This is a genomic window from Pseudomonas fluorescens group sp. (assembly GCF_020093335.1).
Classification (GTDB): domain Bacteria; phylum Pseudomonadota; class Gammaproteobacteria; order Pseudomonadales; family Pseudomonadaceae; genus Aquipseudomonas; species Aquipseudomonas petroselini.
Genome location: NZ_JAIOKW010000035.1, coordinates 1 through 57,671 on the forward strand (window position 1 = coordinate 1; position 57,671 = coordinate 57,671).

A 57,671-nucleotide genomic window follows, 5' to 3' on the forward strand; every position below is an offset into this window, starting at 1 on the left:
TCTTTTCCAAAGTGACCCGCCGTAAGGGCGGAACCCATACCAGCCGTTACCCAAATAACGGATATGTACCCAGTCTGATCCAACATCCAGGCCAGCTGTCAGGCCGCCAACGGGAGCAAGCTCCCTCCCACAGTTTCAACCGCATTCCATTACACTGTCCCCCATTCATCCCCGGGGGCTTCATGGACATCGAACTGGCACGCACCTTCCTCGAAATCTCCCGCTGCGGCAGCCTGGCCGCCGCAGCCGAGAAACTGCACGTTACCCAGACCGCCATCACCGCGCGGGTGAAAAACCTGGAAAGCCAGCTCGGCAGCACGCTGTTCATCCGCAACCGCGCCGGCGCACGCCTGACCGCCGACGGCGAAGCCTTCGTGGTATACGCCAACCAATTGCTGCAAACCTGGGAAGCTGCGCGCCGCGACCTGCCGCTGCCGGATGGCTATCGCAATGTGCTGCACATCGGCGGTGAGGTCAGCCTGTGCAACCCATTGATGCTCGGCTGGGCCCAGGCCCTGCGCCAGCACATCCCCGGCCACGCCCTGCGCACCGAAATCCGCGAAGGCGAATACCTGCTGCGCCAACTGGAACTCGGCGTACTCGACGCCGCGCTGGTGTTCCAGCCGCAATACTGGCCAGGCTTGCAGGTGGAGCAAGTGCTGGAAGAAAAACTGATCCTGGTGCAACTGGTGAGCAACCCGGCCCCCTACGTGTATATCGACTGGGGCCCAGGCTTTCGCCAGCAGCATGACGCCGCCCTGCCCGACAAGGCGCGTGCCGCGCTGAGTTTCAACCTCGGCCCGCTGGCGTTGCAGTACATCCTCGAAAACGGCGGCGCCGGGTATTTCCGCACGCGCGTGGTGCAAAGCTACCTGGACAGCGGCGTGATGCAACGTGTGCCCAAGGCGCCGGAGTTCAGCTTCCCCACGTTCCTGGTGTATTCACGGGCGCGGGATTCGGCGGTGTTGCAACAGGCACTGGGGTTGCTGCGCGAAGTGGTCAAGGCTGAAAGTGACTGGTCGCAGCGCTGGGACCCGCTGATTTGAATCACCCTCCGCCTGCGCGCATGCTAGCCTGCGGGTGTTTCCTTTCGCAGCCTTACCGATGAACAAGAAAAAGTCCGTCACCATCAGCGACATCGCCAAACAAGTCGGCATGACCACCATCACGGTGTCCCGCGCGCTAAGCAAACCCGACCTGGTCAAGCCGGCCACCCTGGCGCGCATCCTCGAAGTGGCGCGGGAGCTGGACTACGTGCCCAACGCCTTCGCCCGTGGCCTCAAGCGCAGTGAAAGCCTGATCATCGGCGTGATCACCGCCTCGGTGGACAACCCGTTCTACAGCGAAATGATCAAGGCGATTTCCCGCGAGGCCAAACAGCACGGCTACACCATCATGCTGGTGGACACCGATGAGCTCGAAGAGCTGGAAAGCAAAGCCGTGGATACGCTGCTGGGCTACCGCGTGGCCGGGATCATCCTGTCGCCGGTCTCGGATGAGCCGAGCTACCAGCCCGACTACCTCGAGCGCCTGGGCAACGGCAAGACGCCGGTGGTGCTGCTCGACCGCACGATCCATGACAGCCCGTTCAGCCGCGTGGTGCTCGACAACTACCACAGCGGCATCCAGGCCGCGCATTATCTGTTGCGCCAGACGCCCGACCTCAAGCGCCTGCTGGTGCTGACCGGCCCCGAGCATTCACGCATCACCGTTGAGCGCCTCAAGGGCCTGCGCGAAGTGCTGGCCGAACACCCGCAGGTGCACGTCGAAGTCCAGGCCGGCGACTACACGCTGATGCCCTCCTACCTGCACACCCTCGACTACCTGGCCGAACACTCGGCGCCGGACGCGATCATGGGCTTCAACCAGTTGATCACCCTCGGCGCCCTGCGCGCGCTGCGCATGCACAACATTCCCCACGACAGCCTGACCATCTGCGGCATCGACCGCCTGCCCTTCGCCGATATCTTCGGCGTGCCCATCGCGTGTGTAGCCCACGATGCGTCCCTGGCCGGCAGCAGCGCGGTCCGCCTGCTGCTCGACCGCCTGGAGGACCCGTACAAACCACGGGACAAGGTGGTGATCGCCGGGCAGTTGGAAAACGGCTAGCGGCTGGTGTAGCCGCCGTCGATGGGCAGGCTGACGCCGCTGATCATGCTTGCGGCGCTGCTCAGCAGGAACAGCACCGGCAAGGCCACTTCTACGGTTTCAGCAAAACGCCCAAGGGGAATGGCCGCCAGCGCCGGGTCGCGCTTGGACGGGTCGGACCACGCCATGGCCGCCATCGGCGTGAGCGTGACGGTGGGGTTGACGCTATTAACGCGAATGCCGAAGCGGCCCCACTCGGCGCATTGCACGCGGGTGATCGCATCCAGCGCCGCCTTGGAAGCGCAGTAGCCGAGGTGATCGTCCAGGGCTACCAGTGAGGCCTGGCTGGAGACATTGACAATGCTGCCGGCAATGTTCGCCTCGATCATTTTCGCCGCCACACGGCTGCCGACCTGGGCGGCGGCGCGAGCGTTGACCTGCATCACCTGGTCGAAGGCCTCGGCGCTGATCGCGGCGGCGGGCTCCAGGCGCGAGATACCGGCGCAGTTGACCAGGCCGTGCAGCGGCGGAAGGGCTTGCAGCGCATTGTCGAGGGCGGTGCTGTCGGCGATATCCAGGCACAAGGCGTGGCAGCCGAGTTGAGCCAGGGCCTGCGCGTCGCGACCGAGGGCGAAAACTTCAGCACCGCTGGCGATCAGTTGCAGGGCGATTTCCCGGCCGATGCCGCTGCTGGCGCCGGTGACGAGGATGCGGTGGTGGGTGAAGTTGAAGGCTGCGTTCATGAATAGAGATCTCAAAAACAATGAAGATCCAATGTGGGAGCTGGCTTGCCTGCGATGGCGGTGGTTCAGCCAGTACATTTGCGACTGATACACCGCTATCGCAGGCAAGCCAGCTCCCACATTTGGACTGTGTTGAATCAGTTGGTTTGTAGGCTGTGCATGATCGGTTTCAAAGCGGGGTACAGTTTCAAATACTCGGCAAACGCCCGGTCATAAACCCCGACGTTTTCAACCTTTGGCTCCGCCCGCAACGCCAGCTGCACCCACCCCTTGTCCATCTCCTCATCACTCACCAACCCCACCGTGTGCGCCGCCAGCAACGCCGCGCCCAATGCCGCTTCCACCTCTTGCACGATGGTGTAGACCGGGTAGCGCGTAACGTCCGCGATGATCTGCATCCACAGGTCCGAATGGCTCGCTCCGCCCACCACAATCAAGTGTGAATCCAGCGAATGCGCGCCGCGCGTGCCCGCTTCGATGTTGTGACGCAGGGCGAAACTCACCCCCTCCAGCACCGCGCGGTACAGGTGAATGCGGCTGTGGTAGAGGTTCAAGCCGACAAAGCTGCCACTGGCACGGTCATCCCACACCGGGCTGCGTTCGCCCATCAGGTACGGCTGGAACAACAGGCCTTCGCTGCCCGCCGGGATGTTCATCGCACGCTGTTCCAGCAGCACCAGGCTGTCCTGGCCGGTGGCCTTGGCTTGCTGTTCCTCGGCCTGGCAGAACTGCTCGCGAAACCAGCTCACCGACGCACCCGCCGTGATCGCACCGCCGAAGATGTACAGGTCGCGGTGGCCGTTGTAGACGTGGGGCATGCTCACCAACCCATGGTGCGCGTCCACCTGCTGGTTCAGGTAACCCCAGCACATGCTGGTGCCGATCATCGCCACATGGTTGCCCGGTTGCGTAACGCCTGCGGCCAACGTGGCCATGGCTGCGTCGACACCCCCGGCCAGGATCGGCGTGCCGGTCTGCAGGCCCAGGCGCGCCGCCCACTCCTCCAGCAGGCCGCCCACCACCTCACCGGAATACACCAGGCGCTCCGGCATCATCGCTTGCGGTATACCCAGCGCGTCGAGCATCTCGCCCGACCAGCCGCGCGCCGCCACGTCATACACCCCGCCGATATTGCCGGCGCTGCTATGGTCCACCGCCAGCTCACCGGTGAGGCACGCGTTGATATAGCTGTTGGGCGGCAGCAGGTAACGGGTCTTGGCCCACACTTGCGGCTGGTGCTGCTTGAGCCAGAGCATCTTGGTGAAGCCGTAGTAGCTGTCCACCGAGTTACCGGTCACCGCGAACAGCCGCTCCAGGTCCACGTGCTCACGCACCCAGGCGACCTGCTCACCGGCGCGGCGGTCCATCCAGATCAGGCACGGGTGCAGCGGTGTGAGCGCTGCATCCACCGCAATCCCCGAGCCGCCGTACAGGCTGCTGATGCACAGGGCTTTCACGTGTTCCTTGGCCACGCCGGCCTTGGCCATGCACTGCGCCACGCACGTCTCGACCGCATCGAGCCAGACATGCGGCCATTGTTCGGCCCAGCGCACTTTTGGGGTATCCACGCGATACCCCTGACTGTGCTGCGCGATAATCGTACCTTGAGCATCCACCAGCAGCGCCTTGGTGCTCTGGGTCCCTATGTCGACACCCATCACGTAGTTCATCTTCAGACCACCGGCTTCAGCAGCACCTTGATTGACTGGGTCGAGTTGGCCAGCTCAAACGCTTCGGCGTAGTCATCCAGCGGGAAATCGTGGGTGACGATGCCCTTGGAGGTGACCAGGCCGCGTTCGAACAGGTCGATGGCGATCGGGTAGCAATACGGGCCGAGGTGGGCGCCGCGCACGTCCAACTCCTTGCGGTCGCCGATGATCGACCAGTCGACGCTGGTCTCGGCACCGAACACGCTGAACTCGACAAAACGCCCGAGCTTGCGGATCAGGTCCAGGCCTTGGGTCACGCCGGCCGGTACGCCGGTGGTTTCGATGTAGACGTCGCAGCCATAGTTATCGGTGAGGCTGTTGATGATCTCGCGGGCGTTGTCGCGTGACGGGTTGATCACCACGTCGGCGCCGAAGTGCTTCGCCAGTTCCAGGCGCTCGTCGACCATGTCGATCACCACCAGTTTCTTCGGGGTTTTCAACGCGGCGACCTGGACCATGCACAGGCCGAGGGTCCCGGCACCGGCAATCACCACCACGTCGTCGAGCTGGACATCGCCACGGTTGACGGTGTGGATCGAACACGCCATCGGCTCCACCAGCGCCGAGTCTTCCAGCGACACCGACTCGGGAATCTTGTGCACGATGGCGGTCTTGGGGATGCGCATGTACTGGGCCATGCCGCCTTCGGCCACTTCACGCTGGAAGCCGAAAATGTTGTGCACCTCGCACATCCAGTATTTGCCGGATTTGCAGAAGCGGCACTTGCCGCAGGGCACGATCTGCTCGGCGATCACCTTGTCGCCCACCGCGACTTCAAAGTGCTCTTCGGCGCCCTCGCCCGCTTCCACCACATAGCCGAAAAACTCATGCCCCGGCACCACCGGTGCCTTGACCCACGGGTTGTCGCCGCCCCAGAACATCGCCGCGCCGGAGTGGCACTTGCAGTCACTGGCGCAGATGCCGCAGGCGGCAATGCGGATCACCAGCTCATTGGCGCGCGCCTGGGGTTTGCCGATGCGTTCCAGGCGGTAGTCTTTAGGGCCGTGGCAGACGACGGCTTGCATTTCGGTGTGCTTGTCCATGGTGTTCGGTCCTGTCTTGAGTTTATTTATGGCGCTGACGGCTGATGAAAATCGCCAGCAAAATGATCCCGCCCTTGATCACGCTCTGGACGTAGGGCGAAACGCCGAGCATGTTCAGTCCGTTGTTCAATACGCCGAGCAGCATGGCGCCGAGCAAGGTGCCGACGATCACGCCGCGCCCGCCGGCAATCGACGCGCCGCCGAGTACCACGGCGGCAATCGCATCCAGCTCGAACGACACGCCGGCATTCGGCTGGCCGCTCATCAGGCGTGAGGTCAGTACCAGCCCGGCAATCGCCGCCGTCAGGCCACTGATGCCGTACACCAGCAGCTTGAAGCGCGCGGCGCGCACGCCGGACAAGCGCACCGCTTCTTCATTGCCGCCGATGGCGTAGATGTAGCGGCCGATGCGCGTGTGTTGCAGCAGCACATAGGCGGCCAGGTAGGTGAGCAGCATGATCAGGATCGGCACCTGGATGCCGAACAGGCTTTCGCGGCCGAAAAACGCAAACCAGTCCGGTAACCCGGAAATCGGGTAGCCGTCGGTGTACATCAGGCCCAGGCCACGGGCGATGCCCATGGTCGCCAGGGTGACGATGATCGGCGGCATGTGCAGGTAAGCGACGAAGAGGCCATTGCCGATGCCGAAGGCCACGCCGATCAGCATGCCGGCGCCAATCGCCAGGCCGGGCGGCAGGCCCGCGACCATCAAGCCGGCCGTGAGCGTGCCGGACAACGCCATCACCGGCCCCACCGACAAGTCGATGCCGCCCGTGAGGATCACGCAGGTCATGCCCACCGCGATAATCGCGTTGATCGACACTTGACGGGCGATGTTCGACAGGTTGCTGGCGGTGAGGAAGGTGTCGCTGGCGAGGATCATCACCACGGTGACCACCACCAACCCGACAAAGGGGTAAAACGCCGGCGAGCGCACCAGCCGCGCCAGGTTGAGGCGCAGCCGGCTGCTGTCGACGGTATTAATGGACGTATTCACTTGAGCCCCCTGTTGCATGGCGCATGACCTCTTGAGGATTGACGGCGGACGCTTCCAGCAGCTTGACGATGGCGCCCTTGTGGAACACGGCGACCCGGTCGCACATGCCGATGACTTCGGGCAGTTCGGAGGAAATCATGATGATTGCGTAGCCCTGTTCGGTGAGGCTGCGCATCAGCGCGTAGATCTGCGCCTTGGCGCCCACGTCGATGCCACGGGTGGGTTCGTCGAACACCAGCACGTCGCAGTGGTGGTTGATCCAGCGGGCGATCACGACCTTTTGCTGGTTGCCGCCGCTGAGGTTGAACACCCGGCTTTCGCTGCTCGGGGCTTTGATCGACAGTTGCTTCATCAGGCTTTCAACGCTGGCGCATTCACGACTTTTGTCGATCAGGCCCGAGGCGTTCTGGTACTTGGGCAGGTTATTCAGGGAGATGTTTTCGCGAATGCTGAAATCGGTGATCAGCCCTTCGCTCTTGCGGCTTTCCGGCAGTAGGCCGATGCCGTGGGCCAGCGCCTGGGCCGGGTCGTCGAGGGTGATTTTTTCACCGCGCAACCACACGTCTTTGCTCACCGACGGCAGCGCGCCCATCATGCCCAACGCCAGTTCGGTGCGACCGGACCCGACCAAGCCGGCAAAGCCGAGGATCTCGCCCTTGTACAGCTGGAAGCTGTTGTGGGGGCCGTTGCGCACCAATTGGATGTCCTTGACCTCCAACAACAGCGGGCCGCGTGCGCTGCTCGGCTTGGGCGGGAAACTGCATTCCAGGCGGCGCCCGACCATCATCTCGACCAGCCGGTCGATGTCGCTGTCAGCCACATCGGTGACGCCCACATTGCCGCCGTCGCGCAACACGCTGATGCGGTCGCACACCTGGAAAATCTCCTCCAGGTGATGAGAGATGAAAATCACCGCGACGCCCTGGCGCTTGAGTTCGCGCATGATCTCGAACAGCAGCTCGGCCTCGCTGGGCGTGAGGGTGGCGGTGGGTTCATCCAGCACCAGCAGACGCGCATCCAGGGCCAGGGCCTTGGCGATTTCGACGAACTGCTGCTCGGCCACGCTCAGGTGCTTGACCGCGCATTGCAGGTCGAGGGTCACGCCCAGGCGCTTGAACAACGCCTCGCTGGCCTCGACCATGTCGCGCTTGCGCAGCAGGCCGAAGCGGTTGCTCAGCTCGTGGCCGAGGAAGATGTTTTCCACCGCCGTGAGGTAGGGAATCAGGCTGAATTCCTGGAACACGATGCCGATACCGGCAGCAATCGCATCACGGTAGGTCGCGAAATGCTGCGCGTGGCCATCGATCAGGATCTGGCCTTCGTCTTGATGCTCGACGCCGCCGAGGATCTTCATCAGCGTCGATTTGCCCGCGCCATTCTCCCCGAGCAAGGCATGGATCTCGCCGCGCTCGACCTGCAGGTTGATGGACTTGAGGGCCTGTACGCCCGGGTAACGCTTACAGATGTTTTCCAGCTTCAGAAGACTGCTCATACCGCCGACCTCGTATTCAGAAGGAGACCTCAAGCCCCACGGGTTACGTGGGGCCTGGGTGATTTACCAGCTGAAATCCTTGGCCTTGGCCTGGTCGATCAGGGTGATGTCCACCGGGATCGTGGCGGGCACTTGCGAGCCCCACTTCTTGGCCAGGGCGATACCCAGCGCAAGGCGAATCTGGTCACGCGGGTATTGGGCCGAGGTGGCGATGAATTTGCTGCCGGGCTTCTGGATCGCCTTGATCGCTTCCGGCGCGCCATCGACGCTGACCAGCTTCACGTCCAGGCCGCTGGCTTCAATGGCCGAGAGCGCACCGAGCGAGCCGTTGTCATTCACGCTGAAAATGCCCTTGAGGGTGGGCTGGGCCTGCAACATGTTCTCGGTGACAGTCAGCGCCTGGTCACGTTCCTGCTTGCCATTCTGGATGCTGACAATCTTGATATCCGGGTGCTTCGCCACGGCCTCTTTGCAGCCGCGTACGCGTTCCAGGATCGGCACCACGGCAATGCCGTCGAGGATGGCGATATTGCCTTTGTCGCCGATGTGCTTGGCCAGGTACTCGCAGGCCTGGAAACCGGCGTCGAAGTTCTTCGAGCCGACGAAGGAATCCAGCGGACCGTCCGCCTGGGCGTCCACCGCGACGACCACGACACCGGCGGCGTGGGCGGATTTGACCGCCGATTGCACGCCCACCGAGTCGGTGGGGTTGATCAGCAGGATATCGATGCCCTTTTGCAGCATGTCTTCGACGTCACTGACCTGCTTGGACACGTCGTGACGGGCGTCGGTGATGATCAATTTCGCGCCGATGGTCGCCCCGGCTTCTTCCAGGGCGTTTTTCATGGTGACGAAATAAGGGTTGTTGATTTCTTGGAAGGACGCGCCGATGCGGATGGGTTTTGCAGCGTCGGCAAAAACAGGGGCAGCGGTACCGAGGGTGATGCTTACAGCCAATAAACACAGGGTTTTCGGGAGCATTTTCATGGCGTGGTTCTCTGTTTTGTTTTTATTTTTAGAGCAAATGTTATCGTTAACATTTTGCGAGAAGCTAGCAAGGAAATTCGGCAGGCGCAAGGGGCCGCTGGTCGACTGCCGTCGAAATGTGGGAGGGCGCTTGCTGTGGCGAGGGCGCTTGCTCCCGTTCGACAGCGCAGCTGGAGTCGGCTTTTTGGCGGCGCTCCGCACCCCAGCGGGAGCAAGCGCCCTCGCCACAGCACGCCCACATTGGCGCGTTAAAACTCGCACATTCCCCACCACCAACTAAGCTCAGCCTCCAACAAAAAATCCGAGCACGCTGTCATGTCCCACCCCACCGAGACCTTTCGCGCCCGCTACCGCGCCAGCGTCGCGCCACACTACAACCCCTGGCTTCACGCCAGTTTTGTGTTCGGCTACGGCATCGTCTGCATCACCCTGGCCTGGTCATCGACGCATCAAATCACCGCACTGCAATGGCTGAGCGTGCCCGCGACCCTGGTGTTCTTCAACCTTTGCATCTACCTGGTCCACCGCCACCTCGGCCACCATAAACATGGGTTGGCCCGGCTGTTTTATGCGCGCCACACCGGCGACCATCACAGCTTCTTCACCCCCGGCCATATGACCTACGACAGCCCTCGGGATTGGCGGGTGATCCTGTTTCCAGCCTGGCTGATCGTGCTGCACAGCCTGGCTATCACCCTGCCCGCCTGGTGGTTGCTCAAGCAATGGAGCCCCAACGTCGCCGGGCTGTTCGCCGGGTGCATGATCCTCGGGTATTTGCTTTACGAAGTGTTTCACGCCTGCGAGCACCTGCCTGTCGGCCACCCGGTGGCGCGCCTGCCGTGGCTGCGCCAGATGCACCGCTTGCACGCCCTGCATCACCGTCGTGAGCTGATGCAGGGGCGTAACTTCAATATCGTCCTCCCCCTGATGGATTACCTGTTCGGCACCCTGCACTGGGAGCCGAGCGCCCACGACAAGCAGGAACCGTCATGAGTACCCGTGCAAAAAAACTGCGTCATTGGCTGTTTGTGTTGTTTCTGGTGGTGATCGCCTTTTTGCTGCTGATGCCGACCAAAGTACAACCGGTGAATTGGGTACCGCCAAAAGCGCCGTCGATGAAAGACGGCCCTTACGCCGAAAACCAGCGCCTCAAGGGCGTGCAGAAAATCGGCGCCCAAGACATCGCCGGGCCAGAGGCCTTGCTGTTGGACGCCCAGGGCTATCTGATCAGCGGCTTGCATGACGGTCGCATCATCCGCACCTCGCCCGACAGCCGTAGCCTGGAAGTGCTGGCCAACACCGGCGGACGCCCCCTGGGCATGGCGCTGCACCCGGACGGGCGCTTGATCATTGCCGATGGGATCAAGGGCCTGCTCGCACTGGCTAAGAATCGCCAACTGACCACCTTGAGCACCGGCGCCCATGACCTTCCCTTGGGGTTCGCCAATGACGTCACCGTGGACGCCAGCGGGCGTTACGCCTACTTCAGCGATGCATCGAGCCGCTGGGGTTATGGGCAAGACGGTGAAGCGGTGATCGAGCATGGTGGTGATGGCCGACTGCTGCGCTATGACTTCAGCAACGGCACCACCGAGGTACTGCTGGACCAGCTGCAATTCGCCAACGGCGTAGCCCTGGGCCCCGATGAAAACTACGTGCTGGTGAATGAAACCGGCGCCTATCGCATCAGCCGTTACTGGCTCAAAGGTGAGCGCGCGGGCACTCATGACTTGTTCATCGACAACCTGCCCGGCCTGCCGGACAACCTCAGCTTCAACGGCCAGGACCGCTTCTGGGTGGCGCTTTACTCACCGCGCAATCCACTGCTGGACAGCTTTGCCGGCTACCCGCTGCTGCGCAAGGTGATGGTGCGCGCGCTGATGGTGGTGCCCAAGCCGATCGAGCGCAAAGCCTTCGTGCTGGGGCTGGATACCGAGGGCAAGGTCATCGCCAATTTGCAGGACGGCAGCGCGGGGAATTACTCGCCCATCACCACGGCCCGGGAGTATGGCAACTGGTTGTACCTGGGTTCGTTGAAAAGCACGAGCATGGCGCGCGTGCCGTTGGCGCTGGCGTTGGCGCCCTGACGCAAAAAGGGCACACAGGCGCTCGGCCTGTATGCCCTCATTGCTTGCGGCTACACGCGTTTAGCTCTTGGTGCTGCTGAGCAGGGTTTGGTTGCACAGGTGACCAAAGCTGACGAACTCGGTGTTTTCACCGCCGACGCCAATGCCTGGATACTCCAGCACCTCCATGCGCCACACGCCGTAGTTGAAGTCGGTACGCCAGGTGTTGTTGTAGCCCTGGGAGTAATCGACAAAGGTGGTCTGGAAGTCACCGAAGCACGTGCCCACGTTGATCGTGCCACCGGCTTGGCCGGAGCTGTCGGTCGCCGCCGAATACGCCTTGTAGACGATATTGCCGGTGTCCGGGTTGATGTGCTGGTCGAGATAAACAATCGGGTGCAGCCCCACGAGTGGCGCGCCGGTGCTGTCGGACAGGTTCATTTTCCAGGTCAGGTTTCGATAAGCCTGGGTGGTCATGTAGCCGTAGCCCACATCAGACGCGGAATACGGGATGCGCAACACGTTGGCCTCGCCTTTCATATCCGGGTTGTCGACACGTGGGTTGGAACCAAAGGACAGGGTGTATTTGCCCGTCGCGCTCCACGGCTCGTTCGGGTGCTGGTTCGGGCGCACCCGTACCTTGACCACACCGCCCACACCCGGACTCGGGATCGACGTCGAGACGATATTGGCACCTACGGTGACCCACTGGCTGCCATCGAAGCGCTCAAGGATCCATTTGCCACGGGTGCTGCCGCTGGCGGCATCGGCCGACAGGGCAATGCCCACGCTCTGGCCACGCACGGCGGTGAAGTCGAAGTAATCGACATCATCGAGGCTGTCGGCGTTGCCGCTGATGTAGTTCAGGGTGTCCGGCAGTTGGAAGGCCGTGTCCGGCGTGTCATTCGGTTCGAAGGCATCGATATTGGCATTGACCGCCACACCGAACTGGAAGCTCGAACCCGAGACCGCCGCATTGGCTTCCATGAACCAGTAGTAGTCACCCGCCGGCAATACGCCGCTGAGGCTTTCGTCACCGGTACCGGGGTTATTGGAAGTGCCCAGCGGGATCGGATTGCCTTGGCCATCGTCCTGGAACAGGGTCAAGGACATGTCGGTACCGGCCGTCTGACCGACCAGCAGCGCATTGATACGGGCCGTCTGCGGTAGGTTGAAGTGGTAGCACAGCAGGTCACCGGTTTGCACACCATTGACCGTGTACAACTCATTCACGTCCAGCGTGGTTTCACAGCCTTGGACCAGCGCCGCTTGCACGGCAGTGGCTGGCTGAGCGCCGGCTTTCTTGACTTGGGTTACCGGGGCAGGTGCGCTGTGGTCTTCCACCACCGAGTCGGCCTTGGCCTTCGCGGCGAACACTGGCTTTTTCAGTTGGGCGCCTGCGTTCAGTTGCTTTTTCAGCGCCGCCGACGCCTTGGTGGCCGGGACTTTGCCAGCGGCTTTCAGGCTTTGCTTGATGTCAGGTTTAACGGCTTGCGCAGCCAGGTGAGGGTATTGCTCGGCCAGGGCAAAGGCCGAAACGAAGCAGGAGGCCGCCATGGCCGCGCCCAGCATAAAGGCTTTTTTCGATTTCATTTTTTATCCATCCATAGTTAAAAAGTGAAGCTCAGGTGACATCCGGTCACCTGGGATGGAATCTAGCCAATCACTGTATGCATGTCCAGTATTTTTACAGGAAATTTTCCGAACTAATACCCGGTCATCTCGAGGTACCCCACTCCCCCCTCAAACCGCACCGGCCCTTCCCAGTACGGAATACTAAGGTTCATCCAGGCGTTCGGGTTGACCGCCTGGGGGGTGATGTCCAGCTGTTTGCCGGGAATTTTCAGCGACCAGCGTGTAGGCATCTTGCGCCCGTCAATGGCGGTGGTTTCCAGGGGTGTCAGCTGGATATCCGCGTTGTGCAACGTTTGTGTATGGCCCTCGCGATCAATCCAGGTGCCGGTCAGGTAAGACGCGCCGTCGGTTTGCCGCACTCGGAACAGCATCAACTGCTCGCCACGGTCCAAGTGCAGGGAGAACCAGTCCCAACCGGTCTGGCTGGCGCTCAGGGGTTGGCTGCTCCACTCGCGGTCGAGCCAGGCCGGGCCGGTGACTTGATACACCTTGCCGTCAATGCTGACGCTGCCGCTGGCGTTGAAAAAGGGCTGGCTGTAGTAATAGGACGCCTGGCCCTGGTCGGATTTGCGGCTGTAGCCGTTGTCGCCCTGCAGCACCACTGGGCGGCTGGACGTCAGGTGCAAGTCGTAGGCGAACTGCGCGCCGCTGGCCTTGAGTTGCATGTCCGCCAAGGGGCTGGTGGCACCGGCGCGGGTGGCGAAATTCCAGTCGTCGATCCAGGCGTTGAACGGCACCGCCTCGGCACCGGCTTGGCCGACGCCACCGCGCGCGTAACGTTCGGCGGCGTAGTGGTGGGTGGCGGAGGTGACGGCCGCATGGCCAAGCCAAAGGGTCGAGTCGTGCCAGCCCGCTTGCGTCGGCCCCGCCTTGAGGGCGTTGCGGAACAGCGTCCATTGCACGCCGAATACATTGCCCTGCGCGTCCTTGAGGTTGGCGGTGACGTACCACCACTCGATACGAAAACCCTCATGGGGGCCATGATCCTCAGGGAAACTGAACACCTTGCCAGGCAGCACTTGGGCAAAGTCCGCCGCGTCACTGCCCAGACCGGCGAAGCTCTCCTGCGGCGCGGGGACTTTGTCGCAAGCGGCCAGTAACAAGCACACGCACAGCAGCAGGCCGTTAATCTTCATGGGCAAACGTCCTCAACAAGTCCGCAGGACGGCTGCGATACAACTGCCACAGGGGCCAAGCCGAAGCCAGCAAGGTCGCCAGCATCGCCAACCCGAGCAATTGCGCGAGCTGCCACGGAAACACCTGCAACGGCAGGCGCCAACCAAACGCCTGCACATTGATCACCGCATCCAGGCACCAGGCCAGCAGCAGCCCAAGCGGCAACGCCAGCACCAGTGTAAGCACCGCCAGCAGCCAGGTCTGGCCCAGGTTAAGCAGCATCAATTGCCGACGCGTGACGCCCAGTGCCCACAGCGGCGCCAGTTGCCCAAGGCGGCTCTGGCTTTGGGTCAACAGGCTGATAAACAGCGCGACACCGGCCACGCCCAGCGTCAGGCTATTCAGCGCGGCCGTGGCGGCAAAGGTGCGTTCGAACACCTGGCTCGACCAGCCTTTGAGTTGTTGTTGATCGACGATACGGCTGTCTTCCAGGGCAAAGGCGCGTTGCACCTCGCGCACCAACGGCGCCACATCCGCCGGCGCTACCCGCAGGTTGAAACGGGCCGGTGACAGCGTCGGCCAGTGGGCCAGCAGGTGCTGGGCATTGACCAGCACATGGCCCTTGGGGTTGCCGTAGTCGGCGTAGATCCCGACCACTGTCGGCGCCCACTCACCGTGTGGCGTGGGAATGCTCACGCTATCGCCCAGCCTCACGTCGAGCCGGCGCGCCAGTTGCTCGCTGAGCATCAGGGTGTCGCCTTGTTGCAACTGGTCCCACGGCTCGCTCGCTGCGTCCAGCAGCGGCCAGTGCTGACGATAGGTCGGGTCGTCGATCACGCCAAACAGGTCCGCCGGCCAGCCCTGCAATTGCACGGCGACCTGCCAGGTGGGCAGCACGGTTTGCACCAACGGTTGCCGGGCCAGCCAAGTGCTGAGTTGCTGCGCCTGGGCCGGGTTTTGCGGGTTTAGGTACAGCTCGGCCGTGAGGCGTTGTTCCAGCCAGTTATTGAAGGTGTGCCGAAAGCCGGAGGTCATGGAGCCCGCGCCGATATTTGCGGCCAACGCCAATAGCAGCGCCATCAGCGCCAGGCTCAAGGCCGGCAATTGCTGGCGGCAGTCCGCGAGAAACCATTGGCCGAGCACCGAACGGCTGCGCCCCAGCACGGCCTTGAGCAGGCCATTGAGCACCACGGGTAAACCGAGGGCGGCACCGAGCAACAGCGCGGCCATCAGCACAAAACCGGCGGCCAGGCTGTTGCCCAACCACAGCGCCAGCACCGCAACCAGCAACGCGGCACCGGCCACCCAACCTTGACGGCGCAACCAGCGCCCATGAGCCTCATGCCAGGCCTGGGCATTGGCCAGCGCCAGCAGTGGCAGGCGCGCAGCCCGCCACAGGCTGCCGGCACCGGCGAGCAAGGCACCGAGCAAGCTCAAGCCCAGCCCCGCCACCCACCACCACGGGCTCAGGCTCAACTGCCCCGGCACCTCGGCGCCATACAACCCGCGCAGGCTGGCGGCTACATCCGGCAGCAACAGGCTGGCCAACAGGTAACCGCTGGCGACACCGAGCACGCCCCCCAACAACGAGAGCACGCCCAGTTCCACACTCAGGCTGACAATCAACATCCGCACGCTGACCCCGCAGGCCCGCAACGTACGCAGCAACCCGCGCCGTTGCTCCAGGGCAAGGCCGATGGCCGCGTGCACGATAAACAGCCCCACCACAAAGGACAGAAAGCCCAGCGCGTCGAGGTTCAGGTGAAAGCTCTCGGTGAGGCGCGCGAGGTTATTGTCCTCGCCCTGCTTAAGCTGCAACCCGGCGGGCGGCGTGGGATGGCCGGCGGCGAACGTTTTGTCCACCAGCAGGCGCGACAGGCGCTCGGGCATCTCCAGCACGGCTTGGGCAAACCCGATATCGGTGAGCAACAGGCCGGGCGCCATATCCGCCTGGGCTTGCAGCGGCGGCAAGGTGTGCCCATTCAGCGTGGTCGGCCGCTGCCCTGCGTGCAGCCCCAAGGCCTGCAAGGTCTGCGGCGCGATCCAGGTGCGCCCCGGCGGCGCAAAGAACGCCAGCATCTGCGCCTGGCTCAAGCGCTGCCCCGCCACCGCGCCACTGCCGGGCAACGACACCGGGTCGATGCCCATCAATTGCAAGCGTACTGCCTCATGCCCCTGGAGCTGCACCCGCCCCTGCACCACCGGCGACACCGGCCAGCCGGCACGGCGCAATTGGGCAAACACGGCTTGGGGGAAACTCGCGTCGTCCGGCGCATTGAGACTGGCCTGGGGTTCACCGCCGATCAACTGGCTGGCGCGGGCGTAGCTGTCGCGCGCCTGGCCGTTGAGTGCCTGCACGCCAATCAGCAGCGCCGTGGCCAGCCACAGGCCGGTGAGCACGCTGAAAAATTGCACGGGATGCCGTCGCCAGTGGCTGAGCAGCGCGCGTAATGTCCAGTAAAACACCGCCATCTCAAGCGGCGCCTGCAGGGACGACACGCCCACGCTGCAGCACCACCTGCCGGTCCAGCCGTGCGGCGATGCGCGGGCTGTGAGTGACCATCAACAGGCTGGTGGGGCTGTCGCGCAGCAGGTCCAGCAGCAGTTGCAAGACTTCGTCACTGGTGGCTTCGTCAAGGTTGCCGGTGGGTTCGTCGGCCAACAACAGGCCCGGTTTTGAGGCTAATGCGCGCCCGACCGCGACCCGCTGCTGCTGGCCCCCGGAGAGTTGTTCAGGGTAACGCTTGAGCAGATCGCCCAGGCCCAGGCGTTCAACCAATTGCGCTTGCCACTGCGGGTCAAACCGCCCCGCCAACCGCGCCTGGAACGCCAGGTTGTCCTCGACCCGCAAACTGCCGATCAGGTTGAACTGCTGGAACACCAGGCCGATTTCGGTGCGCCGCCAATGGGCCAATTGCGCTTCGCTGAGCTGGTCGAGGCGTCGCTCGCCCACTTGGATGCTACCGCCGTCCAGCCGGTCGAGCCCGGCCACCAGGTGCAACAGGGTGCTCTTGCCGCTGCCCGACTCGCCCATCAACGCCAGGCTGCTGCGCTCGGCCAAGTGCAGGTCCACACCGGCCAACACCGCCAGCGGCCCTTGCGGAGTGACATAGCTTTTAAACACGGCGTGCACCTGCAACATGACAACTCTCGTTTGATGGGTGGCCATCGAGAATAACGGCTGCCGCCCAAGGCCATGCAAATTTTTCACATGGATTTCACCGACTGCCCACCCATGGCTGTTTAGATTACCGGCCATCGGTGATTCGTCGGCAACTTGTTAGTTGCCCTGCCTGACAACTTTTAACCGCAACATGTTCAGCGAAAAGACAGCCACCCTGTGACAGCCTCCTGCGTCACTGAGGCATTCGCCCACACGTTGCGCCTAACTAATTACAACGCTGCCAACAGTGCCCATGGTGAATGAAGTGGTTGACCTTACCCTGACCAAACCACGCTCGCGGCGAGCCTTTTTCAAGCGCTTGCAACCGCTGTGGCTGGGGCTTTTCGTGGTCGGCCTGCTGCTCGCCGGCAGCCTGTTCTGGCACGCCTCGCCACGCGACCTGGGCGTCGGCAACCGCCTGTTGAACTCCCATGTGCTGCCCCTTTGGCGTGATGGCGACCTGATCGTGCTGGTGCGTCACGAAGAACGCTGCGACCGCTCCACCAACCCCTGCCTGGGGCCTGTCGAAGGCCTGACGATCAGTGGCAGCCAGCACGCGGAAAACCTGGGAAAAGCCTTTAAAACGTTGGGCATGGAAGGCAGTGACGTGCTTGCCAGCCCGACCATCCGAACCGCGCAGACCTTGCGCTTCATGTTCGGCAAAAACGAGTTGACCTCCGGCCAGCAAGCCGTCTGCGGCGCGGCCATGGGCGAAGAACTGCTCAGCCACAAAACCCCGGGACGCAACCTGGTCTTCGTCACCCACAGCGGCTGCATTGCCGACTTCGAAAGCACGCTGGGTTTCCCCCACGCCACATTCCCCCAGTACGGCAGCGCCCTGTTCGTGCAGGTATTGCCCAACGGCAAGTTCAAGGCATTGGGTATCGTCAATAACCCGGATTGGCCCGCCGCGCTGAAACAACTTTAATAACTCCCCCCTCCTGCCTGTTCAGCAAAAAGACAGCCCGGTTCTGGCATGTTTAGTTGCGCCTTTTAATTAAGGACCTCATGAATATTTTGTGTAATTCAGTGAACGTCGTGACTGTCTCCGCTACTTCATTACTTCAAACATCCATCACTAAACGTCAGGGAGCGACGTTTTCATGACCCGATTAAAACCGCTGCCGATATTGTTGCTGGCCTTTGTCGCGTTTTACCTATTGCCGCTGGGCCTGCACGGTTTGTGGATCCCCGACGAGACCCGCTACGCCCAGATCAGCCAGGAAATGCTCCTGAGCGGCAATTGGGTCACGCCACATTTCATGGGTATCCGCTACTTCGAAAAGCCCGCCGGCGGCTACTGGTTGATCGCCCTCGGCCAGGCCGTGTTTGGCCAGAACCTGTTCGGTGTGCGCATCGCCTCGGCCTTGACCACCGGCTTAAGCGTGCTGCTGGCCTACCTGATCGCCCGTCGCCTGTGGAATGACCCACGCAAAAGCTTCGCCTGCGCCCTGCTCTACCTGAGCTTCGGCCTGGTGGCCGGGCAAGCGGGTTATTCCAACCTCGATCCGCAATTCACCCTGTGGGTCAACCTGAGCCTGGTGGCCCTGTGGTTTGCCCTCGACAGCACCACACTGCGGCACCGTCTAGGGGCGTGGGCCGTGGTGGGCCTGGCCTGCGCCCTGGGTTTCCTGACCAAAGGCTTCCTGGCCTGGGTGCTGCCGGTGCTGATTGCCGTGCCCTACATGCTCTGGCAACGGCGCCTGGGAGAATTGCTGCGCTACGGCCCGCTGGCAATCGCAGTCGCCGCCGTGGTCTGCCTGCCGTGGGCGCTGGCGATCCATCATCAGGAACCTGACTTCTGGCGCTTCTTTTTCTGGAATGAACACATTCGCCGCTTCAGCGCCGACAACGCGCAACACGTGCGGCCGTGGTGGTTCTTCCTACCGATCATCGCGGTGTCTTGCCTGCCCTGGGCCGGGCTGTTGCCCGCCACCCTGCGCGCCACCTGGCAGCACAAACGCCAGCCGGCAATCACCTTCCTGGCCCTGTGGCTGCTGCTGCCGCTGGTTTTTTTCAGCCTGAGCAACGGCAAGCTGCCGACCTACATCATGCCGTGCCTGCTGCCCCTGGCGTTGTTGATGGGGCATACCCTGGTCGACCTGATCAGCACCGGCCGTGCCCGCACCCTCTGCCTCAACGGCCTGCTCAACTTCGTGATCGGCATGGTCGCCATGGTCGGCCTGATCTACCTGCAGATCGCCCGGCCGCTGTACAGCAACAGCCACGCCGAAATGTTCAGCCTGTCGCTGGCATTTATCGTGCTGTTGGCATGGATCCTCACTAACCTGCTGCAAGCGTTCCGCCCGTTGACGCTATGGGCCACGCCGACGCTGGGCATCGGCCTGCTGGTGATCCTGTTGCCGGCGAGCATGCCGGCGTGGATCGCCGACAACGAAATGCCCGACCAGTTTGTGCTCGAGCACCTGGAAGAGTTGCAACAAACCCAGGCACTGCTGAGCAACGAACTGGAGAGTGCCAGCGCCCTGGCCTGGCGCCTGCAACGCCCGGCTGTGGCGCTGTATGACACCGAGGGCGAGTTGCGCTACGGCTTGCAGTACGCGGGTTCGGTGCAGCGCAAAGTCGCACTGGAACAGGTGCAGACGTGGCTCAAGGACGCGCGCCAGCGCGGCTCGGTGGGCGTGCTGATGCGGGTCAGAAGCACCAGCGAGATGCGTGAGGCGGGGCAACTGCCGCCGGGGGGCAAACGCTACTACAAGGGCGCCCTCGAACTGATCATCTACCCGAAATCGCCCTGATGGCGGCCTTCTGGAAAACCGAACGCGGCGCCCTGGTGGTATTGCTGGGTGTCACGGCCGTGCTGCTGCTCGCCGGCCTCGGCGCACGCGACCTGTGGGGCCCCGAAACCCGCTGGGCCAACATTGCCTTGCAGATGCTGCAAAGCGGCGACTACTTCGACCCGTATCTCAAAGGCGTGCCCTATTACGACAAGCCCCTGCCTTCCTACTGGCTGATCACCGCGACCGCCCACGCGATGGGCGGCCTCGGCCCGTGGTCGTTACGTTTGCCGTCCGTGATCGGCGCCTGGCTGAGCGTGTGGCTGATCTACCTGATCGGCGAACAACTGTTGCGCAAGGGCACCGGGCTGATTGCCGGCTGGATGCTCGCCACTACCTTCTACTTTCTGTTCTGGGCGCGCGTCGCCACGGCGGACGTGCTCACGGTATGCGGCGTACTGGCGGCCGTGTGGTGGTATTGGCGCGGGCCGCAGGACACACGGCTTGGGCGCTACACCGTGTTCTTTCTGTTGTTGGCGGTGACCTCCCTGTTCAAGGGCTTGATCGGCTTTGTGCTACCCGGCCTGGTACTGCTGCCGCACCTGCTCAGTGAGCATCGCTACAAACGCCATCTCAACCTGCGCCTGCCACTCGCCCTGCTGATGGCGGGCGCGGTGTATGCCGTGCCGTTCATGCTGTCCCATGTCTACGGCGCACCCAGCTACGGCGAAAGTGGCTTGGCGCTGGTGTTCCGCGAAAACGTGGTGCGCTTTTTCGACCCGTTCGACCACATGGGCCCGATCCACACGTACCTGATCTACCTGCCCGCCTACACCCTGCCATGGGTGCCGTGCTGGCTGCTTGGCCTGTGGCTGGCGTTGCGGCATTGGCGCCAGACCCCGCCCAACGTACGTTGGCTGGTGTGGGGCCTGGGGTTGCTGTTCGTGTTCTTCACCGCAAGTGGGAGCCGACGCAGTTACTACGTGCTGCCGTTGGTGCCGTTCGCGCAGTTGCTGGGGGCCTGGTGGGTGAGTGAACGGCTGGCGAAAAACCCGGCGAGTTGGCCGCGCTGGCAGAAAGGTTTCGCAAGCGCCGCCGTGCTGATGCTACTGGTGCTCGGGGTGCTGTATCCCTGGACCAACGGCAATGGCGGCGTGACGCGTTTCGCCGAGGACGTGGAAACCCAGGCGACCCAAACAGCACCGTGGAACCAATGGCAGATGGTGCTGGTGGAAGTCGACAACAAACTGCCTCTGTACCTGCAAAACCACGGCAAACCCTTCTACTACGTAGCCGAAACCCAGGACTTCCCGCGCCAGGGCGACAGCGCCGCGTTCATGGCCTGGCTGGCCAACACCAGCGGCCAGGATTTCGACCCGCAACACACAATTATCGTTGCGCAATTCTCCAAGGACGACCCAACGCCACTGGCCTACCTGGGTGCGGATCATCACGTGATTACCACCCAGCCGGACAACGGCGAGCGGTGGTTTGCGAAGCGCGAGGGAGGCAGCGTGGCGTTTATCCCATCGCCGCGCTGATCAGGTCTTGCGAGCCTTGCCGGGGTCCACGGTGCCGATAGGCCCCAGGCTACCCCGCAACTCGGCCACGTGCTCCTGTACCGCCCGCCCCTCCGCCCGGTTGCGGATAAACCCGGCGCGGGTAAACCGCTCCAGAAACGGCACCGGCAAGGCCTTGTCAGGGGGCACCACAGGATGCTCGGCCACCTCCCCGAACAGGGTGTACGCCGCGCTCGGCAAGTGCCGGGTATTGAGGTCGCCGGTCAGGCGTCCGGCTTGCAACACGAGCGCGCGGTTGGTGACGCGTTGCAGATCGGACAAGCGCTGGGAGATGTAGAGGATGGCCACACCGCGTGCGCGCTGGCTGTCGATCAGGCCGAGCAGGCGTTCGGCGTCGGTTTCCGACAAGGCCGCCGTCGGTTCGTCGAGGATCAGCAGTTTGGGTTGCTGGGCAAAGGCACGCGCCAGTACCAGCAGTTGACGGTCCGCCTGGCCGAGGCGTTCGACCGGGTGTTGCAGCGGCAGGTCCAGGCCCAGCCCGGCGGCGATGGCTTCGGCACGTTGCAGGAGGCTTTTGCGGTTGAGCAGAAAATCCGCGTCGGGCTGCCCCAGCTCATCGAGCAACAGGTTCTCGGCCACGCTCAGGCCGGGGGCGATGGCATCGTCGGGCCGTTGATGCACGGCGACGATGCCGAGCCGGCGTGCCGACAACGGCGAGGTAAAGCGTTGGCGCTGGCCCTCGACCCACAGTTCGCCGCTATCCGGCGCCAGGCTGCCGCTGAGGACCTTGACCAAGGTCGATTTGCCCGCTCCCGTGGCACCGAGCAAGGCCACACCCTCACCCGGGTAAATATCCAGGGTGACTTGATCCAGCGCCTGCTGGGCACCATACGTCTTGCACAGGCCAACCAGACGGATCAAAGGCTCGGGGGCAACGGGGTTGCTCATGGCTAATCTCTAAGGCGCAACGATGACTCATTACAACGCCAGACAGCGCTGATTTATTCCGAACAACAATGAGTTAGGTCCCGAATTAAAGGCATTACCTCATGAACAATCCAATAGCTGAATCGCATAGCCGAAAACATTCGAGTTATAAGGCCTTTGCCCGCAGTGTGTTGAATGCTTTCAGCCAGCGCCTTCAGGGCCCGCACGCCACTTCAGATCCTGCGACGGCGATTGAGTTGAGGAATGGCGGTTTGCGGGATCTCCACACGCTTTACCTGCGTCAAGGTACACGCCGCCAGTTGCGCCAACGTCGGCTGGCTGAACACGCTCCGCGCATCCACCTCCAACCCGGCCTTGCGCATTCGCGCCACCAGGTTCACCGCCAGCAACGAATGCCCGCCCAGTTCAAAGAAATGGTCATGCCGCCCTACCCGCTCCAGCTTCAAGACCTCCGCCCAGATCCCGGCCATCACGGTTTCCACTTCCCCGATCGGTGCGGCATACGCTCGGCTCACCACCGCCTCCAACCCCGGCGCCGGCAATGCCTTGCGGTCGAGTTTGCCCGCAGGGTTGAGGGGCATTTCATCAAGCCGCACAAACGCCGCCGGCACCATGTACTCCGGCAATTGCTCCAGCACATGAGCGCGCAACGCTTCCAGGCTCGGCGCGTCGGCACGCACGGTGAAATACGCCACCAGCCGCTCTTCCCGAATCAACACCGCCACTTCGCGCAACGCCGGATGCGCCGCCAGCCGTGACTCGATTTCCCCCAGTTCCAGGCGCACGCCGCGCAGTTTGACCTGGAAGTCATTGCGCCCGAGAAACTCAAGATTGCCATCCGGCAGGTAACGCACCAGGTCGCCGGTGCGGTACAGCCGATCCCCTTGCACAAACGGGCTGTCGATAAAGCGCTCGGCGGTCATCTGCTCAAGCCCCAGATAACCACGGGCCACGCCGACGCCACCGATATGCAGCTGCCCGCTGACGCCCATCGGCACCGGCGAATCCTGCGCGTCGAGCACATACAGGCGGGTATTGTTGATCGCCCGGCCGATCGGCAATTGCAGCGCGGGCACCGGTGCGCCCGGTTCCAGCGTCCAGGCGCTGCTGTCGACCGTGGCCTCGGTGGGGCCGTAGACGTTATGCAGGCGCACCTTGGGCAGTCGCGCCTGCACGCCACGGGCCAGGGCTTCGGTGAGCTCGCCGCCGCCACACAATACGTCGGTGAGGCTGGTGCACAGGGCCGATTCTTCCAGTTCAAGGAACTGCTGCAACATCGCCGGCACGAACTTGATCACCGTGATCTGTTGCTCACGAATCACCTGCGCCAGGTAGGCAGGCTCGCGATGCCCATCGGGGCGTGCCAGTACCAGGCGCATGCCATTGGCGAGCGGCCAGAACAGCTCCCACACCGAACCGTCGAAGCTGAACGGCGCCCGTTGCAACAGCGCACCGCCTTCAGCGTTGGGGCACAGTTGCGAGCCCCAGTGCAGCAGGTTGCCGAGGCCGCGATGCTCGATCATCACGCCTTTGGGCGTGCCGGTGGAGCCCGAGGTGTACATGACGTAGGCCAGGTTGGCGACGCTCAAACCCGGCACCAGCGGGTTGCCGATGGGCGCCTGGCGCCAGGCACAGTGGTCGAAGTCGATCACCGGGATCGACACCTCGCCCGGCAAATCGCGCGTCGCGGCGTGTACCAGCAGCGCCACCGGTTGGCTGTCGTGAAGCATGTAGACCAGACGCTCACGCGGGTAGCCGGGGTCCAGCGGCACATAGGCGCCGCCCGCCTTGAGGATGGCCAGCAGGCCCACCACCAGGTCCAGTCCGCGCTCGACGCACAGCGCCACGCGAGAGTCCGGTTGAACGCCACGTTCGCGCAAGTGGAAGGCCAACTGGTTGGCGCGTTCGTTGAGTTCGCGGTAGGTCAGTTGCAACGCGCCGGCCTGCACCGCCACGGCGTGGGGGATCTGCCGCGCATGGGCTTCGAACAGCGCCTGCACGGTGAGGGTGTCGGGGTAGTCGGTGGCCGTCGTGTTGAAGTCCACCAGCAGGGTTTTCAGCTCACTGGCGGGCAGCACCTGCACCTCGCGCAATGGCCTTTGCGGCGTCTGCTCCAACGCGTCCACCAAGTTGACCAGTACGGTTTCGAGGTAATCCAAAAGGCGCCCGGCGCCAACGGTGCGCGGGGCCTTGGCCTTGATTCGGAAGCCGCTGGCGGTATCGTCCACGGTCAGCATCAGCGGGTAGCTGAGGACGTCTTCGCTGCTGAGCAAGGCGATGCCCGGCACCAGGGTCAGGTCACGCTCGGCGTCGGTGTGCCGGTAATTGAGCAGGCTGTTGAACAACGGCGACGCGCTGCTGCAGCGTTGGGCCAGTGCCAGGGAGGCTTGTTCATGGGCGAGCAAGGCGCTGAGCTGGGTGTGGGTGTCCGTGAGGGCATCGGCCACCGTCCGCCCGGCCAGGCGCACCCGCAGCGGCAAGGTGTTGATGAACATGCCCAAGGCGCGGTCGGCGCCCTCACCGGCCTGCAAACGGCCGAGCAGCACGGTGCCGAACACCCCATCATCGCGGCCCGCGACACGGCTGAGCACCTGGGCCCAAGCCAGATGGAACAGGCTGGCGGCGCTCACGCCCAGCCCACGCGCCTGTGCCCGCACGCGCTGATGCAGACGCTCGCCCAGTGCGCGTTCGGCTTCGTCGGTTTGCGCCCGATCCGCCTGGCGCGCCTGTAGACCGAACGCCAGGGTCGGCTCGTCCACATCCCCCAACTGCTCACGGAAAAACGCTTCATGCCCTGCCTGTCGCGCCGGTGAACGGGCTTGCACCACCACATTGCGGTACGGCACCGACGCCGGCAGTTGCGCCTGTTGACCGAGCAAGTGGGCGCGGATTTCCTGCATCAGAAGCGTGGTCGAGGTGGCATCGTTGACCAAGTGATGGAAGCGCAGCCGCGCGACCCAGCGTTGCTGCTGCGGCTCTTCGGCATAGTCCAGGGCCATCAGCGGCGCCTGGCGCAAATCCAGCGGTTCATGCCCCTCGCGCAGCGGTTCGACGCGCAACTGCGCCTGGCGCCAGACCACCTGCATCGGTTGCTCCAGGGCTTCCCACGCCAGGCTGGTGCGCAGGATGTCGTGGCGGTTGATCACCTGTTGCAAAGCTTGGGCAAACGCGTCCAATTGCTCGCGTCGCGCAAAGCTGAACAGCGCCTGCTGCTGGTAGGGGTCGTGCTCATCGGTGAGGTGGTGGTACAGCAACCCTTCCTGCAACGGCGCCAGCGGATAGACCGCCTGCACATTGGCCGCGCCACCGGGGATGCCGGCGACGATCAGCGCCAGGCTGGCCTGATCCGGTTCGGCCAGGTCCGCCTCATCCACCTCGCTGTATTCACTGGCCGCCGCCAATGCCGCCAGGGTCGGCTGGCCGAACAACACCTGCACATCGGCGCGCAGCCCGACCTGGCGCATGCGTTGCACCAATTGCACCGCCAGTAAGGAATGCCCGCCGAGTTCGAAAAAGTGGTCGTGGCGGCCCACCTGATGCACGTGCAACAACTCGGCCCACAGCTGCGCCAAGACGGTTTCCACGCCCGCGTGCGGGGCTTCATACCGGCGTGTGACGAAGGCGTCCTGGCTGGGTGCCGGCAACGCCTTGCGGTCGAGTTTGCCGTTGGCGGTCAGGGGCAACGCGTCCATTGGCTGGTAGGCGGCCGGTAGCATGTAGTCGGGCAGCGACGCTTGCAGGTGGCTGCGTAAGGCCTCGATCGGCACGGCTTCACGCGGCACGAACCAGGCCAGCAATTGCCCCTCGCGCGACTGCACCACGGCCTCTTGGATATGCGGGTGGGCGGCCAGCGCGGATTCGATTTCGCCCAGCTCGACGCGCACGCCACGAATTTTCACCTGGTCGTCATTGCGCCCCAGGTATTCCAGGTTGCCGTCCGGCAGCCAGCGCGCCAGGTCACCGGTGCGGTACATCCGGCCCTGGGTGAAAGGGTCATCCAGAAAGCGTTCGGCGCTGAGATCGGGGCGGTTCAGGTAGCCGCGCGCCACCCCTTTGCCCCCCACGTACAACTCCCCTGCTACGCCGATGGGCACCGGGCGTTGCTGTTCGTCGAGCACGTACGCGGTGGCATTCGCGATCGGCGCGCCGATATGCAGCGGCTTGCCCACGTCCATGCGGCCGGAGGTGGCGACCACCGTGGCTTCGGTGGGGCCGTAGTTGTTGATCACGGCAAAGGACTGCGCCTGGGGGAAAGCGCGCAGACGGTCGCCACCGATCAGCAGGGTGCGCAGCGTTGGGTGTTGCAGGCCCTGGCTGAAGGCGTATTCGGCCACAGGCGTCGGCAGGAAGCACACGTCCAGCGGCTGCGCGCGCCACCAGCTGAGCAGCGCGTCGATGTCTTCGGCGCCGTCATGGGCGGGCGGCAGGTGCAGCGTGGCGCCCACACACAGTGCCGGCCAGACTTCCCAGGCCATCGCATCAAAACCAAACCCGGCGACACTGGCGGTGTGGCTGCCGGCGTGCAGGTCAAAGGCCCGGCAATGCCAGTCCACCAGGTTCGAGACAGTGTGGTGCTCGACCATCACGCCCTTGGGCAAGCCGGTGGAGCCTGAGGTGTAGATCACGTAGGCAAGGTGGGAGGGGCTGACCGCTACGCGGGGGTTGGTGCCCAAGTGAAAGGTCGGGCGGTCCAGTTGGAGCACAGGCACATCCAGCGCAGGCAGACGGTGCAGCAGGTCATGCTGGGTCAGTACCACCACCGGATCGCTGTCTTGCAGCAAGTAGTTCAGGCGTTCGGCCGGATGGGCCGGGTCGACCGGCACGTAGCAGGCGCCGGACTTGAGAATTGCCAGCAACCCCACCAGCGTGTCCAGCCCGCGCCGCGCCAGGATCACCACGCGGTCGTCCGGCTGTACGCCACGCTCCAGCAGTTGATGGGCCAGGGCGTTGGCCTGTTGGTTGAGTTGGGCGTAGCTCAGCTGCCGGCCCTGGTAAACCGCCGCCACCGCGTCCGGCGTGCGCGCGGCCTGGCCTTCGATGCGCGCGTGCAGGGTCTGCGGCTGCGTACCGGGCTGGGCGGTGGCGTTCCACTGGTGCAACCGGGCCTGTTCGGCGGGCGTCACCACCGAGAAATCACTGAGCTTCAACGCAGGGTCTTCCAGCCCTTGCTCCAGCAGCCAGGTAAAGCGTTGCGCCAGGGCGAGCACTTCGTCGTGCTCGAAGTACGCCTCGTTGTACACGCAATGCAGGCACGCGGTGTCCTGGTAGCGGTTGCTGCGCAAGTGGATCGCCAGCGGCAGCGGCTCATGGTGGTTGGAGACTTTGACCGCACGCGCCTCGGTGGTGCCGTAGCGCAGCGCATGGTCGTCCTGCTCGTAAGACACCGACAGGTCGAACAACTGGCCGCGATCGCTGCGGCGCACGCCCAACTCACGGTTCATCTCACTCAGGGGAAAACGCTGGTGGCGGAAATCCTGCTTGAGCTGGTCGCGCACGCCACGCACCACGGCACTGAACGGCAACTGCTCATCGAACTGCAACCGTACTGCGCTGACCTGGGTGAACAGCCCGACGGTCGAACGGAACTGCGCATTGGAACGGTTGAGAATCGGCAGCCCCACCACCCACTCCTGGCGCTGGGCGGTGCGCGTGAAATACACATACATCGCCGCCAGCAGCACATGAAATGCCGACGCCTGGTAACGGTTGGCCACCTGCTCCATGCGGTTGAGCAGGGCCGCCGGAAACGCTTGCACCAGGGTGTTGCTGGACGCCTTGGCGGCGTGCCGCGGGGTCAGCAGCGGTTCCGGCAGCACTGGGTACTTGGCCAGCCAATAGACGCGGTCGCGGGCATAGCGGGCCGAGGCACGGTAGCGCTCGTCCGCGTCGATAAAGTCGATATAGGACGGCGCCAGCGGCTCCGGCTGTTGGCCTTGCGCCAGGGCGGTGTACAGCCGCGCGAGGGATTGCAGCATTTGGCCGAAGCCCCAGCCGTCGAGAATCAGATGGTGGGCCTGGGTGCCGAGGCGGTAGTGATCGGCATCCAGCTTGACCAGCAAGAAGCGGAACAGTGGCGCGCCCTGCAGCGCGTACGGCAAGGCCATTTGCGCCTGCATCAGGGCGTGGCAGGCGGCGTGCGGGTCGGGGGCTGCACTCACGTCGTGCAGCGCCAGGTCCACGGCCACCGTGGCGGCGAAGGTCTGCCGAGGCAGGCCGTTGGCGTCGCTGTGCAATTGCGTGCGCAACGCATCGTGCTTGGCCACCAGCCGCTCGATGGCACGCTGCATCAGGTTCGGGTCGACGGCGCCGGCAAAGTCCACATAGCCGCCGATGTTGTACAGCGGTGAGTCACCTGCACGCAGTTGGTCGAGCCAGATGTCCTGTTGGGCGGCGGTAAGGGGGAAGCTGGCCGGCAGGCGGGAGGAATGCTTCATAAGATCCTTCTCATGGGGGTCAGGCACTGGCCGCGCAGGGAGGCCCATTACGACGAATGGGCCGGATTGGAGCATGGGGCCCCGGGGCTGTCTGTCACCCTAAACCCGGACATCCAAACGCACGGAACGGGCTTGGCTGAGGGTTCATTGCTGAAACGATTAAAGAGATGTAGGAGATTGGCTATATCTGGCCGATGTCAGGTTGGGGGGAGGTTTTTTAAAAATAATTATTTTCAATATTTATCAAACAGTTAAATAAATCTAAAGGCATCTCCTGATTTTTCGTGGCCGGAATCATCGCTCAGAAACGTCGAATTAATGACGTTGTTTTTATGGCACGTTGTGTCCCTCGTTTCCGCTACATACGTAGGACGAATCCCCTGGCTAAATACAATTTCGAATACCGACTCTGGTGGGTGAGCAACGGATCGCCCCCGCAGAGGCTCAGAGAATCTGTTGACGGTTTTCGACATCAAGGATGAGATGGCTATGAGTTTGATCAGCACTACCGCCAACACGCAAAGCCCGAATTTTTATGCAGAAATGGGCGAACTGATTGCCAACAGCGGTCACCCGGACTTCGCCGCGCACATGCTGCACCTGGTGGACAAATGGGTACCGATCCACCTGGTGGATCTCAGCGAATGGACCCTCGACGAGCTGCGCGACCGCGTGCTCGATATCAAGCTGCTGGGCAGCGCCGGCCAGAAGCAGGACCTGCCACCGCCCCTGGCCCTGAACTCCATGGACGATCACCCGCTGCTGCGGGAAATGCTCGGCATGCACGACCCGCTGCTGATCCAACTGAAGGCCAAGGCCAAGAGTGCATACCCTCGCGGCACCTCGCACCAGTGCAACCTGGTGTCGCGCCAGGGCAACCGGCGCTGTGTGATTTCGTTCTACCGGCCGCCAAACCACCGCGGGTTTTCCCTGCCCGAGCTGTCGTTTCTCAAATGCCTGTCGGACACCCTGCTGCCGCTGATGGAGTGCCACGCCCAAAGCCTGCGCCAGGCACCGCACCCCGAGACCGAAGCGGCCCATACCCTGCTGGAGCAATCCCAATTGCAGCGTGAGTTCTACAAGCGCCTGTCCCTGGGCGACATCACCCTGTCGGCACGCGAGCAAGAGGTGTGCCTCGGCCTGCTGACCGGCGGTACCGTGCCGCAGATGGCGGAAAAACTCAGTGTGAAGAACAGCTCCATCGAAACCTACCTCAAGCGCGCCGCCGCCAAGCTGGGCGTGAGTGGCCGGCATGGCCTGGCCAAATGGATGGTGGGGGCCTGATGCGCACATTGAGTACTTTGGCGATGGCATCGATGCTCAGCGGTTGCTCGCTGATCCCGGACTACCAGCGACCGCAAGCGCCGGTGCCTGTGCAGTATCCGCAGCAGGGTGTGTATGCACAGGCGCAGGCCGGCAGCGCTGACTGGCAACAGCTGTTCCACGACCCGGCGCTGCAGCAGCTGATTCGCGATGCCTTGGTCAACAACCGCGACCTGCGGGTGGCGGCGCTGAACGTCGAGGCGTTCCAGGCGCAGTACCGTATCCAGCGTGCGGATCTTTTCCCCGCCGTGTCCGCCACCGGGGCCGGCCAGCGTCGGCGTTTGCCCGGCGATGTGAATGGCACGGGCAAGCCGGCCATCACCTCCAGCTACTCCGCGACCCTGGGTATCAGTGCCTACGAACTGGATTTTTTTGGCCGCGTGCGCAGCCTCAGCGAACAGGCCATGCTCACCTACCTGGGCACCGAGGAGGCCCGACGCAGCGCGCAACTGAGCCTGGTGGCGAACGTCGCGAATGCCTACCTGACCTGGCGAGCCGACCAGGAATTGCTGGCCCTCGCCCAGCAAACCCTGGTGGCCAACGACCACAGCCTGCGCCTCACCAGCCGCAGTAAAACCGCGGGCAAAGCCTCGGCTCTGGACGTGGTCCAAGCCCGTACCAGCGTCGAAAGCACCCGCGCCAGCGTGGCCCGCTACGAGCGCCAAGTGGCCCAGGACCTCAACAACCTGGCCCTGCTGGTGGGCGGCCCGGTGGACGAACAACTGCCCGCGCGACCACTCGCGGCTGACTGGGTGGCGCGCGTACCGGCGGGCCTGCCCTCCGACCTGCTGCAACGCCGCCCGGATATCCTCCAGGCCGAATACCAACTGCGCGCCGCCAACGCCAATATCGGCGCCGCACGCGCGGCGTTTTTCCCTTCGGTGAGCCTCACCGCGAATGCCGGCAGCGCCAGCACCGAACTGTCGGGACTGTTCAAGGGAGGCTCGGGCAGCTGGACGTTCCAACCGCAGATCAACCTGCCGATCTTCAATGCCGGCAGCCTGCGCGCAAGCCTCGACTATGCCAAGTTGCAAAAAGACATCAGCGTGGCGCAATACGAAAAATCCATCCAGACCGCTTTCCAGGAAGTCGCCGACGGCCTGGCGGCGCGGCAGACCTTTATCGACCAGTTGGACGCGCAGCGGGATTTCGTCGCGGCCAACCAGCAGTATTACAAACTGGCCGAACACCGCTACCGCAGCGGCGTCGACAGCAACCTCACCTTCCTGGATGCGCAACGTGCGTTGTTCAGCTCGCAGCAGGCATTGATCGTGGACCGCCTGGCGCAGTTGGTGGCGGAGGTGAATTTGTATACGGCGCTGGGGGGCGCGTGGGGGGATGGCATGCCTGCGCCCATGGCGAGCACGCGGGGTGACGAAGCCGCCCCAATCGGACCACTGCGGCGTATCAGGTGAATGTACAGGGGGGGGGTTGGGGCTGCTGCGCAGCCCAGCGCGGGGCAAGCCCGCTCACTACAATATAGGCCATCATTTGTGACAGGGAGGTGGTGATGCGCCAGATATCAGTGACTGCTTTCACATTTACCGCCTCCTACGGTCCGAGCCAGGCTACCACTGCCCCATCGCCAGACTGAACGGCGAAAACTCCGCGAACTGCCACCGCAACGCCAGCGCCGCCGGGCGCCGCACCACGTGTTCCACGCTCACCGTCCACAAGCGCTGGGCGCCGGCGAACAGGGCCACTTGCGGGCCGTCCAGGATCAGCGCGGTGCGCCCGGCCACGTGCAGCACGTCCCCCGATTCAAAATCGATGAACAGCAACCCCGCCACCGGGTTCACCTGCAGGTTGCCCAGGGTGTTGAAGAACAGGTTGCCGGCGAAGTCGGGAATGGTCAGCAGGTTGCCTTCAACCCGCACAAAACCCGTGTTGCCACCCCGATGAGAAACGTCCACCGAGCGCTGGCCGTCGACCTCGACGTAGCTGGCGACGAAGAAGGTGTCGGCGTTGCGGATTGTCGTTTGAGCGGCGTCGTCCAGGCTGTCGGCACGCTCGACGAGCGTGCCGGGTTTGCGGGCGACGGCGTCGACGGGCCGTAGCTGGATGTACTTGGGGCAGTTGCCGAAGCTCTGCACCACATCAATCGAAAAGCCCTCGTGATCGAGCGCGCCGATCCGTCCGTTCATGCGGTTGCGGCGGCGAGTGTTGAGGTCGATGCCCAGCAGGCCGACGGATGCGCCGTCTTGCAGTGCGCTGCGAGCTGGGTCACCGGCCGACGGCAGACTGTCGATCTGCAAGGTCTGTGGGTCCGGCGAGTGGGCAAAGCCTGGGGCGCCTTCAATCATGGTCGCCCAGGGAATGCCGCGTTCATCCACCACGCCCAACATCAGGTACGGCAACAAGGGGTAAAAATCCCGATGCTGCCCAGGCAGGTGATCGCGAATCACTTTGGGCCCGACCACGGCCATGCGGTCGGCCACGCCAACAGTCTCTTGCAGGTGACGCTCACCGGCATGCCAGGGCGTTTGTTCGATCGGGTTCATGGCGAGTACCTCATGTGGGATAGACCGATGTTGCGCCCTGCCAGCCGTGGCGGCAGTTCGTAGCCTAGCAAAACACGACGTAACTGCCAGATACGCTAGCTTCCTGTGGCGAGCGAGCTTGCTCGCGCTGGGCGGCGAAGCCGCCCCCAAAACCTGCCAACGCGAATTGTCTGAAAAAACGCGGAGACCTGATTGGGGCTGCTACGCAGCCCAGCGGGAGCAAGCTCCCTCGCCACAACAAGCGCCCTGACCGCACAATGGCCACCCTGGGGGAGCTGTGGTGCGCTTCAGCGCTCCTCAAGCCTGTCCCGCAAGAATCGATGGCTGCTGGAAAACAGTCGCCGGTAGGTGAGCAACACCGCACCCACTGTGCCCAGCGCCGATGAGGCGGCGATCAGAAACATGATCACGATCTGATACCGCACCGCATCCACCGGGCTCTCCCCGGCCAGCACTTGCCCGGTCATCATGCCTGGCAGGCTGACGATGCCCACCACGGTCATCTGGTTCAGCGTCGGAATCATCCCCGCGCGCACCGCCTGGCGGATGGCTTCCTGCGCCGCTTCCCAACGTGAGCCGCCGAGGGCCAGGATCATCTCGATGGTGTTGCGCCCCGAGGTCAGCTCCTGGGTCATGCGTTCGATGCCCAGGGAGACGCCGGTCAGCGTGTTGCCAAGGATCATGCCGAGGATAGGGATCGCGTATTGCGGCTCGTACCACGGGTGGATACGGATCACCGCAAACAACCCCACAGCGGTGACCAGCCACGAACTGCCCCATACCGACAGCACGCTGTCGGCGCGCTGCCCCCGGTAAGTGCGCCGCCCACGGCCTGCAGCCGAGAGGCCGGCGATCAGGGTCATCGCACACATCAACGGCAGCACCACGTACCAGTAGGCGAACTCGAACACCCAGCCCAGCAGATAACCGATGGCCAACAGTTGCACCACGGTGCGCACCGCCGCCCACAGCAACTGGCGGCCCAGACCCAGGCGTAGCAGCAGCGAGAGTGCGCCGTTGATGAGGATCAGCGACGCGGCGATGCCCATGTCCAGCGCGGTAAGGTTCTGATAATTCACGCCTGGGTCGCTCCGCTCAATACACCCGCATCCATTTGCCAGTGGATGTCGCTCATGCGCCGGGCCTGGTCCAGGTCGTGAGAGACCCAGATACAGGCACGGGATCGATCAGCGGCAAACCAGGCATCGATCAGCGCTTCCACCTCGCGGGATGAGGTGGGGTCGAGGGCGGCGGTGGGTTCGTCCAGCAACAGCACTTCGGGGTTGAGTTGCAGGGTGCGGATCAACGACACCACCTGGGACTCGCCGCCCGACAGGTCGGCGGCGCGCTTGGCCAAAAAATCCGGCGCCTTGCCGGCATGCCCGAGCAGTGTGGTGACGGCCGCCAGATCGAAGCGGCGCGTGCGCAAGGTCTTAAGGCTGAAGGGAAAGCACAGGTTGTCTTGCACCGAGCCCTCGAGCAGCGCCGGGCGTTGGGACAGGTAGCTGATATGGCTGCGGTAGTGGGGAATCTGCGCGTTGCCGATCGGCTGGTTGTTCCACAGGATCTGCCCGGACGTGGGCGCATCCAACAGCGCCAGCGCGCGCAGGAACACACTTTTGCCGGAGCCGGACGCACCCGTGATCGACACGCGGTCGCCAGCGTGCAGGGTGAAATCGGTGGGCTGGAGCAACGGCACCTGGCGGCGCTCGTCCAGGCGCGTGAGGGCGCGGGTTTCGATCAGTGCGCTCATGGACGCGGGTTCCTGTTAAATCCTGTTGGGCGTAATGGTGAGGCAGGCGCACGAAGTTTTCATGAAAAAATTCAAACTATCGCACCCCACGTCGTTCACACCTTCACGTGCAACGTTAAGTAGGAGGCGACATGCAATACCGACAACTGGGTCATTCCGGCCTGCTGGTGTCCGAAATCATCCTGGGCACCGTGCCTTTTGGCGGTCGCGCCGAATTTGAGCAGTGCGGCGCGGTGGACGTGCCCCAGGCCAAGCGCATGTTCGACATCGCGTTCGACGCGGGTGTGAACATGGTCGACACCGCCGACCTCTACTCCCACGGCCTGGCCGAAGAAGTGGTCGGCAACGCCTTGGGCGCCAAGCGCAACGATATCCTGCTGGCCACAAAGGGCCGCAGCCCCGTGGACAACAACCCGAACAATTCCGGCTCATCGCGCTACCACCTGATTCGCGCCTGCGAAGCCAGTTTGAAACGCCTGGGCACCGACCATATCGATCTCTACCAACTGCACAATTGGGACGGCATGACGCCCATCGAGGAAACCCTCGAAGCGCTGCGGCTGCTGGTGGGCTCGGGCAAGATCCGCTACTTCGGCACCAGTAATTTCACCGCCTGGCAAATGATGAAAACCCTGGGTAAGGCTGAGCTGCACGGCATGCTCAAACCCATCACCCAGCAGATCTACTACACCCCGGAATCCCGCGAGGCCGAATACGAATTACTGCCCCTGGCACTGGACCAATCAGTGGGCACGCTGGTGTGGGGACCGATGGGCGAAGGGCTGCTGACCGGCTCCACTCGACGCGGGCACCCCGCGCCGGCCAACACCCGCCAGGGCAGCGGCTGGCCGGAACCCTACGTGCATGACCAGGAGCGCGCGCTGGACATCATCGAAACCCTCGCCGCCGTCGGTGATGAGCATGGCGTCTCGGTCGCGCGCACGTGCCTGGCGTGGCTCAAGGACCGGCCGGGGATCACCTCGCTGATCGTCGGCGCCCGCACCGAAGCACACTTGCACGATAACCTCGCCGCGACTGAACTGAAGCTGACCGAGGAACAGTCTTCGCGTATCGAAGCCGTGACGCGGCGCCAGCCGTTGTACCCGTACTGGCATCGCTTTACCGCCGGGATTGATCGTTTTGATCCCGCGGAACAGCCGTTTTTGGCCGAGCACCAGAAGACCCTGGATGCGCGCAAGGACAAATAAGCCCTGAACACCGCCACTCAACCTGCGGGAGGGGGCTTGCTCCATCCCCCATTGGGTCCGAGTACAGCCACAACAAAGGAGCCTGCCCTTGATCGCCCAAATCATGATCGCCGCCCTCGGCGTTGTCGCCATCTGGTTCAGCCAGAGCAAACGCCTGAAGGTGCGCCGCTACGCCTGCCTGTTCGGCATGGCCGGCCAGCCGTTCTGGTTCTGGTCGTCGATCAATGCCGAGCAATGGGGCATCGTGTTGCTGAGCTGCTTCTACACCGTGGCGTGGGCCAAGGGCATCAAGACCCATTGGATTGATCGCCAGCCGGACGCGCAGCTATGAAGTGGGCACAGGGCGTGGGCAATGGTCAGCTGGGGTATGACACGTATCAGCAAACGCCAGACTGAACCAACAGCGTGCAGGCAAACGCCCGCACGCTCACCCCGCTTACGGTAACGGTTCGAACTTCAACGCACTCAAGCTCTGCACCTTGTCCTCGCGCACCATCTTGTACTCGGTGTTCGGGCCGATCCAGCGGTCCCAGATCGCGTCAATCTCCCCGGCCTTCTCCATCGCCATCAACGACTCATTCACCTTGGCCAGAAACGCCGGTTCGTCGCGACGCATGCCCGCACCAATCGGTTCCAGGGCCATCGGCTCTTTGGCCAACGCCAGTTCAACGCCGCCGGCCTTGGCCTGGTTGACCAGTTTGAGGGCGGTCATGGTGTTGGTGACCAGGCCCACTACCTTGTTCTGTTGCAGGGCCATGTAGGCCGAGCCGGTGTCCTGGAAGGTCACCGGGGTAGCGCCGGCGAGGCGGATCGATTGCTCGGACGTCGAGCCCTTGGTGGAGCTGATGCGCTTGTCCTTGAAGAAGCTTTTCGGCTGGTCGGCATTCGCCGCGCGCACCACCAGGGTTTCCTTGGCGATGTAGTACGGGTCGCTGAACTGGATTTGCTCGGCACGGGTCTTGGTGTACGCCAGGTTGGCGAAGATCACATCGACGCGGCCCATTTTCACTTCGGGAATGCGCGCTTCAACCGACAGCGGCTTGAGTTCCAGGGCCACGCCCATGGTCTTGGCCAGGGCCTTGCACAGGTCGACGTCCATGCCTACCAGCTCGCGGGTCTTTGGGTCTGGCGCGGAGAATGGCGGCACGTCGGCGTACACTCCGCAGCTCAGGGATTGCTTGGCCATGATGTCGCTCAATTGGTCGGCCTGCGCGATGGCAACCGCCAGTGGACCCAACGCCAGCGCAGTAAACAGATGCTTCATACCCATGGGAAATCTCCAGTAAGTTGGACCAGCAAAAATGGCAGGGGGAGCAAAGCCGCCGCAGCTCAATGGGCCCGCAGGTCGGCGATAAAACGTTGCGCTCTCGGGTGCGAAGGCTGGGCGAAGAAGGCCTCGGGGCTGCTCTTTTCCAGAATCTGCCCCGCGTCCATGAACCAGATGGTGTCAGCCACTTCGCGGGCGAAGTTCATCTCGTGGGTCACGCACATCATGGTCATGCCGTCCTTGGCCAGGCCCTTCATCACGTTCAGCACTTCACCGACCATTTCCGGGTCGAGGGCACTGGTGGGCTCGTCGAACAGCATCACCGGCGGCTCCATCGCCAAGGCCCGGGCAATCGCCACGCGTTGTTGTTGGCCGCCGGACAACTGCGCCGGGTAGGCACCGGCCTTGTGGGCCAGGCCCACGCGGTCGAGCAGTTCCATGGCCTTCTGCTTGGCCGCCGCGCCCTTGAGGTTGCGCAGCTTGTTCGGTGCCAGGGTGATGTTTTCCAGCACGGACAGGTGCGGGAACAGGTTGAAGCTCTGGAACACAAACCCCACGCGGCTGCGCAGCCGGTTGACCTGGGCGTCGGTGCCGTGCACGTCCTGGCCATCGAACAGGATCTGGCCGGCCTGGATGTCTTCCAGGCGGTTGACCGTGCGGATCAAGGTCGACTTGCCTGAGCCCGAGGGGCCGCACAGCACCACCACCTCGCCGGGTTGCACCTCGGCGGTGATGTCGGTGAGCGCCTGGTACTCGCCGTACCATTTATTGATTTTCGAAAACATGATCATTGGATGCATGAGCGCAGCCCTCTTCAATTATCGGTGGCCAGCAACGGATCGCCCGGCACGGTTTGCCCGCCGTCGCCCAGGCGCTTGCGCGCAATGCGCTGCTCCACCCAACCGGCCAGGCGGGTCAGGCCGAAACACAGCAGGTAGTAGATGATCGCCAGGATGAAAAACACCTGGAACGGCTTGGTCAGCAGCTGGTTGTTGACCTGGTTGGCGGCAAAGGTCACTTCCTGCACGTTGATCACGTAGCCCAGGGAGGTTTCCTTGATGATCGAGATGAACTGGCTGATCAGGCTCGGCAGCGCGTTGTACAACGCCTGGGGCAGGATCACCCACACGGTGGTACGCACGTAGCCCAGGCCCAGGGCGCGGGACGCTTCGTATTGCCCGGCCGGCAATGCCTGGATGCCGCCGCGAATGATTTCGCACAGGTAGGCGCTCTGGTAGATCACCAGGGTGCAAAGCATGGTCATGAAGCCGGTGATGTTATGGCCGATCAGCAACGGCACCAGGAAGTAAGTCCAGAAGATCACCATCAGCAACGGAATACCGCGCAGCACGTAGACCCACACCGTGGCAAGCAGGTACAGGCCCTTCCACGGCGATACCCGCGCCAAGGCCAGGAGCAGCCCGAACGGGAACGCCAGCAGCAACGCCAACGCCGCCAGGATCAGGGTACTCGCCAGCCCCCCCAGCGGGCCGTGGGGGTATTGGCCGATAAGGAACAGCGTCCAGTTCTGTTGCACGATCGAAAACATATCGAACATCGTCGTCTACCTCGCCAGGGCTTTGCTGAAGTGCCGGGCGAGCAATGCCCCGGCGCCCATCAGCAGCAGTGAAAACACCAGGTAGAACACCGTGGCGACCAGGTACGACTCGAAGGTGCGGAACGTGTAGTTCTCCACTTCGCGGCTGGCGTAGGTCAGTTCCACAACCCCGATGGCCATCGCCAGGCTGGTGTTCTTGAACAGCAGCACCGTGTGGTTGATCAGCGAAGGCAGGCAGTTGCGCACACCTTGCGGCAGAATCACGTAGCGCATCGAACGTACGTAACCCAGGCCCAGGGCCCTGGACGCTTCGGTCTGCCCGGCGGGAATGGCGCGCAGGCCACTGCGGATGTCTTCACAGAAATACGCGGCCTGGCACAGGCCCAGGGCGATCACCGAGAACAGGTATTCGGTGTTGTGGTTGGCAAGCCACAGTTGCGCGGATTCACTGAGCAGCGTCGGCACGCCGAAGTACCACAGCATCAGTTGCACCAGGGTCGGCACATTACGGTGGTACGACACGTACCCCGCCACCAGGCGGTCAGCCAGCTTATTACCGGTCAGGCGTACGGTGACCAGTGTCAACGCCAGCACCATTGCCAGCAGCCAGGCGAACAACGCCAGCTGCAAGGTCATTTCGATGCCCTTGACGATCAGCTCGGCATATTCGCCTTGCAGAATCGCGGCCAAATCGAAGTCTTGCTTCATGGTCAATCCCTATCGGCATTGGGCTAGGGCAGGAATCAAATCACCCGGCATGGCCGTGGCGGGGGTGCAGCGATGACGGATCGGTCCGTTCTTTTGAAAGTAGCGGGTGTTCAGCCCTGATAGTCCTGGGGCCGTGCGGTGGAGAGCCCGCCCGGCACTTGCAGGGTCGGGGTGATTTCCATATGCCCGATGTTCACTGCAATCGGCGCAGCAATCGCAAAGGCGATCGCGTTGGCGATGTCTTGTGCCTGGGGCAATTCAAAGCCCTCGACAAAGCGTTTGTAGGTCTCTTCGGAGTCGCCGTGCACATGCGCAAAGATGTCGGTAGCGACCCGGCCCGGGCAGATCTCGGTGACGCGCACGCGCTTGCCGAACGCGTCGATACGCAATTGGCGCGAGAGCATGCTCACCGCCGCCTTGGTCGCGTGATACGTCGAGTTGCCGCCAAAGTTGTAGGCCGCTGCAATCGAACTGATGTTGATGATGTGCCCGCAATCGCGCTCGACCATCCCCGGCAATGCCAGGCGTGCCAGGTGCAGCACGGCGCGCAGGTTGACGTCGATCAGCAGGTCGATGCCCGCGGCGTCGGCCTTGAGCAAGGAGCCAGGTTTGTCGACGCCAGCGTTGTTCACCAGGATGTCGAAGCGGTGTTCGGCGAACAGCGTGGTCAGCCCGGCGAGGTCGGTCACGTCGATGGCGTGGGCGATGCAGCCGGTCCTGGCCGCCAGTTCCTGCAACTTGTCGGCGCTACGAGCCAGGGCATGCACCTGCACGCCTTCCTGGCATAGGCGCTCGACAACGGCAGCGCCGATACCTGAGGAAGCCCCGGTGACCAGCGCGGTTTGGTAGTCGGAAAATGGCATGGGGGTGGTCCTTGTGCGACGGGTTATGGTTCGACTCTATCCAGCGTTCGGACGCTGGACCAAGACGCAATGGTTGTGTGGCAATAAGGCCTGCTTATGACGCCGCCAACAGCTGGGAAATCGGTGTAATGCACCCGCCCATCCGCTCGATTTCCTCGCGCAGGGTGCGTGCCAGTTCGACCGCGCCGGGGGTGTCGCCGTGCAGCAGGATTGAATGGGCCGGCACCCGCAGCACCTTGCCGCTGAGGGCTGTCACCGTGCCCTCCTCCAGCAACTGGCGCACCCGACGCAGCACGGCCGTCGGTTCCTTGATCACTGAGCCCTCGACCTTGCGCGGCACCAGCAGGCAGTCATCGTCATAGGCGCGGTCGGCGAGAAAGGTGGTCGCGACGCGCAGACCGCACTTCTCGGCCGCGCCCTCGATGGCTCGGCTGCTGGAAGAGCTGATGATCAGCGTCGGGTCAAAGGCCGCCACCGCCCGCACCAGCGGCTCGGCCAGCGCGGTATCGGCCGCGACCATGTTGCCCAGGGCGCCATGGAAGCTCATGTGGGTCATGCGATGGCCGTTCACTGCGGCCATCCCGGCGAGCGCGCCGAGCTGGTAGATCACGTACGTGGCGAGCTCCTTGATCTCGATGTTCATCTGCCGACGGCCAAAGCCCATCAAGTCCGGGAAGCCCACGTGGGCGCCCAGGTCGATGCCACCGGCTTTGGCCAGGTGCACCGTGTTGTGCATGATCAGCGGGTCGCCGGCGTGGAAACCGCAGGCGACGTTGGCCGATGAAATCAGGCGCATCAATGCGTCGTCCTCGCCCATGCGCCACGGGCCGAAGCCCTCGCCCAGGTCGGCGTTCAAATCGATCTTCATACTGGGTTCTCCATACCGAGGAACGCTTCGCCATAACCGACGTGGGTGCCGCAGGGCACACGTACATCGACCACGCGTGCGGCCTGGGGGCTGCGCAATGGCAACAGCAACTCCCCGACTTGCAGCAGTGCGACCAACTGGCCGGCGCTGAGCTGATCACCCACCGCGACGAACGGCTCGCTGAGTTCGGGATGGGTGAGCAGCAAGCGGCCCAGGCCCGTGGTGCGCAGCACGTTGTCCTCAACCGCGACGGCCGCAGGCGCAGCCACAGTGACGGCCGGGGCACCGCGCTTGAGCGTCAAGTGCACACCGGGGCGGCTCATCTCGGCGCCGGCCAAGTGGTGTTCCTTGAGCCACAGCGCCAGTTGGCGAATGTCCGAAAGGGTCATGCGTTTACTCCTTCACGGTGCAGTGCCACCAGGCGGCTGACTTCGCGCAGGTAACGGCGGTTGGTGTCCAGGGCTTCGACGGCTTCCAGATAGCTGCACTCGATAAAGCGCACCTTGCTGCCAATGGGCGCCTGGCCCAGGCGCCACAGGTCGGCCTCGATCACACTGCCGAACTTGGGGTAGCCGCCACTCGGCTGGGCATCGCGCATCTGGATAATCGGTTGGCCACCGTGGGGCACCTGGATCACGCCCGGCACGATGCCATGGGAACGAATTTCCATCGGTGCGACAGGCAGCAGCGGCTCGCCTTCCAGCCGGTAGCCGTAGCGATTGCTCTGGGTCGTGACCTTCCACTCACCTGCCCAGAACGCGGCGCGAGACGCAGGCTGAAAACGCTCGTACTCGGCAGCAGGCAACACGCGCATCGCGGGCACCCCATCGACCTGCAGCGGCAAGGCCAGGCTCGGTGCCAACACGCCAAAATCCAGCGCCAACGGGCTGATCCCTGGGCGCATCGCTCCCAGCCGATCACCTTGTTGCAGCGCACGGCCGTCCAGGCCGCCAAACTCACCGCGCAACTGGGTACTGCGTGAACCGAGCACGGCCGGCACATCCACACCGCCTGCCAGGCATAAGTAAGCGCGGCTGCCGGAGGTGGGGTAGCCCAGGCTCAGCACCTGGCCTTCGCGGCCTTGGTACACCCAGTTCGGTGGCAGCGGCTGGCCGTCCAACGTGGTGTCGCAAGCGGCGCCGGTCACGGCGAACGCGCAGTCCTGCAGCAGGCGTACTTCAAACGGAAACAGTGGTATTTCAATCGCGGCAGCGTCTTCGGGGTTGCCCAGCAACAGGTTGCCCAAGGCCAGGGCCAAGTGGTCCATGGCGCCCGACGTGCCCACGCCGTAACCCAGGCTGCCGAAGCGGCCGAAGTCCTGCACGGTGGCCAGGGCGGTGGCCGATAGAATCTCGATCATCGAATGATCCTCTCGATGCGCAAGCGCAGGAAATCCCCCGGCCGCAAGATGGCCGGCGGGGTTTGGGCCGGGTCGAAAAACGCCATCTCGGTGCGGCCGATGGTGTTCCAGCCGCTGGGGCCGGCCGAGGCGGACACCCCGGTCTGCACACCCCCGATGGACACCGAGCCCGCGCCGATATTCAGCACCGGCACCTGCCGCCGTGGCGTGGCCAGGCGTGGGTCCATGCCGCCGAGGTAGCAGTAACCGGGGTGGCTGCCCAGGGCATACACCGGGTACAGCGGTTCGCAATGCAGGTTGGCGATGGTCTCGATATCCAGCCCGGTGTGGGCGATCACGTCCGCCATGTGCGGGCCGAACTCGCCGCCATACACCACCGGCAACTCGACGATGCGCCCTTCCAGGGGCAACGGCTGGCTCTGTTCCCAGGCCTCCAGCAGGCGTTGGTATAACCCGTTGAGTTCACGCGGCGGCGTGAGAAAGGTGAGCATCAAGTTGTTCATGCCGGGCACGGCTTCGTGGATCTCGGGCCATCCGCCGGCTTGCAGGGCCAGGCGCCAGATACGCTGCTGCGGCGCCAAGTCGAGTTCGCCCGGGGCCTCGAAAAGCAACGCGCTGGAGCCCAGCAGGCTGATGACAGGGGCAGTGCTCATGTGGAACTCCTTTGCTGCAACCAGCGCTCCAAGTGATGAATGTCGACGCCGCCAGCGCAGAACGCCGGGTCGTCGAGAATGTCGCGGTGCAGCGCGATGTTGGTGCTGATGCCCTCCACGCGCATCTCGCTCAGGGCCAGGCGCATGCGCGCCATGGCTTCTTCACGCGTGGCGCCATGGGTGATGACCTTGGCCACCATCGAGTCGTAATACGGCGGCACGCGATAGCCGGTGGTGACATGTGAGTCGACCCGCACGCCAAAGCCGCCGGGCACTTCCCAGCGCTGGATCAGGCCAGGCGTGGGCATAAAGGTGATCGGGTCTTCGGCGTTGATGCGGCACTCCAGGGAGTGGCCGTTCAGTTGTACGTCTTCCTGGCGCACGCTCAACACTTCTCCGCGCGCCATGCGCAGTTGCTGTTGCACGATATCGATGCCGGTGGTCATCTCGGTGACCGGGTGCTCCACCTGCAGGCGCGTATTCATTTCGATAAAAAAGAACTCGCCGTCCTCGTACAGAAACTCGAAGGTGCCTACGCCTCGATAGCCGATCCGGCGGCAAGCCTCGGCGCAGCGTTCGCCAACCTTGGCGATCAACGCCGGATCAATGCCCGGTGCCGGCGCTTCTTCCAACACCTTCTGGTGGCGACGTTGCAGCGAACAGTCGCGGCAACCCAGCCAGATCGCGTGGCCATGGGCATCACACAGCACCTGGATTTCCACGTGCCGGGGGTGGCCGAGGAATTTCTCGATATAGAGTTCAGGGTTGCCGAAGGCCAGTCGCGCTTCTTCACGGGTGAGGCCGATGGCGGCCAGCAAGTCGGCCTCGGCCTGCACCACGCGCATGCCGCGACCACCGCCACCGCCGGCCGCCTTGACGATCACCGGGTAGCCGATTTCAGCGGCAATCGCGAGGATGCTGGCGTCGTCGGTCGGCATTGTCGAGTCCGGCCCCGGCACGCAGGGCACACCGGCTTCGCGCATCGCCCGTTTGGCCGCCACCTTGTCACCCATGGTGCGAATGCACGCGGCGCTCGGGCCGATAAAGGTCAGGCCCGCCGCTTCGATACGCTCGGCAAACCCGGCGTTTTCCGACAGGAACCCATAACCGGGGTGGATCGCCTGGGCGCCGCTGACCTTGGCGGCAAACAGCAACGCCGTCTGGTTCAGGTAGCTCAGGCCGGGCGCGGCTGGGCCGATGCACAGCGATTCATCGGCGTTTTGCACATACTGCGCCTGGCGGTCCGCTTCGGAGTGCACCGCCACGGTCTTGATGCCCAGGCCATGACAGGCACGCTGAATGCGCAGGGCGATTTCGCCACGGTTGGCGATCAGCACTTTGTCGAACATTGAATTCACCTGAATTACGAATACGCGTGAGGGTCAACCCAGGCGGAACAAGGCCTGGCCGGCTTCGACTTCAACCCCGCCCTGGGCCAGGATCTCGAGGACTTTACCGGCAGCCTTGGCCTTGACCGGATGGAACATCTTCATTGCCTCAATCACCGCCACGGTCTGGCCGGCTTCGATGACTTGCCCTACCGCTACAAACGGCGCTTCACCGACGGCGGGCGTCAGGTGCAGCACGCCGTAGAGGCTGGCCTTGATGTCCACGGCCGCCGTTGGCTGTATCGGTGTCGCTGCCGGCGCTGCAACCGCCGTCGGCACGACGCTGACGGCCACCTCACCGGGCTGTTTGAACAGCCGCAACGTGCTGTCGCCTTCGGTGAGGCTCAGCTCCAGCAAATCGGACTCGGCCAGCAATTCCATCAACCCCTTGATACGTGCTGAATCCATGTATGGCCCCTGCCTGTCGAGCGTGTCTTGAGTGGATGGGCCCAATCTACCGAGCCCCTCGAAAAGCGGCCAAGACGCTTTGGCTTTGGGGTGATAAGCCGACCTTATGACCCTTCAAATCAGACTGCCACGCATCTGCGCCACCAGTTCCAGCAAGATCGCCTTGACCGCCTGGGCCGGCACCGACAACGGCAAATGCCCCGACAGGCACAGCGCCAGCGGCGCCTCCACCTGGGGCTCGACGATGCGGCACATATGCACCGACGTCGCGGCCACCATCACCCGCGCCGACGACTCCGGCAGGATGGTCGAACCGAAATGATCGGCCACGGCGGCGGTGAGGGTGGTAGACGACTCGATCTCGGCCACCACCCGCGCACTGAGGCCGATACGCAGAAAGGCTTCATCCACCAGCCGGCGCATGACGTTGTAGGGACGCGGCAGCAGCATGTCCATGTCCGCCAGTTCGGCCAGCGGGATGTCTTCACGGGTAGCAATGGCCGGGTCGGCACTCACCAGGTACAGCGGCTCGCGCAACAGCGAGACAAAACTCAAGCCATGCACCTCGCGACCACCGTAGAGCACCGCCATGTCCATGCGGCCGTTCATGATCAGCTCACTCAAGGTGGTGCCGAAGTTCTCATTGAGATACAGCAGGATGCCGGGATGCCGCTCGCGCACCGTGCGCAGCAACGGCAACGACAGCGCCGAAGCGGCAGTTCCCGGCGCAAGCCCCACCGACACCTGCCCGGACAACGCCTGGCCGGTGGCGTTGATATCGCTCTGCGCCTGTTCGCACTGGCGCAGAATGATCTGCGCATGGCCATAGAGCACCTTGCCCGCCTCCGTCGGCGTGACGCCACGCTTGGTGCGAATCAACAACTGTTGCTGCAACTCCGCTTCCAGCGTCGCCAACTGCTGACTCAACGCCGGTTGCGCCACGTGCAGCACATCGGCAGCCTGGGTCATGCTGCCGATGTCGACCAGTTTCACGAAATACTTCAATCGACGCAGGTTCAAAATGGCGATGCCCTTGTGCTGGAGGTGGACGTTTTTTGCTTGTTTCTGCTCTGCTTTTGCTCTGCTTTTGATCTTGATCTCAAGCGCCCCGTCAACCACGCTGGCCGAACGCAGGCTTGAATCCGTGGGTAACCCGGCAGGACGCCGGGTTAGCCGTCCTGGGCCACGGATGGCCCATGACGGCGGCCCACGGATTCAAGCCGGAGTGAGGGCATGCCGAGCCTAGGCGAGGCACCGAGTGGTGGGGCGAAGCGTTTTTGGTTACTTTTGGCGCTCTTCCAAAAGTGACCCGCTGTAAGAGCGGAACCCTAAGCCGCCGTTACCGCAGCAACGGATATGCACACCGCCCGACCGCCCCACAGCCCCGCCTTCGCAGACAAGCCAGCTCACACAGAGACCTGCGATGTTTTGCAAAACCCAGGCCACTCCCCACAACCAGCCATAAGCCTTCGCTATGACTCCCCCAAAATCCCCCTCCCAGGCACCCACGCGGCGCACCCAGGGCTGGACGCACCCATTCAGTGCGCGCCCAGCCATAAGCACTTCCTATCAAACCAGAACAAACTCATCTTATGACCCGCTCCCCCACCCCTCGTACTGTGGCCCCTGTCAACGCCATCAACGAGGAACGCCCGTGACTGCCTCCCGCATCGCCGCCCGTGTGCAACGCATCAAACCATCGCCCAGCAGCGCCGCGTCCGACCGCGCCAACGAGCTGCGACGCCAAGGCCAGTCCATCATCAACCTGGTGGTAGGCGAACCGGACTTCGATACGCCCCCCCACATTCGCCAGGCCGCCAGCGCCGCCATCGAGCGCGGTGAAACCCGCTACACCCAGAACGCCGGCACCCCGGAACTGCGCCAGGCCATCGTCGACAAGCTGGCCCGCGAAAACGCCCTGACCTACACCCCCCAGCAAATACTGGTGACCAGCGGCGCCAAGAGCGCGATCTTCAATGCCTTCGCCGCCACCCTCGGCACGGGCGATGAGGTGTTGATCCCAGCACCGTACTGGGTGTCGTACCCGGACATGGTGCTGGCATGCGAAGGCGAGCCCGTCACCCTCGCCTGCCCCGAACACAACGGTTTCAAACTGACCCCGGAACAACTGCGCGGCGCCATCACCCCCCGCACCCGCTGGCTGCTGCTCAATTCGCCGAGCAACCCCACCGGCGCCAGCTACAGCCGCAGCGAATTGCGTGCCCTGGCCGATGTGCTGCTGGACTGTCCCCATGTGTTGCTGATGACCGATGACATCTACGAGCACATCCGTTTCGACGGCCTGGACAACCCGCACATCCTGGCCATCGAACCGGCCTTGAGCGAACGCAGCCTGGTGGTCAACGGTGTGTCCAAGACCTACGCCATGACCGGCTGGCGCATCGGTTACGCCGCTGGCCCCGCCGACCTGATCGGCGCCATGGCCACCCTGCAATCGCAGTCCACCAGCAATGCCTGCTCAATCAGCCAGGCGGCGGCGGTGGAAGCGCTCAACGGTGACCAGTCCTTCGTCAAGCAAAGCGTGCAGGTCTACCAGCAACGCCGCGACCGCTGCCTGGAGTTGCTCAATGCGATTCCCGGCCTGAGCTGCCGCAAGCCGGATGGCGCGTTCTACCTGTATGTGAACTGCGGTGGCCTGCTGGGTAAAACCACGCCCGAGGGCAAGGTCCTGGACAGCGATGGCGAGGTGGTGATGTACCTGCTGGAAAGCCAGGGCGTGGCGGTGGTGGCGGGCACGGCGTATGGGCTGGCGCCGTTTTTCCGCATGTCGATCGCGACTGCGATCACCACCCTCGACCAGGGCTGCGCGCGTATTGCTGCCGCCGTCGCCGCGTTGCGCTGAGGAGCGACGATGACCGTGGCAGCCCACCCTCCCCTGAGTTTCCAGCAAGCCTTGCTGGCCATGCTCGGCATCTCCCTGGTGCTGATGCTTTCGGCACTGGACCAGACCGTGATCGGCAATGCCTTGCCGAGCATCATCGCCGAGCTTGATGGTTTTGAACTCTATGCGTGGGTGGCCACCGGTTATCTGTTGGCGTCCATCGTCACTATCCCGATTTTTGGTCGGTTGGGTGATTACTACGGGCGCAAGCCGTTCGTGCTCGCCGCCACGCTGATTTTCACCCTGGCGTCCCTGGCCTGCGCCGTGGCCAACGACATGCTGGTGTTGGTGATTGGCCGCGCCCTGCAAGGGGTAGGCGGCGGCATGCTGATCGGCACCGCGTTCGCCTGTATCCCCGAATTGTTTCCCGATACCCGCCAACGTCTGCGCTGGCAGATGCTGCTGAGTGCGCTGTTCAGCGTGGTCAATGCCATCGGTCCGGGCCTGGGTGGTTACCTGACCGGAGCCTTCGGCTGGCGTTCAGTGTTTTACCTCAACCTGCCGCTGGGCTGCCTGGCGCTGCTGATCGCCTGGCGCTTTCTGCCCTGGTACCGCCCGCAACAGCGCAGCGGTATTCGCCTGGACTGGCCCGGCGCGCTGTTGATCGCCCTGGCCCTGGGCAGCCTGCAATTGTTTGTGGAATGGCTGGGGCATTCGAGCCTGGCGCTGAGCACCGCGTTGGGCCTGGGCTGCATCGCCGCGATCATCGCGTTGTGGCACTGGGAACGGCGCTGCCCCCATGCCCTGTTGCCTGCGGCACTGTTCAGCGTGCCGAGCCTGCGTGTGCTGTTCATCCTGTCGGTGGCCGCCGGTGCAATCATGTTTTCGCTGTTGTTCTACTTGCCGCTGTTGCTGCAAGGCGCCTATGGCTACTCGCCCCAGGACGCCGGCCTGTTGATCACACCGTTGGCGTTGAGCATCACCCTGGGGGCCATCGTCAACAGCCGGATCGTCACCCGCTTGCGCAACCCCAACCGCTTGCCGCTGGCGGGGTTTGTCGCGCTGTTGCTGGCGTGCCTGGGGCTGGCAGTGGTCGGGCGCGGGGCCTCGTTCAACCTGTTGCTCGGCTTGATCCTGCTGGCCGGCCTGGGGCTGGGCTTTATCCTGCTCAACCTCACGGTATTCACCCAGACGTTGGCCGAACGGCAGTTCCTGGGGATTGCCACCGCACTCACCCAGTCCCTGCGGTTGGTCGGCGGGCTGCTGGGCACGGCGGGCATGGGGGTGCTGGTCAACCTGCTGTACAGCGCCAACGTGCAGCGCGTGTTTCTCGCGGCGGACCACGCCGAGGGGATTGCCTTGTATGCCGACCCGCAAGCGCTGTTGCACTCATCCCTTGACGCCTCGCCCTGGCTGAACCTGGCCCGCGATGCGCTGGCCCAGTCGGTGGGCGTCGGCCTGTTGCTGTGCGCCGGGATCGGCGTACTCGCCCTGTTCATCCTGTACCGCTTGCCGCCGGTGCGACTGCATGTCGGGCCCGCCACCGTTGCTCCTGAAAAACCTGCTCCTGAAAACAAATAGAAAATTTCACTGCCGCTTTTGACTGCCCTCAAAAAAACCAAACACTTATGGGGATGACACCGATGGAGCTTTTCAATCGCGCACCTAAAGTAATCGCCGGCCTTTGCGGTCTGATGATCGCTCAGCAGGGCTACGCCGCCGGCCTGGTGGAAGACAGCAAACTCAACGTGCTGGCCCGCAACTTCTTCAGTAACGCCGATAACCGCAGCGGCGCGGCCGACCCCAACTACACCCAGGAATGGGGCCAGGGCTTTATCGCCAACTTTGAGTCGGGCTACACCCAGGGCACGGTGGGCTTCGGCGTCGACGCCATCGGCATGTTCGGTGTGCGCCTGGACTCCGGCAAGGGTCGCCACTACAACCCACAAAGCACCGCGTTTAACGGCAACGTATTCCCCACCGACAGCGATGGCCGCGCAGTGGACGAGTTCGGCAGCCTGGGCCTGACCGCCAAGGCGCGTTTTGCCAAGACCGAGCTCAAATACGGCACCCTGGTGCCGATGCTGCCGGTGGTGATGTCCACCGACCGCATGCTGCAACAGACTTTCAATGGCGGGCAGGTGCAGTCCAAGGACCTGGACCACTTCACCTTCACCCTCGGCCAACTGGAACACGTGAAGGGCCGTGGTTCGAGCGACCAGATGGGCATGTCGATCCCCGGCGCCAACAACGCGCGCACCGGTGAGTTCGTCAACAAGTTCTACTACGGCGGCGTCGACTACAAACCCACCAAAGACCTGACCTTGCAGTACTACTACGGCAACCTGCAGGACTTCTACAAACAGAACTTCCTGGGCCTCAAGTACGACTGGCAGATCGGCCCGGGCACCCTGCGCACTGACCTGCGCCACTTCGACAACCGCTCCGATGGCGCCAACGGCAACGACCCGGCGTTCTACACCTTCGGCTACTACGGCGACGGCGTGACCAAAGGCAAGGTCGACAGCCGCCTGAGCAGTGCCCAGTTCACTTACCTGGTCAACGGCCACACGATTGCCGCCGGCCTGCAACAAGTCAGCGGCGACAGCGATGCGGTGTGGTTGAACCAGGGTGATGGCTCCACTGCGTATTTCATGACCGAATCGATGATCGGCAAATTCCAGCGCGCCGGGGAAACCACCTGGCAGGTGCGTTACGGCTATGACTTCGCCACGGTCGGCGTACCGGGCCTGAGCTTTATGGGCATGTACGAAAGCGGCTCGAACATCCGTACCCCCACTGGTGATAAAAGCGAGTGGGAACGCAACCTGACGGTGAGCTACGTGATCCAGCAAGGGCCGCTGAAGAACCTGAGCATCGCCTTGCGCCATGCCTCATTGCGCACCGAAGTGACGACTCAGCGTGACAGCGATGAGCACCGGGTAATCGTCAGCTATCCGTTGAGTATTTTGTAAGGCGAAGCAAGGTGGTGTGCTTACGCAGAGCACATCACTCGCCTCCCATGCAGGTCGAATCTGGGCGCAGGCTGGAAACATCTCACAGCGTGGTGAATCAACGCCGGATTAGGCTAAGGTGCCGCTCATGCGTCCTTCCCTACGAGACCTCACCATGCGTAACCTGCTCTTCGCCAGCCTGTGCCTGCTGGCGGGCTGTCAACACACCCCGCCGGCCAACGACCAACTCGACGCCGTGCTCTGGACCCAGACCTCCATCGAGCACGAGCTGATCTACCGCCAACTGTTCGCCAACGCGACCCGCCAACTGGACGTGGCCCTGGCCGATCCCACCTGGGACGCCCTGCCCTTTCCCCCGCGCAACCTGAACGGGCTACCGCCGGCGCTGGTGGTGGATATCGACGAAACCCTGCTGGACAACGTACCGCTCAACGCCCGCGACGTGGTCAATAACCAAGTGTATTCCTATGACCGCTGGAACACCTGGGTCGATCAGGCCAAGGCCCAGGCGCTTCCCGGTTCCGTGGCGTTCCTGCAAGCGGCGCAGCAAAAAGGCATCAAGGTTTACTACCTGACCAATCGTGAACACAGCCAGGTCGCGGCCACCGTGAAAAACCTGCGGCTGCGCGGTTTCCCGATTGAGAGCAATGAACAAATACTCGCCGCCAGCACGCCCACCGGTCACTGTGAAAGCGCCGGCTATGGCAAGAACTGCCGCCGCCAGTGGGTCGCCAACCATGCCCGTGTGTTGTTGATGGCCGGCGACTCCCTCGGCGACTTCGTACAGGCCGAGCACAACAGCCTCGCGGCGCAACGCAAGGCCGTCGAGCCCTACGTGAACTGGTTGGGGCAACGCTGGTTCCTGCTGCCCAACCCGACCTATGGCAACTGGTACAGCGCGCCCTATGGGGATGATGAGAAGTTGCCGTTCGAGCAAAAGCGCCAACTCAAGCAGCGCGCACTGGACCTGCAGTAAATCGCAAAACATATAACTGAAAGCGCACTCGTCAGCACTTTAAATCATTAAACAGAAAGCATTTATCGCGTTTAAATATAAAAAACTCGCTTGGATGCTTTTTATGAACTTACGCACTGCTGCCGCCTTCAGCCTCACTTTCCTTCTGGCCAGCCCGGCCGTGTTCGCCGGGCAAACCCTGGACCGCATCACCCAATCCAAGCAGTTGGTCGGTGTGCTGATGGAGAACTACCCGCCTTTCTCTTTCCTCAACGAGCAAAACCAGCTGGATGGTTTTGACGTGGACGTGACCAAGGCCGTGGCCGACAGACTCGGCGTGAAATTGAAACTGGAAACCCCCTCCTGGGAAGTCATCGCCGCCGGGCGCTGGAATGGCCGCTATGACGTGTGCATCTGCTCCATGACCCCCAGCGCCGCCCGTGGCCAAGTCTTCAACTTCCCGTTCGAGTACTACGCCTCGCCCGCCGTAGTGGTGGTGAATGCCGACGACAACGCGATCAAATCGGCGGCCGACCTCAGCGGTAAAAAAGTCGGCGTGGTCAGCGCCTCCACCTACGAAGCCTACCTGGCCAAGGACTTGGTGATCGAAGGCGCGAGCAAGCCCATCGACTACCCGTTCAAGGCCGTACAGGCCGTGCCCTATGACAACGAAACCATCGCCTTCCAGGACCTCGCCCTGGGCACCGGCAAGCGCCTGGACGCGATGGTCACCAACCTGGTCACCGCCAAGGAACGCATCGACCACGACCCACGCTTCAAGATCACCGGCGATGCGCTGTACGCCGAGCCCAACGTGGTGGCCACCGAAAAAGGCGACCCGGCATGGGACGCCAAGCTGGCCCAAGTCCTGGCCGAGCTTAAAAGCGACGGCACGCTGGCGAAGATCTCGCAGAAATGGATCGGCTCAGACATCACCCAATGAGTGTTTTCCCAACCCCACCCGCCGTGGTGAAGCCGCCGCCGGTGAAACGCACGCTGTTGTCGTTCCGAGTACGCCTGTGGCTGACCTGGGGCGTGATGCTGTGCCTGTTCGCCGGGATGTTCCTGAGCTTCGACCTGAAGTTCGCCATCGTCGCCGACAAATGGCAGAACCTGGTGGGGCTGCACCTGTCGCCCCAGGGGTTTCTGCAAGGCGCGGCGCTGACGCTGTTTTTATGCTTCTGCTCGATCTGGCTGTCGCTGGCGCTGGGCTTCGCCACCGCCCTGGCGCGGTTGTCGAACAGCGCGGTGGCGTTCGGCATCGCCAGCTTCTACGCCTCGTTCTTTCGCGGCACGCCGCTGCTGATCCAGATCCTGCTGATTTACCTCGGCCTGCCCCAGTTGGGGGTGGTACCAGGCGCGATCAGCGCCGGGATCATTGCGTTGTCGTTGAACTACGGGGCGTACCTGAGCGAGATCTTTCGCGCCGGCATCCTCGGCGTGTCCCAAGGCCAACGTAACGCCGCATCCGCACTGGGCATGGGCCGGGCGGTGACGTTCTGGCAGATCGTACTGCCCCAGGCCATGCGCACCATTATTCCGCCGACCACCAGCCAGTTCATCTCGATGCTCAAGGACTCCTCGCTGGTCTCGGTGATGGGCGTGTGGGAGGTGATGTTCTTGGCGCAATCCTATGGCCGCTCGTCGTACCGCTACATCGAAATGCTCACCACCGCCGCCGTGATTTACTGGCTGCTGTCCATCGGCCTGGAACTGATCCAGGCCCGGCTGGAGCGGCACTACGGCAAGGCCTATCTCCACGGGCGATAGTCAGTCGCCCCATCTTTTTTATTGGCAGGAAGCACCATGTCCGATCCTACCCCGCTGTTATTCGGCCTCTACGAACAAGCCAGTGTCGGCTGCGGCGGCGCGCCCAGCCTGTGGACCCACCCGGCCGATGAAAGGCTGGGCATCAACACCCTCAAGTACTGGTCGAACCTGGCCCGCACGGCGGATGAAGCCCACCTGGACCTGATGTTTTTCGGCGATGTGCTGGGCTTTTACGATGTGTTCGGGGGCAACGAGGCTGCGGCCTTGAAATGGGCGGTGGAGGCCCCCGCCAATGACCCGCTGACGATCATTCCAGCCTTGGTGGCCCTCACCGAAAAACTCGCCTTCGGCGTCACCGTCACCACCACCTACGAGCACCCGTTTACCCATGCCCGACGTTTCAGCACCCTGGATCACCTGTCGGACGGGCGCATCGGCTGGAACATCGTCACCTCCTACCTCTCCAGCGCCGCGCGTAACTTCGGCCTGGAACAGATGATCAAGCACGACGACCGCTACGAACGCGCCGAGGAGTTTCTCGACGTGGTCTACAAACTGTGGGAAGGCAGCTGGGCCGATGACGCAGTGCTCGCCGACAAGCTGGCGCATACCTATGCCGACGGTTCACGGGTACGGCCGATCCAGCATGCCGGGGAACATTACCGGGTGGCCGGCCCGCACCTCACCTCGCCGTCGCCGCAGCGTACGCCTTTGCTGATCCAGGCGGGCTGGTCGGCGCGGGGTCGGCAGTTCGCGGCCAAGCATGCGGAGTTGGTATTTATCGCCAAGTCCAACCCACTGGAAATCCGCCAGGGCCTGGAAGACATCTGGCGCCAGGCCGAAGCCCGTGGCCGCCAGGCCGCCGATGTGAAATCACTCACCGTGCTGCGCATCGTCACCGCCCCCACCGCCATCGAAGCGCAGAAAAAATACGACAGCCTGCAAAGCAACTATCACCTGCAAGCACAACTGGTGAGCTACGCCGGCGACACCGGCATCGACATCAGCCGCTACGCCGACAACGAAGCACTGTCGACCCACACCGAAGGCATGACCTCCTACGTGATGAAACCCGATGGCAGCGGCAAGCCCCTGACCGCCGGCGAAGTACGCCAGCGCTTTGCCAACGTCACCCGAGGCAGCGACCTGATCCTGGTCGGCACCCCGGAACACATCGCGGACAAGATCGAAGAACACGCGCGCATTTCCGGCACCAGCGGCTACATGCTCAACCCACTGATCAGCCCCGGCTCCCTGAATGACTTTGTCGAACTGATCATCCCCGCCCTGCAAAAGCGCGGCCTGTACCGCACCACCGCGCAAAGCGGCACACTGCGCTCGCGCCTGAGCGCCGACGGCAGCGATCGCCTGCCAAGCTCAGCTCATGGCGCCTCGTTCAGGTTTGCCTAGCGTTTGCTTTGCTTTTGATCTTGATCTCAAGCGCCCCATCAAACACGCAGGCCAAACGCAGGCTTCCACATTTGAATGGGGTTTACACACGATCAAGCAAGGTCACCTGATCGGCAGGCAACCTCAATGCCGCAGCAACTTGCGCAACGGCACACCATCCTTGAGCACCGGCGACTTGATCACGATGTAACTGAAATACTTGGAAATCCCAATATTCTTATCCAACAGACTTTCAACCACCTCTTGATAGTGCTGAATGCTGCGGGTCATAAAACGTACCAGGTAATCGTAGCCACCGCTGATCAGGTGGCACTCCAACACTTCATCCACCAAACGGATATTGGATTCAAACTTGGCGAAATCTTCGCGCTTGTGGTCGCTGAGGGTAATCTCGGTAAATACCGTGACCGAATCGGTGATCTTGGCGAGGTTCAAATGCGCCTTGTAGCTGGAAATATACCCGGCCGACTCCAACCGCTTGACCCGTTGCAGGCACGGGCTGGCAGACAGGCCCACGGCGTCGGCGAGGCTGACATTGGTCATCCGGCCGTCCTTCTGCAATTCAACCAGAATGCTGATGTCGATCCGGTCCAGCTTTACGAGCCCTTCCATTGCGTACCTCTTGACTGCCATTTTTAAGACAATCTTCTAGCAAAATCAGCGCCGTAAAGACAGCTGATGCTGCGCCACCAGATCCGCCATGCTGTTGATGCAGTAGTCCGCCGCACAGGGCGAAGGCTGCCGCGCCCGGTGGCGGCCGATCAAACAACGGTCCAGCGCCGCGTGTGCAGCGACCGACGGTCGCGTGACATGCAGCACCGGTTGCAGCTGCGCGCCTTGATCCGTGAGCCATTGCGGGTCTTCGGCCAGGGAAATGAAATCTTCCGGTGCAATCCCCAATCGCTCGCACAACCCCCCACGATCCTCGGCGTCGCGGTCGCCGCGCACCAGCAGGCGATAAAACTTGCGCAGGTACAGCATCGCCCCCGGCGCATCCTCGAACAACGACCAATTGCCCGCCGAACGGGCGAAGCTCATGCCCTCCTCCCAACTGGCGTGCAGACCCCAGGCCTCCGCGAGTTGGCGATGGGCGAAACACAACACACCACTGAAGCCTAGCTCAGCGAAGCGCGGGTAGAGTTTGGCCACCACCGCATTGAACTCGGCCAGCACCTGCTCCCTGGACGGCTGCCCGCCCCGGCTGTCGAGCAACGGCTGCAGCGCCGCCCACACCCCGGAATCGCGATCCACCAGCACTTCATCGCAATCGATCAGCAACGCTCGATAATCTGTCAGCCCCATGGTGGGTCAAGCCTCCTTTGATGCGTTTCGCCCCGAGCGGGCACAGCCTCAGTTCAAGACCCGTGCCAACGCGGCGTCGAGAATCTGCAGCGCTTCGTCAACCTGGGCCTCGGTGGTCACCAGCGGTGCGAGGAAGCGCAGCACGTTGCGGTGCACGCCGCACTTGATGACCAGCAAACCGCCGGCACGGGCCTCATCGATGACCCGTTGATTGAGGTCGGCATCCGGGGTACGCGCCGCGTCATCCTTGATCAACTCGATGGCCAGCATAAAGCCGGTGCCGCGCACGTCGCCGATGTTCGGGTAGCGCGCCTGCAAGCCGAGCAAGCCGTGGCGCAGGCGCTCGGCCAGCACTTGGCTGCGGGCCAACAAGTGTTCGTCTTCGAATGCCGTGATCACCGCCAATGCTGCCGCGCAGGCCAGCGCGTTGCCGCCGTAAGTGCCACCCAGCCCGCCGGGCAGGGGTGCGTCCATGATCTGCGCCTTGCCGACCACACCGGACAACGGCAGGCCACCGGCCAGGCTCTTGGCCACGGTGACCAAATCGGGCTGGATGCCGGCGTGCTGGAAACCGAACCAGGTGCCGGTGCGACCGAAGCCGGTCTGGATCTCGTCAAGAATCAGCACGATGCCGTGCTTGTCTGCCAAGGCACGCAGCGCCTGCAGGAACGCCGGCGGCGCGGTCAGGAAACCACCGTCGCCCTGCACCGGCTCAATGATGATTGCCGCCACACGCTCCGGCGCCACCTGGGTGGCCAGCAACTCATCAAGGGCCTTGAGCGCGACCTCGCTGGTCACCCCGCGATACGCGTTCGGATAGGGGGTATGAAACACTTCCGGCGCAAATGGCCCGAAGTTCTGTTTGTAGGGTTGGCTCATGCCGGTGAGCGTGGTGCCGAGCAACGTGCGGCCGTGGAAGCCACCACGAAAAGCAATCACCGCCGAACGATTGGTGTGGGCGCGGGCGATCTTCACCGCATTTTCCACCGCCTCGGCGCCGGAGGTGAAGAACGCCGCTTTATAGGCCTCCTGACCGCCGATCATTTCGCACAGGCGCTGGGCCAGGTCGAGATAAGGCTGGTACGCCACCACCTGGAAGCAGGCGTGGGACACCTTCTGCAATTGGGCCTGCACGGCGGCGACCACCTTGGGGTGGTTGTGACCAATGTTGAGCACGCCGATACCGCCGACAAAATCCAGGTAACGCTTGCCATCCACGTCCCACAACTCGGCGCCCTGGGCGCGGTCGATCACCAGCGGGTGCGCGGTAACCAGCCCACGGGGCACGAACTGCTCGCGCTGACGGAGCAAATGAGGGGTTTCGTCGACTTTGCTATTCATGGCATTTCCCATCGTGAGTCCGGCAACCTGGAGGTGGTTGCGATGCTGTCCAGATTACGGTGTGCCCACAACGAACTCAGCCGAACTTGGCCCGTGAGAAATTCGGATCGACTGTTTTGGCCCTGCCTTTCAACAGATCCTGCGCCAGGCTTTGGGCGATGATAATCGCTACCTTCATCCAGCAGGAAAACACCCATGGCCTTGCTCTACAAAGCTGACCCGGTGCGCGGCCGACACTGGCAGGCACTCTTCGCCGAACACGCACCGGACATCGAATGGCGCGCCTGGCCGGACATCGGCAACCCCGAAGACGTCGAGTACCTCGCCGCCTGGCAGGCACCGGAAGATCTGGCGCAGGTGCTGCCCAACCTGAAAGTGTTGTTCGCGTTGTCGGCCGGGGTCGATCAGCTCGACCTTTCCCGTTTGCCACCGCAACTGCCCGTGGTGCGCCTGCTGGACCCTGGCATCACCCGTGGCATGTGCGAATACGCCAGTTGGGCGGTGCTCAGCCTGCACCGGGACATGTTGCGCTACCGCCA

49 protein-coding genes (1 of these 49 running past the window's edge) are annotated in these 57,671 nt (G+C 63.2%); 19 read left to right on the forward strand and 30 right to left on the reverse strand.

The features are described from left to right. Positions 1 to 182: 182 nt before the first annotated feature. Both K7431_RS24860 and K7431_RS24865 read left to right on the forward strand, forming a co-directional pair. Entirely contained in the window at positions 183 to 1,046 is an 864-nt protein-coding gene (locus K7431_RS24860) for a LysR family transcriptional regulator (RefSeq protein ID WP_015884782.1), read from the forward strand. A gap of 58 nt (positions 1,047 to 1,104) precedes the next feature. Then, positions 1,105 to 2,109 carry a LacI family DNA-binding transcriptional regulator gene (locus K7431_RS24865; RefSeq protein ID WP_015884783.1) on the forward strand — a complete coding sequence of 335 codons (1,005 nt, stop codon included), beginning with the start codon at positions 1,105 to 1,107 and terminating at the stop codon, positions 2,107 to 2,109. Here K7431_RS24865 and K7431_RS24870 read toward each other — a convergent pair. From K7431_RS24870 to K7431_RS24895, 6 genes are all read right to left on the reverse strand, one after another. Next, on the reverse strand, positions 2,106 to 2,831 hold the full coding sequence (locus tag K7431_RS24870; RefSeq protein ID WP_015884784.1) for an SDR family oxidoreductase: 726 nt from the start codon (positions 2,829 to 2,831) through the stop codon (positions 2,106 to 2,108). The two genes, K7431_RS24865 and K7431_RS24870, sit on opposite strands and share 4 nt — an antisense overlap. 137 nt (positions 2,832 to 2,968) lie before the next feature. Next, positions 2,969 to 4,501, reverse strand: a complete 1,533-nt coding sequence (locus tag K7431_RS24875) for an FGGY-family carbohydrate kinase (RefSeq protein ID WP_015884785.1) — start codon at positions 4,499 to 4,501, stop codon at positions 2,969 to 2,971. Positions 4,502 to 4,503: 2 nt separating this feature from the next. After that, a complete protein-coding gene (locus K7431_RS24880; protein ID WP_015884786.1) occupies positions 4,504 to 5,583 on the reverse strand; it encodes an erythritol/L-threitol dehydrogenase in 1,080 nt (359 codons plus the stop codon). A 22-nt stretch (positions 5,584 to 5,605) separates the two neighbouring features. Further along, complete coding sequence (locus K7431_RS24885; protein ID WP_015884787.1) at positions 5,606 to 6,598, reverse strand: ABC transporter permease; 993 nt, start codon at positions 6,596 to 6,598, stop codon at positions 5,606 to 5,608. Then, a complete protein-coding gene (locus tag K7431_RS24890; protein ID WP_015884788.1) occupies positions 6,564 to 8,072 on the reverse strand; it encodes a sugar ABC transporter ATP-binding protein in 1,509 nt (502 codons plus the stop codon). Before K7431_RS24890 ends, K7431_RS24885 begins: the two co-directional genes overlap by 35 nt. 63 nt (positions 8,073 to 8,135) lie before the next feature. After that, positions 8,136 to 9,059, reverse strand: a complete 924-nt coding sequence (locus K7431_RS24895) for a substrate-binding domain-containing protein (RefSeq protein ID WP_015884789.1) — start codon at positions 9,057 to 9,059, stop codon at positions 8,136 to 8,138. A gap of 315 nt (positions 9,060 to 9,374) precedes the next feature. Between K7431_RS24895 and K7431_RS24900 the strand changes: the two genes are divergently transcribed. Together K7431_RS24900 and K7431_RS24905 are read left to right on the forward strand one after the other, a co-directional pair. Further along, positions 9,375 to 10,052, forward strand: coding sequence for a sterol desaturase family protein (locus K7431_RS24900; RefSeq protein ID WP_015884790.1), 678 nt, complete (start codon positions 9,375 to 9,377; stop codon positions 10,050 to 10,052). Further along, complete coding sequence (locus K7431_RS24905) at positions 10,049 to 11,146, forward strand: SMP-30/gluconolactonase/LRE family protein (protein ID WP_015884791.1); 1,098 nt, start codon at positions 10,049 to 10,051, stop codon at positions 11,144 to 11,146. Before K7431_RS24900 ends, K7431_RS24905 begins: the two co-directional genes overlap by 4 nt. A 60-nt stretch (positions 11,147 to 11,206) precedes the next feature. Here K7431_RS24905 and K7431_RS24910 read toward each other — a convergent pair whose 3' ends face one another. The 4 genes from K7431_RS24910 to K7431_RS24925 all read right to left on the reverse strand — a co-directional run bounded on the left by K7431_RS24910 (position 11,207) and on the right by K7431_RS24925 (position 17,018). Next, entirely contained in the window at positions 11,207 to 12,718 is a 1,512-nt protein-coding gene (locus K7431_RS24910) for a hypothetical protein (protein WP_015884792.1), read from the reverse strand. A gap of 113 nt (positions 12,719 to 12,831) precedes the next feature. Beyond that, on the reverse strand, positions 12,832 to 13,896 hold the full coding sequence (locus K7431_RS24915) for a lipocalin-like domain-containing protein (RefSeq protein ID WP_043205586.1): 1,065 nt from the start codon (positions 13,894 to 13,896) through the stop codon (positions 12,832 to 12,834). Beyond that, the gene (locus tag K7431_RS24920) at positions 13,886 to 16,348 is read right to left on the reverse strand and encodes an ABC transporter permease (RefSeq protein ID WP_015884794.1); all 2,463 of its coding nucleotides are present in this window, start codon (positions 16,346 to 16,348) and stop codon (positions 13,886 to 13,888) included. The genes K7431_RS24915 and K7431_RS24920 overlap by 11 nt, the downstream gene beginning before the upstream one ends. 1 nt (position 16,349) lies before the next feature. Beyond that, positions 16,350 to 17,018, reverse strand: coding sequence for an ABC transporter ATP-binding protein (locus K7431_RS24925; RefSeq protein ID WP_015884795.1), 669 nt, complete (start codon positions 17,016 to 17,018; stop codon positions 16,350 to 16,352). A 274-nt stretch (positions 17,019 to 17,292) separates the two neighbouring features. Here K7431_RS24925 and K7431_RS24930 point away from each other — a divergent pair, with 274 nt between their 5' ends. The 3 genes from K7431_RS24930 (at position 17,293) to K7431_RS24940 (ending at position 21,318) form a co-directional block, all read left to right on the forward strand. Beyond that, positions 17,293 to 17,967, forward strand: coding sequence for a histidine phosphatase family protein (locus K7431_RS24930; RefSeq protein WP_043205588.1), 675 nt, complete (start codon positions 17,293 to 17,295; stop codon positions 17,965 to 17,967). Positions 17,968 to 18,142: 175 nt separating this feature from the next. After that, positions 18,143 to 19,798: a lipid IV(A) 4-amino-4-deoxy-L-arabinosyltransferase gene (arnT, locus tag K7431_RS24935; RefSeq protein WP_015884797.1), complete on the forward strand. Its 1,656-nt coding sequence runs from the start codon at positions 18,143 to 18,145 to the stop codon at positions 19,796 to 19,798. Then, positions 19,798 to 21,318 carry an ArnT family glycosyltransferase gene (locus K7431_RS24940; RefSeq protein ID WP_015884798.1) on the forward strand — a complete coding sequence of 507 codons (1,521 nt, stop codon included), beginning with the start codon at positions 19,798 to 19,800 and terminating at the stop codon, positions 21,316 to 21,318. The genes arnT and K7431_RS24940 overlap by 1 nt, the downstream gene beginning before the upstream one ends. On the opposite strand, the gene K7431_RS24945 is transcribed toward K7431_RS24940, so the two are convergent. Both K7431_RS24945 and K7431_RS24950 read right to left on the reverse strand, forming a co-directional pair. Then, positions 21,319 to 22,245 carry an ATP-binding cassette domain-containing protein gene (locus K7431_RS24945; protein ID WP_015884799.1) on the reverse strand — a complete coding sequence of 309 codons (927 nt, stop codon included), beginning with the start codon at positions 22,243 to 22,245 and terminating at the stop codon, positions 21,319 to 21,321. A gap of 212 nt (positions 22,246 to 22,457) precedes the next feature. After that, the gene (locus K7431_RS24950) at positions 22,458 to 28,679 is read right to left on the reverse strand and encodes a non-ribosomal peptide synthetase (protein WP_043205591.1); all 6,222 of its coding nucleotides are present in this window, start codon (positions 28,677 to 28,679) and stop codon (positions 22,458 to 22,460) included. Positions 28,680 to 29,168: 489 nt separating this feature from the next. On the opposite strand from K7431_RS24950, the gene K7431_RS24955 reads away from it, so the two are divergent. Both K7431_RS24955 and adeC read left to right on the forward strand, forming a co-directional pair. Further along, positions 29,169 to 29,963 (forward strand): helix-turn-helix transcriptional regulator, encoded by a 795-nt coding sequence (locus K7431_RS24955; RefSeq protein WP_015884801.1) that lies wholly within the window; start codon positions 29,169 to 29,171, stop codon positions 29,961 to 29,963. Next, the gene (gene adeC / locus K7431_RS24960; RefSeq protein WP_043206294.1) at positions 29,963 to 31,417 is read left to right on the forward strand and encodes an AdeC/AdeK/OprM family multidrug efflux complex outer membrane factor; all 1,455 of its coding nucleotides are present in this window, start codon (positions 29,963 to 29,965) and stop codon (positions 31,415 to 31,417) included. The genes K7431_RS24955 and adeC overlap by 1 nt, the downstream gene beginning before the upstream one ends. Positions 31,418 to 31,570: 153 nt before the next feature. On the opposite strand, the gene K7431_RS24965 is transcribed toward adeC, so the two are convergent. The 3 genes from K7431_RS24965 to K7431_RS24975 form a co-directional block, all read right to left on the reverse strand. Then, on the reverse strand, positions 31,571 to 32,503 hold the full coding sequence (locus tag K7431_RS24965; RefSeq protein WP_015884803.1) for a pyridoxamine 5'-phosphate oxidase family protein: 933 nt from the start codon (positions 32,501 to 32,503) through the stop codon (positions 31,571 to 31,573). A gap of 287 nt (positions 32,504 to 32,790) precedes the next feature. Beyond that, the gene (locus K7431_RS24970) at positions 32,791 to 33,582 is read right to left on the reverse strand and encodes an ABC transporter permease (protein ID WP_015884804.1); all 792 of its coding nucleotides are present in this window, start codon (positions 33,580 to 33,582) and stop codon (positions 32,791 to 32,793) included. Next, positions 33,579 to 34,256 carry an ABC transporter ATP-binding protein gene (locus K7431_RS24975; protein ID WP_015884805.1) on the reverse strand — a complete coding sequence of 226 codons (678 nt, stop codon included), beginning with the start codon at positions 34,254 to 34,256 and terminating at the stop codon, positions 33,579 to 33,581. The genes K7431_RS24970 and K7431_RS24975 overlap by 4 nt, the downstream gene beginning before the upstream one ends. A gap of 131 nt (positions 34,257 to 34,387) precedes the next feature. Between K7431_RS24975 and K7431_RS24980 the strand changes: the two genes are divergently transcribed. Both K7431_RS24980 and K7431_RS24985 read left to right on the forward strand, forming a co-directional pair. Next, on the forward strand, positions 34,388 to 35,464 hold the full coding sequence (locus K7431_RS24980) for an aldo/keto reductase (RefSeq protein ID WP_015884806.1): 1,077 nt from the start codon (positions 34,388 to 34,390) through the stop codon (positions 35,462 to 35,464). 88 nt (positions 35,465 to 35,552) lie between these two features. Next, positions 35,553 to 35,795, forward strand: coding sequence for a hypothetical protein (locus K7431_RS24985; RefSeq protein WP_015884807.1), 243 nt, complete (start codon positions 35,553 to 35,555; stop codon positions 35,793 to 35,795). A 105-nt stretch (positions 35,796 to 35,900) separates the two neighbouring features. Here the strand turns inward: K7431_RS24985 and K7431_RS24990 are convergent, their stop codons facing one another. From K7431_RS24990 to nac, 12 genes are all read right to left on the reverse strand, one after another. Next, positions 35,901 to 36,734, reverse strand: a complete 834-nt coding sequence (locus K7431_RS24990; RefSeq protein WP_015884808.1) for an ABC transporter substrate-binding protein — start codon at positions 36,732 to 36,734, stop codon at positions 35,901 to 35,903. 59 nt (positions 36,735 to 36,793) lie between these two features. Further along, positions 36,794 to 37,522 (reverse strand): amino acid ABC transporter ATP-binding protein, encoded by a 729-nt coding sequence (locus K7431_RS24995; protein ID WP_173390410.1) that lies wholly within the window; start codon positions 37,520 to 37,522, stop codon positions 36,794 to 36,796. A gap of 23 nt (positions 37,523 to 37,545) precedes the next feature. Continuing rightward, positions 37,546 to 38,289 (reverse strand): amino acid ABC transporter permease, encoded by a 744-nt coding sequence (locus K7431_RS25000; RefSeq protein WP_015884810.1) that lies wholly within the window; start codon positions 38,287 to 38,289, stop codon positions 37,546 to 37,548. A 6-nt stretch (positions 38,290 to 38,295) separates the two neighbouring features. Next, positions 38,296 to 38,997, reverse strand: coding sequence for an amino acid ABC transporter permease (locus tag K7431_RS25005; RefSeq protein WP_015884811.1), 702 nt, complete (start codon positions 38,995 to 38,997; stop codon positions 38,296 to 38,298). A 110-nt stretch (positions 38,998 to 39,107) separates the two neighbouring features. Further along, the gene (locus K7431_RS25010; RefSeq protein WP_015884812.1) at positions 39,108 to 39,860 is read right to left on the reverse strand and encodes an SDR family oxidoreductase; all 753 of its coding nucleotides are present in this window, start codon (positions 39,858 to 39,860) and stop codon (positions 39,108 to 39,110) included. A gap of 94 nt (positions 39,861 to 39,954) precedes the next feature. Further along, positions 39,955 to 40,728: a LamB/YcsF family protein gene (locus K7431_RS25015; RefSeq protein ID WP_015884813.1), complete on the reverse strand. Its 774-nt coding sequence runs from the start codon at positions 40,726 to 40,728 to the stop codon at positions 39,955 to 39,957. Next, positions 40,725 to 41,117, reverse strand: coding sequence for a biotin/lipoyl-containing protein (locus tag K7431_RS25020; RefSeq protein WP_015884814.1), 393 nt, complete (start codon positions 41,115 to 41,117; stop codon positions 40,725 to 40,727). The genes K7431_RS25015 and K7431_RS25020 overlap by 4 nt, the downstream gene beginning before the upstream one ends. Continuing rightward, positions 41,114 to 42,088 (reverse strand): biotin-dependent carboxyltransferase family protein, encoded by a 975-nt coding sequence (locus K7431_RS25025; RefSeq protein ID WP_015884815.1) that lies wholly within the window; start codon positions 42,086 to 42,088, stop codon positions 41,114 to 41,116. The genes K7431_RS25020 and K7431_RS25025 overlap by 4 nt, the downstream gene beginning before the upstream one ends. After that, the gene (gene pxpB / locus K7431_RS25030) at positions 42,085 to 42,741 is read right to left on the reverse strand and encodes a 5-oxoprolinase subunit PxpB (protein WP_015884816.1); all 657 of its coding nucleotides are present in this window, start codon (positions 42,739 to 42,741) and stop codon (positions 42,085 to 42,087) included. Before pxpB ends, K7431_RS25025 begins: the two co-directional genes overlap by 4 nt. Then, a complete protein-coding gene (accC, locus tag K7431_RS25035; RefSeq protein WP_015884817.1) occupies positions 42,738 to 44,090 on the reverse strand; it encodes an acetyl-CoA carboxylase biotin carboxylase subunit in 1,353 nt (450 codons plus the stop codon). The genes pxpB and accC overlap by 4 nt, the downstream gene beginning before the upstream one ends. Before the next feature lie 33 nt (positions 44,091 to 44,123). Then, positions 44,124 to 44,537, reverse strand: a complete 414-nt coding sequence (locus tag K7431_RS25040; protein WP_015884818.1) for an acetyl-CoA carboxylase biotin carboxyl carrier protein — start codon at positions 44,535 to 44,537, stop codon at positions 44,124 to 44,126. Positions 44,538 to 44,651: 114 nt separating this feature from the next. Then, positions 44,652 to 45,557 (reverse strand): nitrogen assimilation transcriptional regulator NAC, encoded by a 906-nt coding sequence (gene nac, locus K7431_RS25045; RefSeq protein WP_015884819.1) that lies wholly within the window; start codon positions 45,555 to 45,557, stop codon positions 44,652 to 44,654. A gap of 634 nt (positions 45,558 to 46,191) precedes the next feature. Here nac and K7431_RS25050 point away from each other — a divergent pair. The 7 genes from K7431_RS25050 (at position 46,192) to K7431_RS25080 (ending at position 54,489) form a co-directional block, all read left to right on the forward strand. Further along, positions 46,192 to 47,400, forward strand: a complete 1,209-nt coding sequence (locus K7431_RS25050; protein ID WP_015884820.1) for an aspartate transaminase — start codon at positions 46,192 to 46,194, stop codon at positions 47,398 to 47,400. A gap of 9 nt (positions 47,401 to 47,409) precedes the next feature. Then, complete coding sequence (locus tag K7431_RS25055; RefSeq protein ID WP_015884821.1) at positions 47,410 to 48,960, forward strand: MFS transporter; 1,551 nt, start codon at positions 47,410 to 47,412, stop codon at positions 48,958 to 48,960. A gap of 62 nt (positions 48,961 to 49,022) precedes the next feature. Then, positions 49,023 to 50,354 (forward strand): OprD family porin, encoded by a 1,332-nt coding sequence (locus K7431_RS25060; RefSeq protein ID WP_015884822.1) that lies wholly within the window; start codon positions 49,023 to 49,025, stop codon positions 50,352 to 50,354. A gap of 154 nt (positions 50,355 to 50,508) precedes the next feature. Beyond that, positions 50,509 to 51,330 carry a 5'-nucleotidase, lipoprotein e(P4) family gene (locus tag K7431_RS25065; protein WP_043205596.1) on the forward strand — a complete coding sequence of 274 codons (822 nt, stop codon included), beginning with the start codon at positions 50,509 to 50,511 and terminating at the stop codon, positions 51,328 to 51,330. A 103-nt stretch (positions 51,331 to 51,433) separates the two neighbouring features. After that, entirely contained in the window at positions 51,434 to 52,252 is an 819-nt protein-coding gene (locus tag K7431_RS25070) for a transporter substrate-binding domain-containing protein (RefSeq protein ID WP_043205598.1), read from the forward strand. Then, positions 52,249 to 53,079, forward strand: a complete 831-nt coding sequence (locus K7431_RS25075) for an amino acid ABC transporter permease (protein ID WP_015884825.1) — start codon at positions 52,249 to 52,251, stop codon at positions 53,077 to 53,079. Before K7431_RS25070 ends, K7431_RS25075 begins: the two co-directional genes overlap by 4 nt. A 36-nt stretch (positions 53,080 to 53,115) precedes the next feature. Beyond that, entirely contained in the window at positions 53,116 to 54,489 is a 1,374-nt protein-coding gene (locus K7431_RS25080; RefSeq protein ID WP_043205600.1) for an LLM class flavin-dependent oxidoreductase, read from the forward strand. Positions 54,490 to 54,612: 123 nt separating this feature from the next. Here K7431_RS25080 and K7431_RS25085 read toward each other — a convergent pair whose 3' ends face one another. From K7431_RS25085 to gabT, 3 genes are read right to left on the reverse strand one after another with little or no spacing between them, the layout of a single operon-like run. Beyond that, positions 54,613 to 55,101 (reverse strand): Lrp/AsnC family transcriptional regulator, encoded by a 489-nt coding sequence (locus K7431_RS25085; protein WP_003174918.1) that lies wholly within the window; start codon positions 55,099 to 55,101, stop codon positions 54,613 to 54,615. Between the two features lie 45 nt (positions 55,102 to 55,146). Next, positions 55,147 to 55,791 (reverse strand): hypothetical protein, encoded by a 645-nt coding sequence (locus K7431_RS25090; RefSeq protein ID WP_015884827.1) that lies wholly within the window; start codon positions 55,789 to 55,791, stop codon positions 55,147 to 55,149. Between the two features lie 48 nt (positions 55,792 to 55,839). Beyond that, a complete protein-coding gene (gene gabT / locus K7431_RS25095; RefSeq protein ID WP_043205603.1) occupies positions 55,840 to 57,132 on the reverse strand; it encodes a 4-aminobutyrate--2-oxoglutarate transaminase in 1,293 nt (430 codons plus the stop codon). Between the two features lie 195 nt (positions 57,133 to 57,327). On the opposite strand from gabT, the gene K7431_RS25100 reads away from it, so the two are divergent. Next, positions 57,328 to 57,671: the 5' end (the start) of a 2-hydroxyacid dehydrogenase gene (locus K7431_RS25100; RefSeq protein ID WP_015884829.1), read on the forward strand. Its footprint extends 583 nt past the window's final position; the window shows 344 of its 927 coding nt (coding positions 1-344); the start codon lies at positions 57,328 to 57,330; its stop codon lies off the right edge, out of view.

Coding starts and splice junctions, on each gene's coding strand:
- K7431_RS24945 (WP_015884799.1), bottom strand. CDS start 22,245: ATGAGCAACCCCGTTGCCCCCGAGCCTTTGATCCGTCTGGTTGGCCTG.
- gabT (WP_043205603.1), bottom strand. CDS start 57,132: ATGAATAGCAAAGTCGACGAAACCCCTCATTTGCTCCGTCAGCGCGAG.
- K7431_RS24930 (WP_043205588.1), top strand. CDS start 17,293: ATGGTGAATGAAGTGGTTGACCTTACCCTGACCAAACCACGCTCGCGG.
- K7431_RS25075 (WP_015884825.1), top strand. CDS start 52,249: ATGAGTGTTTTCCCAACCCCACCCGCCGTGGTGAAGCCGCCGCCGGTG.
- K7431_RS24895 (WP_015884789.1), bottom strand. CDS start 9,059: ATGAAAATGCTCCCGAAAACCCTGTGTTTATTGGCTGTAAGCATCACC.
- K7431_RS24975 (WP_015884805.1), bottom strand. CDS start 34,256: ATGAGCGCACTGATCGAAACCCGCGCCCTCACGCGCCTGGACGAGCGC.
- K7431_RS25020 (WP_015884814.1), bottom strand. CDS start 41,117: ATGACCCTTTCGGACATTCGCCAACTGGCGCTGTGGCTCAAGGAACAC.
- K7431_RS24915 (WP_043205586.1), bottom strand. CDS start 13,896: ATGAAGATTAACGGCCTGCTGCTGTGCGTGTGCTTGTTACTGGCCGCT.
- K7431_RS25065 (WP_043205596.1), top strand. CDS start 50,509: ATGCGTAACCTGCTCTTCGCCAGCCTGTGCCTGCTGGCGGGCTGTCAA.
- K7431_RS24950 (WP_043205591.1), bottom strand. CDS start 28,679: ATGAAGCATTCCTCCCGCCTGCCGGCCAGCTTCCCCCTTACCGCCGCC.
- K7431_RS24995 (WP_173390410.1), bottom strand. CDS start 37,522: ATGATCATGTTTTCGAAAATCAATAAATGGTACGGCGAGTACCAGGCG.
- K7431_RS24980 (WP_015884806.1), top strand. CDS start 34,388: ATGCAATACCGACAACTGGGTCATTCCGGCCTGCTGGTGTCCGAAATC.
- accC (WP_015884817.1), bottom strand. CDS start 44,090: ATGTTCGACAAAGTGCTGATCGCCAACCGTGGCGAAATCGCCCTGCGC.
- K7431_RS24885 (WP_015884787.1), bottom strand. CDS start 6,598: ATGCAACAGGGGGCTCAAGTGAATACGTCCATTAATACCGTCGACAGC.
- K7431_RS25000 (WP_015884810.1), bottom strand. CDS start 38,289: ATGTTCGATATGTTTTCGATCGTGCAACAGAACTGGACGCTGTTCCTT.
- pxpB (WP_015884816.1), bottom strand. CDS start 42,741: ATGAGCACTGCCCCTGTCATCAGCCTGCTGGGCTCCAGCGCGTTGCTT.
- K7431_RS25080 (WP_043205600.1), top strand. CDS start 53,116: ATGTCCGATCCTACCCCGCTGTTATTCGGCCTCTACGAACAAGCCAGT.
- K7431_RS24875 (WP_015884785.1), bottom strand. CDS start 4,501: ATGAACTACGTGATGGGTGTCGACATAGGGACCCAGAGCACCAAGGCG.
- K7431_RS25055 (WP_015884821.1), top strand. CDS start 47,410: ATGACCGTGGCAGCCCACCCTCCCCTGAGTTTCCAGCAAGCCTTGCTG.
- K7431_RS24990 (WP_015884808.1), bottom strand. CDS start 36,734: ATGGGTATGAAGCATCTGTTTACTGCGCTGGCGTTGGGTCCACTGGCG.
- K7431_RS24905 (WP_015884791.1), top strand. CDS start 10,049: ATGAGTACCCGTGCAAAAAAACTGCGTCATTGGCTGTTTGTGTTGTTT.
- K7431_RS25005 (WP_015884811.1), bottom strand. CDS start 38,997: ATGAAGCAAGACTTCGATTTGGCCGCGATTCTGCAAGGCGAATATGCC.
- K7431_RS24940 (WP_015884798.1), top strand. CDS start 19,798: ATGGCGGCCTTCTGGAAAACCGAACGCGGCGCCCTGGTGGTATTGCTG.
- K7431_RS24955 (WP_015884801.1), top strand. CDS start 29,169: ATGAGTTTGATCAGCACTACCGCCAACACGCAAAGCCCGAATTTTTAT.
- arnT (WP_015884797.1), top strand. CDS start 18,143: ATGACCCGATTAAAACCGCTGCCGATATTGTTGCTGGCCTTTGTCGCG.
- K7431_RS24920 (WP_015884794.1), bottom strand. CDS start 16,348: ATGGCGGTGTTTTACTGGACATTACGCGCGCTGCTCAGCCACTGGCGA.
- K7431_RS25025 (WP_015884815.1), bottom strand. CDS start 42,088: ATGATCGAGATTCTATCGGCCACCGCCCTGGCCACCGTGCAGGACTTC.
- K7431_RS24900 (WP_015884790.1), top strand. CDS start 9,375: ATGTCCCACCCCACCGAGACCTTTCGCGCCCGCTACCGCGCCAGCGTC.
- K7431_RS25070 (WP_043205598.1), top strand. CDS start 51,434: ATGAACTTACGCACTGCTGCCGCCTTCAGCCTCACTTTCCTTCTGGCC.
- K7431_RS24860 (WP_015884782.1), top strand. CDS start 183: ATGGACATCGAACTGGCACGCACCTTCCTCGAAATCTCCCGCTGCGGC.
- K7431_RS25085 (WP_003174918.1), bottom strand. CDS start 55,101: ATGGAAGGGCTCGTAAAGCTGGACCGGATCGACATCAGCATTCTGGTT.
- K7431_RS24890 (WP_015884788.1), bottom strand. CDS start 8,072: ATGAGCAGTCTTCTGAAGCTGGAAAACATCTGTAAGCGTTACCCGGGC.
- K7431_RS24865 (WP_015884783.1), top strand. CDS start 1,105: ATGAACAAGAAAAAGTCCGTCACCATCAGCGACATCGCCAAACAAGTC.
- adeC (WP_043206294.1), top strand. CDS start 29,963: ATGCGCACATTGAGTACTTTGGCGATGGCATCGATGCTCAGCGGTTGC.
- K7431_RS25015 (WP_015884813.1), bottom strand. CDS start 40,728: ATGAAGATCGATTTGAACGCCGACCTGGGCGAGGGCTTCGGCCCGTGG.
- K7431_RS24910 (WP_015884792.1), bottom strand. CDS start 12,718: ATGAAATCGAAAAAAGCCTTTATGCTGGGCGCGGCCATGGCGGCCTCC.
- K7431_RS24870 (WP_015884784.1), bottom strand. CDS start 2,831: ATGAACGCAGCCTTCAACTTCACCCACCACCGCATCCTCGTCACCGGC.
- K7431_RS24925 (WP_015884795.1), bottom strand. CDS start 17,018: ATGTTGCAGGTGCACGCCGTGTTTAAAAGCTATGTCACTCCGCAAGGG.
- K7431_RS25060 (WP_015884822.1), top strand. CDS start 49,023: ATGGAGCTTTTCAATCGCGCACCTAAAGTAATCGCCGGCCTTTGCGGT.
- K7431_RS25040 (WP_015884818.1), bottom strand. CDS start 44,537: ATGGATTCAGCACGTATCAAGGGGTTGATGGAATTGCTGGCCGAGTCC.
- K7431_RS25010 (WP_015884812.1), bottom strand. CDS start 39,860: ATGCCATTTTCCGACTACCAAACCGCGCTGGTCACCGGGGCTTCCTCA.
- K7431_RS24880 (WP_015884786.1), bottom strand. CDS start 5,583: ATGGACAAGCACACCGAAATGCAAGCCGTCGTCTGCCACGGCCCTAAA.
- K7431_RS24965 (WP_015884803.1), bottom strand. CDS start 32,503: ATGAACCCGATCGAACAAACGCCCTGGCATGCCGGTGAGCGTCACCTG.
- K7431_RS25090 (WP_015884827.1), bottom strand. CDS start 55,791: ATGGGGCTGACAGATTATCGAGCGTTGCTGATCGATTGCGATGAAGTG.